Annotated in this window: 49 protein-coding genes (1 of these 49 only partly in view); 18 read left to right on the top strand and 31 right to left on the bottom strand. The window is 40.8% G+C overall.

Translation table 11 applies throughout. The features are described 5' to 3' along the window. Positions 1 to 35: 35 nt before the first annotated feature. From msrA to thyA, 5 genes are all read right to left on the bottom strand, one after another. Entirely contained in the window at positions 36 to 560 is a 525-nt protein-coding gene (msrA, locus tag F4W09_RS08080; protein WP_016168254.1) for a peptide-methionine (S)-S-oxide reductase MsrA, read from the bottom strand. A gap of 118 nt (positions 561 to 678) precedes the next feature. After that, on the bottom strand, positions 679 to 1,134 hold the full coding sequence (locus F4W09_RS08075; RefSeq protein ID WP_151504532.1) for an META domain-containing protein: 456 nt from the start codon (positions 1,132 to 1,134) through the stop codon (positions 679 to 681). Between the two features lie 119 nt (positions 1,135 to 1,253). Continuing rightward, the gene (locus tag F4W09_RS08070; protein ID WP_151504531.1) at positions 1,254 to 2,291 is read right to left on the bottom strand and encodes an Lnb N-terminal periplasmic domain-containing protein; all 1,038 of its coding nucleotides are present in this window, start codon (positions 2,289 to 2,291) and stop codon (positions 1,254 to 1,256) included. 24 nt (positions 2,292 to 2,315) lie between these two features. Further along, a complete protein-coding gene (locus F4W09_RS08065) occupies positions 2,316 to 2,828 on the bottom strand; it encodes a dihydrofolate reductase (protein ID WP_151504530.1) in 513 nt (170 codons plus the stop codon). A gap of 68 nt (positions 2,829 to 2,896) precedes the next feature. Next, a complete protein-coding gene (gene thyA / locus F4W09_RS08060) occupies positions 2,897 to 3,739 on the bottom strand; it encodes a thymidylate synthase (protein ID WP_044740074.1) in 843 nt (280 codons plus the stop codon). Between the two features lie 410 nt (positions 3,740 to 4,149). On the opposite strand from thyA, the gene F4W09_RS08055 reads away from it, so the two are divergent. After that, a complete protein-coding gene (locus F4W09_RS08055; protein WP_044740073.1) occupies positions 4,150 to 4,659 on the top strand; it encodes a peptidoglycan amidohydrolase family protein in 510 nt (169 codons plus the stop codon). A 97-nt stretch (positions 4,660 to 4,756) separates the two neighbouring features. Here F4W09_RS08055 and F4W09_RS08050 read toward each other — a convergent pair whose 3' ends face one another. The 3 genes from F4W09_RS08050 to lgt form a co-directional block, all read right to left on the bottom strand. Beyond that, on the bottom strand, positions 4,757 to 5,128 hold the full coding sequence (locus tag F4W09_RS08050; RefSeq protein WP_151504529.1) for a hypothetical protein: 372 nt from the start codon (positions 5,126 to 5,128) through the stop codon (positions 4,757 to 4,759). Positions 5,129 to 5,135: 7 nt separating this feature from the next. After that, the gene (locus F4W09_RS08045) at positions 5,136 to 5,510 is read right to left on the bottom strand and encodes a hypothetical protein (RefSeq protein ID WP_044740071.1); all 375 of its coding nucleotides are present in this window, start codon (positions 5,508 to 5,510) and stop codon (positions 5,136 to 5,138) included. Between the two features lie 92 nt (positions 5,511 to 5,602). Next, positions 5,603 to 6,415 (bottom strand): prolipoprotein diacylglyceryl transferase, encoded by an 813-nt coding sequence (gene lgt / locus F4W09_RS08040; RefSeq protein WP_016168246.1) that lies wholly within the window; start codon positions 6,413 to 6,415, stop codon positions 5,603 to 5,605. A gap of 93 nt (positions 6,416 to 6,508) precedes the next feature. On the opposite strand from lgt, the gene F4W09_RS08035 reads away from it, so the two are divergent. After that, the gene (locus tag F4W09_RS08035; protein ID WP_151504528.1) at positions 6,509 to 7,303 is read left to right on the top strand and encodes an NRDE family protein; all 795 of its coding nucleotides are present in this window, start codon (positions 6,509 to 6,511) and stop codon (positions 7,301 to 7,303) included. A gap of 41 nt (positions 7,304 to 7,344) precedes the next feature. Here the strand turns inward: F4W09_RS08035 and F4W09_RS08030 are convergent, their stop codons facing one another. From F4W09_RS08030 to tatA, 4 genes are all read right to left on the bottom strand, one after another. Further along, entirely contained in the window at positions 7,345 to 9,519 is a 2,175-nt protein-coding gene (locus F4W09_RS08030; protein ID WP_151504527.1) for a PhoX family protein, read from the bottom strand. A gap of 157 nt (positions 9,520 to 9,676) precedes the next feature. Next, on the bottom strand, positions 9,677 to 10,459 hold the full coding sequence (tatC, locus tag F4W09_RS08025) for a twin-arginine translocase subunit TatC (RefSeq protein ID WP_044740068.1): 783 nt from the start codon (positions 10,457 to 10,459) through the stop codon (positions 9,677 to 9,679). Beyond that, positions 10,456 to 10,920, bottom strand: a complete 465-nt coding sequence (tatB, locus tag F4W09_RS08020) for a Sec-independent protein translocase protein TatB (RefSeq protein ID WP_044740067.1) — start codon at positions 10,918 to 10,920, stop codon at positions 10,456 to 10,458. Before tatB ends, tatC begins: the two co-directional genes overlap by 4 nt. A gap of 18 nt (positions 10,921 to 10,938) precedes the next feature. Next, positions 10,939 to 11,157, bottom strand: a complete 219-nt coding sequence (gene tatA / locus F4W09_RS08015) for a Sec-independent protein translocase subunit TatA (protein ID WP_016168241.1) — start codon at positions 11,155 to 11,157, stop codon at positions 10,939 to 10,941. Between the two features lie 151 nt (positions 11,158 to 11,308). Between tatA and F4W09_RS08010 the strand changes: the two genes are divergently transcribed. Next, a complete protein-coding gene (locus F4W09_RS08010) occupies positions 11,309 to 12,187 on the top strand; it encodes an AEC family transporter (protein ID WP_044740066.1) in 879 nt (292 codons plus the stop codon). Between the two features lie 44 nt (positions 12,188 to 12,231). Here F4W09_RS08010 and rdgB read toward each other — a convergent pair whose 3' ends face one another. The 8 genes from rdgB to F4W09_RS07965 form a co-directional block, all read right to left on the bottom strand. Next, positions 12,232 to 12,858, bottom strand: coding sequence for an RdgB/HAM1 family non-canonical purine NTP pyrophosphatase (rdgB, locus tag F4W09_RS08005; protein WP_151504526.1), 627 nt, complete (start codon positions 12,856 to 12,858; stop codon positions 12,232 to 12,234). A gap of 737 nt (positions 12,859 to 13,595) precedes the next feature. Beyond that, positions 13,596 to 14,183, bottom strand: coding sequence for a tetratricopeptide repeat protein (locus tag F4W09_RS07995; RefSeq protein ID WP_131263958.1), 588 nt, complete (start codon positions 14,181 to 14,183; stop codon positions 13,596 to 13,598). Continuing rightward, entirely contained in the window at positions 14,180 to 14,773 is a 594-nt protein-coding gene (metW, locus tag F4W09_RS07990; protein WP_016168236.1) for a methionine biosynthesis protein MetW, read from the bottom strand. The genes F4W09_RS07995 and metW overlap by 4 nt, the downstream gene beginning before the upstream one ends. Beyond that, entirely contained in the window at positions 14,773 to 15,933 is a 1,161-nt protein-coding gene (gene metX, locus F4W09_RS07985) for a homoserine O-succinyltransferase MetX (RefSeq protein ID WP_151504524.1), read from the bottom strand. Before metX ends, metW begins: the two co-directional genes overlap by 1 nt. Before the next feature lie 101 nt (positions 15,934 to 16,034). Continuing rightward, a complete protein-coding gene (gene leuA, locus F4W09_RS07980; RefSeq protein ID WP_151504523.1) occupies positions 16,035 to 17,732 on the bottom strand; it encodes a 2-isopropylmalate synthase in 1,698 nt (565 codons plus the stop codon). 439 nt (positions 17,733 to 18,171) lie between these two features. After that, positions 18,172 to 18,855 (bottom strand): Fe2+-dependent dioxygenase, encoded by a 684-nt coding sequence (locus F4W09_RS07975; protein WP_016168233.1) that lies wholly within the window; start codon positions 18,853 to 18,855, stop codon positions 18,172 to 18,174. Between the two features lie 103 nt (positions 18,856 to 18,958). After that, positions 18,959 to 21,259, bottom strand: coding sequence for a TonB-dependent receptor (locus F4W09_RS07970; protein ID WP_151504522.1), 2,301 nt, complete (start codon positions 21,257 to 21,259; stop codon positions 18,959 to 18,961). A 215-nt stretch (positions 21,260 to 21,474) separates the two neighbouring features. Next, the gene (locus tag F4W09_RS07965; protein WP_151504521.1) at positions 21,475 to 23,622 is read right to left on the bottom strand and encodes a TonB-dependent receptor domain-containing protein; all 2,148 of its coding nucleotides are present in this window, start codon (positions 23,620 to 23,622) and stop codon (positions 21,475 to 21,477) included. 269 nt (positions 23,623 to 23,891) lie between these two features. Here F4W09_RS07965 and tig point away from each other — a divergent pair, with 269 nt between their 5' ends. From tig to F4W09_RS07945, 4 genes are all read left to right on the top strand, one after another. After that, positions 23,892 to 25,223, top strand: coding sequence for a trigger factor (gene tig / locus F4W09_RS07960; protein ID WP_044740059.1), 1,332 nt, complete (start codon positions 23,892 to 23,894; stop codon positions 25,221 to 25,223). A gap of 191 nt (positions 25,224 to 25,414) precedes the next feature. Continuing rightward, complete coding sequence (clpP, locus tag F4W09_RS07955; RefSeq protein ID WP_016168229.1) at positions 25,415 to 26,020, top strand: ATP-dependent Clp endopeptidase proteolytic subunit ClpP; 606 nt, start codon at positions 25,415 to 25,417, stop codon at positions 26,018 to 26,020. Between the two features lie 28 nt (positions 26,021 to 26,048). After that, on the top strand, positions 26,049 to 27,359 hold the full coding sequence (gene clpX, locus F4W09_RS07950; protein WP_151504520.1) for an ATP-dependent protease ATP-binding subunit ClpX: 1,311 nt from the start codon (positions 26,049 to 26,051) through the stop codon (positions 27,357 to 27,359). Between the two features lie 166 nt (positions 27,360 to 27,525). Continuing rightward, the gene (locus tag F4W09_RS07945; protein ID WP_151504519.1) at positions 27,526 to 28,239 is read left to right on the top strand and encodes a DUF2846 domain-containing protein; all 714 of its coding nucleotides are present in this window, start codon (positions 27,526 to 27,528) and stop codon (positions 28,237 to 28,239) included. A 5-nt stretch (positions 28,240 to 28,244) separates the two neighbouring features. Here F4W09_RS07945 and F4W09_RS07940 read toward each other — a convergent pair whose 3' ends face one another. From F4W09_RS07940 to F4W09_RS07925, 4 genes are all read right to left on the bottom strand, one after another. Continuing rightward, on the bottom strand, positions 28,245 to 28,793 hold the full coding sequence (locus tag F4W09_RS07940; RefSeq protein ID WP_016168226.1) for a DUF2059 domain-containing protein: 549 nt from the start codon (positions 28,791 to 28,793) through the stop codon (positions 28,245 to 28,247). A 106-nt stretch (positions 28,794 to 28,899) separates the two neighbouring features. Continuing rightward, a complete protein-coding gene (locus F4W09_RS07935; RefSeq protein ID WP_016168225.1) occupies positions 28,900 to 30,426 on the bottom strand; it encodes a fumarate hydratase in 1,527 nt (508 codons plus the stop codon). A 636-nt stretch (positions 30,427 to 31,062) separates the two neighbouring features. Next, positions 31,063 to 31,542 carry an Imm31 family immunity protein gene (imm31, locus tag F4W09_RS07930; RefSeq protein WP_151504518.1) on the bottom strand — a complete coding sequence of 160 codons (480 nt, stop codon included), beginning with the start codon at positions 31,540 to 31,542 and terminating at the stop codon, positions 31,063 to 31,065. Between the two features lie 92 nt (positions 31,543 to 31,634). Then, entirely contained in the window at positions 31,635 to 32,510 is an 876-nt protein-coding gene (locus F4W09_RS07925) for a helix-turn-helix transcriptional regulator (RefSeq protein ID WP_151504517.1), read from the bottom strand. A gap of 180 nt (positions 32,511 to 32,690) precedes the next feature. On the opposite strand from F4W09_RS07925, the gene F4W09_RS07920 reads away from it, so the two are divergent. Both F4W09_RS07920 and F4W09_RS07915 read left to right on the top strand, forming a co-directional pair. After that, positions 32,691 to 33,596 (top strand): DMT family transporter, encoded by a 906-nt coding sequence (locus tag F4W09_RS07920; RefSeq protein ID WP_151504516.1) that lies wholly within the window; start codon positions 32,691 to 32,693, stop codon positions 33,594 to 33,596. A 55-nt stretch (positions 33,597 to 33,651) separates the two neighbouring features. After that, complete coding sequence (locus F4W09_RS07915; protein ID WP_151504515.1) at positions 33,652 to 34,260, top strand: class I SAM-dependent DNA methyltransferase; 609 nt, start codon at positions 33,652 to 33,654, stop codon at positions 34,258 to 34,260. Positions 34,261 to 34,359: 99 nt separating this feature from the next. Here the strand turns inward: F4W09_RS07915 and pta are convergent, their stop codons facing one another. The 4 genes from pta to F4W09_RS07895 all read right to left on the bottom strand — a co-directional run bounded on the left by pta (position 34,360) and on the right by F4W09_RS07895 (position 39,892). Then, the gene (gene pta, locus F4W09_RS07910) at positions 34,360 to 36,519 is read right to left on the bottom strand and encodes a phosphate acetyltransferase (protein ID WP_151504514.1); all 2,160 of its coding nucleotides are present in this window, start codon (positions 36,517 to 36,519) and stop codon (positions 34,360 to 34,362) included. Between the two features lie 50 nt (positions 36,520 to 36,569). Beyond that, entirely contained in the window at positions 36,570 to 37,793 is a 1,224-nt protein-coding gene (locus F4W09_RS07905; RefSeq protein ID WP_151504513.1) for an acetate/propionate family kinase, read from the bottom strand. Positions 37,794 to 38,096: 303 nt separating this feature from the next. Beyond that, positions 38,097 to 38,498, bottom strand: coding sequence for a hypothetical protein (locus F4W09_RS07900; RefSeq protein WP_016168218.1), 402 nt, complete (start codon positions 38,496 to 38,498; stop codon positions 38,097 to 38,099). A gap of 128 nt (positions 38,499 to 38,626) precedes the next feature. Next, positions 38,627 to 39,892, bottom strand: coding sequence for a glutamate-5-semialdehyde dehydrogenase (locus tag F4W09_RS07895; protein WP_151504512.1), 1,266 nt, complete (start codon positions 39,890 to 39,892; stop codon positions 38,627 to 38,629). Between the two features lie 307 nt (positions 39,893 to 40,199). Between F4W09_RS07895 and F4W09_RS07890 the strand changes: the two genes are divergently transcribed. Then, on the top strand, positions 40,200 to 41,525 hold the full coding sequence (locus F4W09_RS07890; RefSeq protein WP_016168216.1) for an alpha/beta fold hydrolase: 1,326 nt from the start codon (positions 40,200 to 40,202) through the stop codon (positions 41,523 to 41,525). 71 nt (positions 41,526 to 41,596) lie between these two features. Here the strand turns inward: F4W09_RS07890 and F4W09_RS07885 are convergent, their stop codons facing one another. Then, positions 41,597 to 42,472 carry a class I SAM-dependent methyltransferase gene (locus F4W09_RS07885; protein WP_151504511.1) on the bottom strand — a complete coding sequence of 292 codons (876 nt, stop codon included), beginning with the start codon at positions 42,470 to 42,472 and terminating at the stop codon, positions 41,597 to 41,599. A gap of 109 nt (positions 42,473 to 42,581) precedes the next feature. Continuing rightward, positions 42,582 to 43,601 carry a beta-N-acetylhexosaminidase gene (gene nagZ / locus F4W09_RS07880; protein WP_016168214.1) on the bottom strand — a complete coding sequence of 340 codons (1,020 nt, stop codon included), beginning with the start codon at positions 43,599 to 43,601 and terminating at the stop codon, positions 42,582 to 42,584. Positions 43,602 to 43,826: 225 nt separating this feature from the next. Between nagZ and F4W09_RS07875 the strand changes: the two genes are divergently transcribed. Together F4W09_RS07875 and F4W09_RS07870 are read left to right on the top strand one after the other, a co-directional pair. Further along, the gene (locus tag F4W09_RS07875) at positions 43,827 to 46,016 is read left to right on the top strand and encodes a carboxy terminal-processing peptidase (RefSeq protein WP_044738700.1); all 2,190 of its coding nucleotides are present in this window, start codon (positions 43,827 to 43,829) and stop codon (positions 46,014 to 46,016) included. Between the two features lie 274 nt (positions 46,017 to 46,290). Next, positions 46,291 to 48,339, top strand: coding sequence for a bifunctional diguanylate cyclase/phosphodiesterase (locus F4W09_RS07870; protein WP_151504510.1), 2,049 nt, complete (start codon positions 46,291 to 46,293; stop codon positions 48,337 to 48,339). 91 nt (positions 48,340 to 48,430) lie between these two features. On the opposite strand, the gene F4W09_RS07865 is transcribed toward F4W09_RS07870, so the two are convergent. Beyond that, entirely contained in the window at positions 48,431 to 50,005 is a 1,575-nt protein-coding gene (locus F4W09_RS07865; RefSeq protein WP_151504576.1) for a sensor domain-containing diguanylate cyclase, read from the bottom strand. A 322-nt stretch (positions 50,006 to 50,327) separates the two neighbouring features. Between F4W09_RS07865 and F4W09_RS07860 the strand changes: the two genes are divergently transcribed. From F4W09_RS07860 to F4W09_RS07835, 6 genes are all read left to right on the top strand, one after another. After that, positions 50,328 to 51,590, top strand: a complete 1,263-nt coding sequence (locus F4W09_RS07860) for a sensor histidine kinase (RefSeq protein ID WP_151504509.1) — start codon at positions 50,328 to 50,330, stop codon at positions 51,588 to 51,590. Between the two features lie 279 nt (positions 51,591 to 51,869). Next, the gene (gene glnE, locus F4W09_RS07855) at positions 51,870 to 54,668 is read left to right on the top strand and encodes a bifunctional [glutamate--ammonia ligase]-adenylyl-L-tyrosine phosphorylase/[glutamate--ammonia-ligase] adenylyltransferase (protein ID WP_272482704.1); all 2,799 of its coding nucleotides are present in this window, start codon (positions 51,870 to 51,872) and stop codon (positions 54,666 to 54,668) included. Positions 54,669 to 54,686: 18 nt separating this feature from the next. Then, on the top strand, positions 54,687 to 55,613 hold the full coding sequence (locus F4W09_RS07850) for a branched-chain amino acid transaminase (RefSeq protein WP_016168208.1): 927 nt from the start codon (positions 54,687 to 54,689) through the stop codon (positions 55,611 to 55,613). A gap of 74 nt (positions 55,614 to 55,687) precedes the next feature. Continuing rightward, entirely contained in the window at positions 55,688 to 56,578 is an 891-nt protein-coding gene (locus F4W09_RS07845; RefSeq protein ID WP_151504508.1) for a mitochondrial fission ELM1 family protein, read from the top strand. A 43-nt stretch (positions 56,579 to 56,621) separates the two neighbouring features. Continuing rightward, entirely contained in the window at positions 56,622 to 57,401 is a 780-nt protein-coding gene (locus tag F4W09_RS07840) for a polysaccharide deacetylase family protein (protein ID WP_418655086.1), read from the top strand. A gap of 2 nt (positions 57,402 to 57,403) precedes the next feature. Next, a protein-coding gene (locus F4W09_RS07835) for a glycosyltransferase (protein ID WP_016168205.1) crosses the window boundary here: on the top strand, positions 57,404 to 57,671 show its beginning. Its footprint extends 716 nt past the window's final position; the window shows 268 of its 984 coding nt (coding positions 1-268); the start codon lies at positions 57,404 to 57,406; its stop codon lies off the right edge, out of view.

Here is a 57,671-nt window from a genome sequence, read left to right as displayed (position 1 = left end):
AAAGCGACCATATTGGTCGCTTTTTTATTGCTGACTTATTCAGTTTTCAGCAGTGATTGGAACTTGCTGTGTAATTTCAGCAGTTTTGGCGGTATAGCGAAATTACAGTAACCTTGGGTTGGGTTCCGAGCAAAGTAATTTTGGTGATACTCCTCGGCAGGGTAAAACTGTGGTGCAGGGGTCACTTCGGTGACAATATTGATGCCTTGGGCTTTTAATTCCTGAATGATTCGTTCAGCCGCTTGTTGTTGCTCTGGGTTGAAGTAATAAATCACTGAGCGATATTGTGTACCAATATCATTGCCTTGACGGTTTAGTGTTGTTGGGTCATGCGTTGCAAAAAATACTTCAAGCAATTGTGAGTATTGAATTTGGCTTTCATCAAAATCAATCAGGATGACTTCTGCATGTCCTGTATTGCCTCGGCAGATGTCTTCATAGCTTGGATTTTCAGTTGTGCCACCAGCATACCCACTGACCACCTGAGTCACCCCTTTTAATTGAAGAAATACCGCTTCAACACACCAAAAGCAGCCACCACCCAATAATGCTTGTTGCATGAATTTTTTCCTTCTCTGAATATACGTGACCACGATAAGCGAACTTTGTGGCACCAAGATGTAATGTTTGTTATACAAATGAAAAAAGGTCTGTAATACAGACCCTTATCTTAAAATTTTAACGAGGTTGTTTTGCACTCGTAAATTCAATCAATAGGTTGCCATTGCGATCCAGTAATTTCAGAGTGTTGTTATACACTTGATAGTTAGTGACATTCGCTAGTGCAGTGTTAAATTGATTCGGCAGGGTATTATCAATACATGCCATTTTAGTAGATGCCATTTGTGAAAGTACCAAGGTATTGCCCGTGGCTTGATAGGTGCCCATCAAACGGTTACAGCCATCAGCGCCTGAAACACGTTTTGTTGCTTCATCAAACTGTAGTGCGGGAATATTACGTGCGCTTGGATTGGTTTTGAGCATTTGCGAACCAATTTGAGTCGCAATCCACGTACGGTTTTGTAGTGTTTGTAAGTTATTAACCTCGGCAGCAGAAGAGCTTGGTGTGGACTGGCAGCCAGCAAATAGTAATGCTGAGCCGAGTAGGGCAACACTTAAGGTCTTTTTTAACATGTTGTAATTCCAATTTTTTTAACTTTATTTTTTATTTTATAAACAAAGCAGATTTAAATTTCTAGTTGATTATCGTATTTCTTCTTGTACTTTTACCTTGTGAAGACAGAACGCAGCACCTAATGGGTTGGTAGTCTTTGACGAATGGTACTGGAATAGTCTTGGATTGAAGCTAAAGATTGAACCTTGGGATTGATATGGGCCTGACGATACCATTCGTGCAGGCTGTAATGGTGCGAAATTGCATTCAAGTCATAGAGGTAGTTAGGCAAATAGCCTGATGCCAACAGACGGTAATCTACAGGCAGCGGTTTTTGTGTGACGGCCTGAATCATGTCAAATACTAGCGTGGTGCAGTTACTGCTCAGTGTATTATACCATTTGGGTTGTTGTGCCAGTTCACTGGCTTTATTCAGATACTCGAGAAATAAAGCTTGGCTTTGTGCTTTTGACATCTTGATCGGGAAAAAATAGACCTGTTCATGCCGAATATTACTACGGGTATAGATGATGTCAGTTTCATTGGCAGCAACTAAATTCAGTTCATACTTACGGAAAAAGCCGCCAATTGCGGAAAATTCTTCACCTTTTTCCTTGCGAATTTCGATGGAAAAAGTGAGCGGGGCGGTATCGGCAAAATCAAAACTGACCAAAGTATGGGCAATCTGTGGGCCTGTCCAGTACGAGGTAATAATGTTTACCCCAGTAATTTGATTTAAATCTAAAACTCGCGTTTGCCATGCAGCGCTATAACTGCCATCGGCATGCCAGTGAAAGTCTCGAACATTGTGCAAAGTGACTTGATGCCCGTTAATTTGATAACTCAGCAAACGAGAAACTTCGGGATTCCAATCACGGTCTTGTCGAGCTTCTAAGCCAAAGTACCATGCTAATGCCAATACAAAGCCAAAAAGATACAGCAGAATATCTTTATTGCGACTGATGAGGTGCTGACTAAAATAAATGCCTAAGATACTGAGTGAAAAACAGGCCCACGCTAAAATGAGGGTATAAGTCACAACAGCATGAATAGGTTGTTGAATCCAGAGCGCAAGGCATAGCCAAATTGAAGATAACAGTACAAACAGGCTGAAAATACAGTGGATCAACCATTGTAGTGTTCTGAACAACAATGTACCTGATCCTTTTTGCTGCATACTCAGCCACTCATTTTTGAATAGTTATTTGGTATAGGTTGCAAACTCAAACACGATCCCAGTATTTTCATCTCGTTGTTTTTCCGAGCTTACTTTTTTAAATTCAGTCGGAATTTCAGGATAATACGCATCACCTTGTACATCAAGTTCAACGTGGGTCAATTCCAGACGGTCTGCAATATTCATGGTTTGTTTAAAAATTTCACCACCGCCAATAATAAAGATGCTTTCAGGCTTTTCTGAAGCTTGTACATCTGCTACCACGTGTGTGAGTGCTTCCTCAATGCTATAGGCTACCTTTGTGCCTTCAAAAGACCAGTTTGGATCACGGGTAATGACCCAATTGACACGTTTAGGCAAGGTGCGTCCCATAGACTCTAATGTTTTACGCCCCATAACCACCACACCACCTTGAGTGATGGCTTTAAAGTGTTTAAGGTCGGCAGGAATATGCCAAGGTAAATCATTGGCTTTGCCGATACAGCGTTGCTGATCCATTGCCACGACATGCACAACTTCTAAATTCTGGAATGTCATTAATCACTAGCCTGTGGAAATATTTGGAAAAAAGATGCTCTCTGTGCAGAAAGCATCTGTCCTGAAGCTTAAACGGCAACAGGGGCTTTAATTGCAGGATGCGATTCGTAGCCGACAATTTCAATATCTTCGAATTTAAAATCGAAAATATCTTGAATTTCAGGATTGAGTTTTAATTGACACAGACCGAGCGGTTCACGGCTCAGTTGTAGTTTGGCTTGCTCAAAATGGTTGGCATAGAGGTGGGTATCGCCACCTGTCCAAACAAAATCACCCACACCTAAACCACACACTTGCGCCACCATATGCGTCAGCAAGGCATAGCTGGCAATGTTAAAAGGCACGCCTAAAAACACATCGGCACTACGTTGATATAACTGACAAGACAATTTGCCATCTTGGACAAAGAACTGGAACAAGGTATGACATGGCGGCAGCGCAACTTGTCCTGCTTCTTGTGGATTCCAACCAGACACAATTAAGCGACGTGAATTTGGATTGGTTTTAATTTCATTGATCAACCATGAAATTTGGTCAAAACCATCTTGCTCATACAATCCATTTTCAAGTTTGGTTGCACCAAAGTTTCGCCATTGATGGCCATAGACAGGACCGAGTTCACCTTCAGGGCGACCAAAACGAGCCGTTTGTTCTGCGGTTGACCATTCATCCCAAATGCTGACTTTGTTGTCTTGTAAATATTTTACATTGGTGTCGCCTTTAAGGAACCACAACAGTTCAATCACAATCGAGCGGAAATGAACTTTTTTGGTGGTCAGTAAAGGGAAGCCTTGATTTAGGTCAAAACGCATTTGATGACCAAATACCGAGCGCGTACCTGTACCAGTACGGTCGCCTTTATCACCACCGTGATCGAGGATGTGTTGTAGCAGGTCTAAATACGTCTTCATAAAACTCTCAAATAAGCCATTTGGGCAAGCAAATCTGTCACGGATTCGCTTAATCTTCCCAATATAAATTCTAAAATATGCGGATGATTATACTGAATTGTGTACTAGAACGCACCCAAGATTGGTGTGGTCATTCAGGATGACCAATCCGATAAAAAGTTATGTGAAAAGTATTGAATCAAGCAGATTACAAGCGGTTTCGAGCGAGAAGTAAATTAGAGTATTGATTATTTTTTGTTCAAAAAGATTGACTAAAGCCGCCATGCAATTTCTAAAAAAAGAGTAAGTTAACGGTTGCTCAGTTACATGTTTATATTTTTTTACATTTTACGTGTGAAAAATTAAGTTTCACGGGCTACTATCAGCACTCAGTTTTTTGTGTTTGATGTAAGAAGTTTGAGGTTTTAAGGATGATTTATGATGTTAATACGGGTATGAGTGATGTTCATGCTCCTGCCGAAACACAAATCATTATTCGTTCCAATGCGCAACAAAGACCAGATAACAAACGCTCAAACACAGAACGCAGCCGTAATTATACGTCAAGCAATGCTCAGCGTGTTGATATTGATAAATTCACGCAGAAATTAAGCAGTATCACGCGCCGTACCAGCACCCAGAAATGTGCCAAGAGTATTCGTCTGGCATTACAGTCTGCGGGTGCAAATGTACAGGGTCATCCTGTTGCTGCTGCGGATTGGGGCAATACACTCGAGCGATTAGGCTACCGTCGTATTAGCCCATCGTTTGACCAACCGAAAAAAGGCGATATCTATATTATTGACCGCACCAAAGGTCATACTTATGGGCATATTGCAGGTTATTCAGGTTCAGGTTGGGTCTCTGACTTTAAACAAACGGGTTATGCCGTTTATAAAAATGCCAATGTGCAATATAGTTATTACCGCTTAGATCACTAAATCATAGGGTGATAAGCATAAAAAGACCGTTTATTACATCGAGATAAACGGTCTTTTTTATGGGAATTAGTATGAGGTTCAATCAGTATTCATCATGCTAATCATAACGTTTGGCACGGTTGAGATAGATTGAAAGCAAGAATAAGCCAAGTGCATGAAAGCCTAAGCATTGTAACCACAGCACCCATTTATGCGGTTCTGGTAATAGATAAATCAAGCTTAAAAGTGCAAACAATTGGAATATATAAATTCCATTACGAAGCGTGATTCGATAAGGATGTGAAGTTGCCAATTTTAGATATTGTGTAAACAGGATATGTATCAGCATTCCCGACAACAGACTTAATCCTACCCATAGTGGTGCAAGTTGCGCAATGCGAGAACAGAAATAAATACTGATACATACCCCAATACTACAGATGAGTCTGATTTCACGGGAGCAGCGTTCTGAGTACCAAAATTCGAGCATTTTGGCGTTAATCCTGTTGATGTTGGTTGAGCAAGGATAGGGGCGAAAATAGACAGATGGATAACACCATAAAGCCTATACCCTGTGCACCAGGAATGAGAATGTCTCCAGTTTTTAAATGCATAAAGATCAGTGCTAAAAGCAATGCCAATGGAATCCATGTGAATAAACGATACAGTAGCCCGGCAGGATTGCTACTAGCAAAATGGGTTTTGCAATAGCGGCAGATCAGAAACACAATTCCTGTTCCCATGAACATTAAAATGGCATCGAGTGTTAAAGGTTGCATCCAATACAGCCCAGCGGTTACCAAGCCAATCAGTACAAACAGTGTCAGTTTTTTGAACACTGCAATTTTAGGATCAAACCAGAATTCGAGCATAAATTTTAAGAGGGGGTAGCAAGAGAATTGAAACTTTAGCACAAGCTAGAGCACGATGCACGGATCGTACTCTAGGGCAAAGACATACAGAATTAATTATTTTTAAGGGGTCCCCAGTCGTAGACTTTCTTCTGATAGGCATACCACATCATCCAGAAGCCAATCAGAATCATTGGGATGGTTAGGAATTGTCCTTTACTCATCCATGCAATAAATAATTGACCATTGTCAGGTTCGCGGAAGAACTCGACCACAAAGCGCGCAATGCCATAACCAATCAGGAACAGTGCAGATACCGCCATACGAGGACGAGGTTTAGAGCTGAACCACCACAGGACAATAAACAGAATCAGTCCTTCACATAGCGCTTGGTAAAGCTGAGAGGGGTGGCGAACTAGTTGTAGCGGGTCAGTCGGAAAAATCATTCCTAAAGCAAAGTTAGGGTCAGAGACAGGGCGACCATAAAGTTCACCGCCAATGAAGTTACCAATACGACCAAACATTAAGCCTGTCGGGACACATGGTGCAATAAAGTCTAAGGTTTGGAACCACGTCATTTGGTACTTTTTACACCAAAGTAACATGGCAATCATCACTCCAAGAAAACCACCGTGGAAACTCATTCCACCCGTCCAGACTTGGAATAACCATAAAGGATTGGCAAGAAATTGTTCAAAGCCATAAAAGAACACATAACCGACACGACCACCAATCACGACCCCAAGCGCGCCATAAAAAATCAGATCGGAGACCATGTCTGAAGTCCAGCCCGTTCTGAGTTTGGCACGATATGTGGCGAGCCCCCATGCAAAAAGGAAAGCCAATAAATACATCAGTCCATACCAATGGACTTGTAAGGGGCCCAATGAGATCGCAATCGGGTCAATATTTGGATAGGTGAGCATTCCTGTTCCTAGTCATTATGTTTTGTAGAGATTTTAGCGGAATACAATGAAAAATGTTGTACATTCAATGTGTAAAGATATAGAGCGAAAGTTATGTGTATTGTGGCACTCGCATGGCATATTTTAGAGCAAACGCCGTTATGCCTAATTTCAAACCGAGATGAGTTCTATCATCGTCCTACACAAGCCTTGTTTCAATGGTCAGATAGTCCCGTCATCGCAGGCAAAGATCTGCAATCGGGTGGGACTTGGATGGGCGTAACTGCAACAGGTCGTTGGGCGGTTGTGACCAATTTTCGAGACGGACGAGATCAGCAAAGCTATCCAACTTCACGTGGGCATTTGGTACAAGAATTTTTAGAATCAGATTTGGCACCAATTCGCTTTGCAAAACAGCTAGAACTGCAACAACGCAAATATGCAGGTTTTAATTTGTTTTTGGGAGATCGGGAGCAAGCGATTTATATGAGTAATCGTGGTGAAGCACCGCAAGTGCTCGCCAAAGGCGTCTATGTGGTGTCGAATGGCTTGATGACAGAGCATTGGGAAAAAACTCGGCATTTGCGTAAGCGCTTTACCCAAGAATTATTGCCGATGTTGCAGCGTAGAGAAAGTTCAGAAGCGGAACTGCAATATGCGGTATGGGATATTCTCGAAGATGAGCGCAAAATTATTCCTGAACTTTTACCAGATACGGGCATTAGCCCTGAGATGGAGGCACTCTTGTCTTCCACCTTTATTCAGAGTCCTGCCTATGGTACGCGTTGCTCTAATTTCTTAAGAATGAGTAGTGACAGTTGGAACTGGTTGGAAAAGTCACAACAGGGTGAGTTGCAAGGGCAGATTGTGCAAGTACAAATGCCTTTATATGTAAGCAATCAAACATAAAAAATGCCGACATTAAGTCGGCATTTTTTTATTATTCTGGATTATGCACCTGCGATGACGCCACCGTCTTTACGGGTAATGACAACCGTTGCAGAACGTGGACGCGCTGTGCTGTTCTTTGGATCCGTCTGTGTGGCTGGCCAATGGCTAGTTGCTGCATCATAGCTAGCTGAATCTTCACCAGGGTGCTGTACATTAATGAAGATGGCTTTGTAATCAGGTGTCATGGCAATCCCTGTAATTTCGCACTCTTTAGGTCCGACTAAGAAACGACGTAAGGTTTTATCCGTGACTTGAGCACCCGCAATGGTCGCTTGACCATTGATAGCTGTGGTTGCTGCACCATCTCCAATTTGTCCAGGTAATGCTGCTAACATCATGCAGTTCGTTACGTCTGTATAGGCACCATCATCGGTTTGAATCCACAGTACACCACGTGGGTCAAACCACATACCATCAGGTGAAGACAAATCATTATTATCTGTCAAGCCTGACAAGTTAATATTGGCTGCCATAGCGGCTTCAGAACCAAATAGGTAGATGTCCCACGTAAAGGCTGTTGCTGTGGTTTTATTATCGGTTTCTTTAAAACGGATAATGTGACCATTGACGTTCCCTTTACCACCTTCTGGATCAGCGTAGTTACGTGGGTTGGCAGCGTCTGTTGGGTAGTCAAGTCCACGCTTCGAGTTATTGGTCAGCGTAACATAAACTTCACCATTGACAGGGTTCACTGTTGCCCACTCAGGACGGTCCATTTTGGTTGCACCCACAGCATCGGCTGCAAGTCGCGCAAAAGTCACGACATCGGCTTGTGAGCTAAATGGATACACGCTATTGGATGCATCTAAACCATTCTTACCATAGCTGAGTTCTAACCATTGCCCCGAGCCATCGCTATTGAATTTAGCGACATATAAGGTCCCGTTATTCATGTATTTGTCACCAGCGGTATAACCACCGTTAACATCCTTGCTATCCCAGTTGGCAGCGGAAACAAACTTATAGATGTATTCACCACGTGAGTCATCGCCCATATAGAAGGCTAAAGGTTCACCTTGTACAGCACGACAAGCACTATCTTCATGGGCAAAACGACCTAAAGATGTACGTTTTACAGGGTTTTGACCACGGTCAAAAGGATCAATTTCGACCATCCAACCAAAAGTGTTCGGTCCATTACGATAGTCTGCTGTCGCCTGATCAGCCACAACACTGGCATTCCAACGGTCATATAAGTCTTGCGATTCAAGTTGTCCGAGCGCAGTTTCCCAACCATAACGGGAGCTTGAACCTGCTTTTAGACCATAACGTTTCAGTGCGACAATTTCGGCTGCACTACGGTTGGCATCATCCGTTGCACTACGCGCAAAATAACCAATGAAGTTTTCTTCCGTGGTGAGGTAAGTACCCCAAGGAGTATAGCCATTACCACAGTTGTTGTGCGTACCACGAGTTTGCTTGCCCGCAGGAGAGAACTTGGTTTTGACCAAATCTGAACTTGCTGCAGCACCCGCAAAATCCATCACCGTTGATGCTGTAATACGACGGTTAAAAAGCGAATTTTTCACAATCTCTACTTTTTGCGTAGCGTTGTCTTTTTTAATATGTACAACCGATACGCCATGCGCATTGGTTTCACGAATGACCTCTTCTTCTGGGCGACGACCATTGACTTTAGTGGCGCCTGTAGGATGTAGGAAAGTTTGGTTGATATATTCGTGGTTCATCACCAGCAAACCTTCCGTCGACACCGTGTCATCAAATTTGCTGCTACTGTTTAAACCAAAATAGTGCATACCATCATGACAATCTCCAGAACGGAACTGGAAGCTTGGGCCTGAAGGAATATTGTTATCATCCCAATCGGCATAGCTTGGATTGATCGAGTCACCTAGTGCATACAGTACAGTGGCTTGATAGCCTTCTGGTACAGTCACAATATCATCTAAGTTTTTATTCACTACAGAGAAGGTGAGTTCTGTTGGTTTTTTATTAGAATCTACAGGTTTGCTTGGCGGTGTTGCATTATCGTTATCATCATCACTACACGCAGTTAATGATGATGCTAATGCAAGTGCTACAGCACCACTTGCAGTTTTACCAATAAGACTGCGGCGTGTCATACGCTGTTCTAAAATGTCACTGAAGTGAACATTATCAGAGGTATTGTTATCTAGTTCCTGATCTTCATGATATGGCGTCAGCTCGGTCATGTTTTTTCCTAATTCGTCAATAAGTTATAAAGTCGTCATTAACTTAGGAAATTAATGTGACAAGACTTTTACCAAATAGTGAAAATCTGGTGAAAAAATGAAGTCATTTTGATGAAAAAAAAGCAGACCGAGGTCTGCTGAGTTAAACCGATTGTTTTTATGCAATACTTCGTTTCTTTTCAATCAGTTTGCCAAAAAACAAACCCAGTTCGAACAGGATCCACATGGGAACTGCCAGCATAATCATGGATAAAGCATCGGGTGGAGTGATGAACATGGAAATAAAAAAGCATCCGACCACAATAAAACGCCGTTTTTCCACCAACTGCTGTGTCGATACCAAGCCAATCAAAATCAGCAATAAAGTAATTACTGGAATTTCAAAGGTTAGACCAAAGACCAGAAACAGTTTTAAGCAAAAGGTGAGATAGCTGTTGATGTCGGTCATGGGTGCAACCGTTTCAGGCGTTACACTCATAAAGAAATGCAAGATTGAGGGCAAAGCCACATAGTAGGCAAAGGCAATTCCTGCATAGAATAAACCAATGCTACCGACCAGTAAGGGCAGTGCGAGCGTTTTTTCTTTTTCATACAGTGCAGGTTTAATAAAGGCCCAGATTTGATAAAAAATAAATGGCATGGCCAACATCAGCGCCACAAAAAAGTTCAGCTTAAAAGGGGCCATAAAAGTCGCAGTGACATCTGTCGCAATCATAGATGATGAAATAGGCAACTGCGCACGCAATGGCTCGGACATGAGTTGATAGGTATGATTGGCAAACGGCAGTAGGCAAAAAAATAGCACAAGCAATAAACCAACAACTTTGAACAAATGCTGTCTTAATGCAACTAGATGTTTGGTGATTGGCATTTCTTCTAGTGGTGCTTGTTCTTGCTGTAATGAACTTGGCAAGTGACTGGATTCTATAGGTATATTCATACCGCCACCTTTAATTCGGGTAATTGTTCAAGACAATCCACTACAGCAGCCCCCATTTTATTCGTACAAGGCATTACTGAAGGTAATGGATGTCGATATAGCATTGAATATTTTTGCTGTGTGAGTGGAATATAAGTCAAAAATAAATTTTTATTTTCAGTAACGCTGTTTTGCTGTTGTTGTTCGATCGCGCTATGACTTTGTTGTTGTAATTCTTGCATCTGAGCCTGCATTTTAAGCTCAAGTTCTTGAATCCGTTTCATCTCATTTTGCATTTGTTCACGTAACTCAGACATGCGTAATTCGCGATCTATGTCATTTTGAACATTGCTGATCATACGTTTGAACTTGCCGTACCATTTACCTGCAAAACGTGCCGCTTCAGGCAGTTTATCTGGTCCTAGCACCAATAATGCAATGATGCCGAAGGTCAACAGTTCAGTCATTCCAATATTGAGCATTGGGTAAATACCTGTGGCTTATGATCGTGTTGACGTTTTAACTTCCGCGGTACTTTGGTGTTCTAAAGTACGTGGTTCATTGAGTGATGAGGTTGTCTCATCTTCTTTAACCGACTTTTTAAAGTCTTTAATGGCACCGCCGACATCTTTACCTAAGTTTTTTAGTTTAGACGTACCAAATAATAAGATCACGACAATTGCAAAAATTAGCACATGCCAAATCGATAAACCTGCCATCTTGTTTTCCTCTTTTCTATTTATGCCATATCTCAACAGTTCAACATGACAGCGGTGTGACGATAGGATTGCAATTTCAAGACAGTCGATTTTCTGGAAAAAAAACCGATGAGTGTTATGATGATTAGGTGAAATTTCAAGGAATATCGATGTGGCTTTGTTGTTGCCGCTATTGGCATTTTTAACAGGTTTACTTCTTGCCACAACGCCAGTTGCTACGCAATTAAAAACAATACTATCTAGTTTATTGGCCCGGTGTTTTATTCCTATTGTGATTATTTACAACATGGTGTTTTATCAGGTAGGTAGCCTTAGCTTGATGCTATTTAGCTTTTGCGTCGCTGTTCTATTGTTTTATTTTTTCCTCTATTTTTCAAAGAATAAGTTGAATGCCTTATGTTTTAGTTATGTCAACATGGCATGGTTGGGCTTTCCTTTTGCGATTGCACTATTCGGCACAGAAATCAGCCCTGCTATGGTGGCGTTGTATGTCGGTGGTTCTATTTTTGGTAACCTTTGGGCAGTCACTGCTGTGAGTAATAGGCCTCAGCCACTCAGTATGATTCTGAAAAAAGTCATGTATTCCCCCCCAATCGTTGCTTTAAGTTTGGCTGCATTGTTTTGGTTGTTGGGTATACAGCACTGGCTACAACAGCATGGTATTGATTGGATATATGCTGCTACAAAGTTGGGCATGACCTTTTCAGGTATGTGTGTGTTGGGTATGTGGCTCAGGCACACCAAAGTTCATAAAGCAGATTTATGGCAAAGTACGCAAACCGCAGGCTTGAAATTACTTTGTGGTTTAGTGTTCTGTGGGTTAGCGTATCGCTTTTTGCCTATACCACATATTGAACAATCGATTGGAGTCATGTTCTTATTATTTTGTTTGCCACCTGCGGCAAATATAGTGGCTTTAGAAACGCATTATCAGGGGACAGGAACTTCGGCAAAATATATCGCTTCGGGGACAATTGTCAGTTGTGTTGTGGTCAGTTTGTATGGCGTATTATTGCATTTGTTTATGTAAAAAGGCTCTTGCTCTCTCCCTAAAGAGAGAGCAGAAGGTCTCAATTACTTTTCTAAACTGTGTTTAAAAAGTTGCATGGCTTGACCACGATGACTGATTTTATTTTTTTCTTCTTTACTCATTTCAGCACTAGAAATGCCCAGCTCAGGTAACCAGAATAGTGGGTCATAACCAAAGCCATTCTCACCACGTGCTGCTTCTAATACTTCACCTTTCCAAATGCCTTGGAAAATTTGTGGGAGTGGATCTTCGGCATGTTGTACCAAAGCTAATACGCATACAAACATGCCTTCAATGGTTTCACCATCTTTACGCAATGGTTTTAATTTCTCTAACAGCTTTTGGTTGTTGGCGGCATCATCGCCATGTTCACCTGCAAAACGTGCAGAATAAATGCCTGGTGCACCACCTAAAACTGGGACACAAATACCCGAATCATCTGCAATCGCTGGTTTGCCTGAAATACGGCTGGCATGACGGGCTTTAATGATGGCATTTTCAATAAAACTGAGTCCGTCTTCCACAGCATCTTCAATATTGAGTTGACCTTGCGGTACAACGTTGACTGGAAGTTGGAGTTCGGCAAAAAGTTTCTCAAATTCAGCAATTTTACCTTTGTTATTACTGGCAAGTACTAATGTGCCTTGAGTGAGCCATGATTGAGTAGACATGAGTTAAACCGATCTAAATTTTCTGTATTTTAACCCATTTTAAAAATTATATAGCTGAATTACGAATATGATTGAATAGAGCATTTTTTTCGATTAAAAATGATTCGGGCTGTATAATTTTCTGTCTCGATTAAAGATGTTTGTTGTGGGAGCTTACTTTTGCAATCAAAAGTTACACCTCCAAAAATTGAAGGGAGATTGAAGCTAATATAAGAGATGGGATAAAAATGCTCTTGGGAATAAAGAGGGAGCTGAAAATGAAATTTATTATTTGACTTTATTGGTATATCACTGATTTCGGTGTCTGTATTCTTTCTGAATGTTGGTAGCATCAAGATTGTTTCACGTTGTAGATGGGTTGTGATAAACGGGAAAAAGTAATCAGACTCATACGTCCCATAAGCTGCTGAATTTATTTTTTCTAACTCTTTCATGAAATCGTTTGGTGTATAGCCATTTTTATAAGAAGTAATTTGAATCGTAAAAGTTAGTATTTGAGAATGGTCAAAAAAGAATGGTTTTAACATCTGAAATATAATCAGACTGCTTATTATAAGGAAAGTACTTATGTAAATTGATAGCTTAAATGTATTATTACTCAACATTCATTTGATCTTCTTTATATTTATTAACGTAGCTTCAAAATCAGCTGTATGGCTTTTACATGATATAGATTTGAATTATGGTAATAAAAAACCGACTCTTATAAGTCGGTTATTCGCGATTTAACATTAAATTTACTGCGCTTGAATCCATTTGTCTGCACGGTCACGTGCCAAACGAATCTGGTCTTGGGTCAGGTTCGCTGCCAAAGCCGTCTTTTTACCTTCTGACATGGTAATGACTTTATTGTCGAGCATGCCATCACGCGTTGAAAGTTCATACCATTGGTAAGCGCCAATATAGTTTTTCTTTTGCTCTTCCATCATGGCAAGATTGAAGCTGGCACGGTTGTCACCATGGCTGGCTGCCTTTTCAAAGTATTGGCGAGCCAAAGTTTCACTTTTGGCAACCCCAACGCCATCGGCATACATACGACCTACATTTAACTGTGCAGGGGATAAGCCCTGATCAGCAGCAGCTTTAAACCAAGCAAAAGCTTGACGGTCATCTTGCTTGACGTCTTTACCCGTTTGGTATTTGGTGCCTAAGTAAAACTGTGCGGCAGGTTGTCCCGCTTTTGCAGCTTTAATTAAGTTATCAATATCCATGGTTGAATATTGGGCAGCTTGACTAGAAATGGAAGTAGATGGCGAAACATACTCAGCATGAGACTGAATGCTAAAAAGTCCAAAAACTAGTGTGCTTAATAATAATTTTTTCATAGCGCGCTCACTCGATAAATTGCGACTTCACCAAACAGATTTGGGATATGTTTACTCAGTAAACTACCTTGCTGATCCCCATTCACGGCGAGTCGATTAATTATTCGGATGTTGTTTTCTGCACAAAGTGCTTCAAAATCTCGAAAAGTACATAAGTGGATGTTTGGAGTATTATACCACATATAAGGTAATGCTTCTGAAACTGGCATCATTCCTTTCAAAGCCAAGAAAGAACGGGTCTTCCAATGTGCAAAGTTTGGAAAAGTAATAATCGCCTGTTTCCCCACACGCACCATATCACGTAATAATACGTCAGGCGCATCTACAGCTTGCAAAGCTTGTGCCATCACCACATAGTCAAAAGACTGGTCGGCAAAGCGACTTAAACCTAAATTTAAGTCCTGCTGAATAATATTTAACCCTCGGCTGATCGCAATTGCAATCTTTTCCTGATCAATTTCTAAGCCATATGCACGAATATTGTGCTGTTTACTCATATGAGCCAGCAATTCACCATCACCACAGCCCAAATCGAGGACTTTAGAGTCGGGTTTAATCCATGCTTCAGCGAGTTGATGATCGATACGCATTACACAACCTCCTTAGCGGTAGATTTAAGCTGTTCTTCACCACCTAAAAATGCACGTAATGATTTTACATAAAGCGGAATCGGGAATAAGAATGAATCATGACCTTGTTCAGCATCAATATCCAGATAACTCACAGGCTTGTGATTACTAATCAGTGCATCCACAATTTCTTGTGAGCGTTCAGGAGTAAAGCGCCAGTCCGTGGTAAATGACACCACCAGAAACTTACATTGGGTCTGAGACATCGCTTGAGTCAGTGAATGTTCATATTCACGTGACGGATCGAAATAATCCAGTGCCTTGGTCATAATTAAATAGGTATTGGCATCAAAGTTTCGGCTGAACTGTTCACCTTGATAACGCAAATAACTTTCGACTTGGAACTCAACATCAAAGCCATACATAAATTTGCCTGACTTTAAGTCACGACCAAACTTTTGTTTCATGGCTTCTTCTGACAGATAGGTAATATGGCCGACCATACGTGCCAAAATTAAGCCGCGTTTTGGATAGCTGTCATGTTCTAAGTAGCGACCTTGATGGAAGTCGGGGTCAGACAAAATCGACTGACGTGCCACTTCGTTAAAGGCAATATTCTGTGCAGAGAGTTTTGGTGCGCTGGCGATGATCACACATTTCTGTAAACGCTCAGGATAATCCACCGACCACTGTAAAGCCTGCATGCCTCCCAAAGAACCACCGATCACTGCATACCAAGTTTGAATGCCTAAGCGATCAGACAGCATAGCTTGCGTTTTTACCCAGTCACGCACGGTCACTAAAGGAAAATCTGGCCCATAAGGACGATTGTCATTTTCAGGATTTGGTGAGGTTGGACCTGTCGAGCCGCTACAGCCCCCAATGTTATTTAAGGCAACGACAAAAAACTTAGAGGTATCAATTGCTTTTCCAGGGCCAATACATGCATCCCACCAACCTGCTTTTTTATCATCTTCATGATGATAACCCGCAGCATGATGATGTCCCGATAAAGCATGGCAAATGAGAATGGCATTCGAGTGATCTGCGTTGAGCGTGCCGTAAGTTTCAACCATTATTTCGAAACGTGGTAAAACACGACCACATTCTAGTTCTAACGGCTCTTCGAATTGGAACCTTTGTGGGGTTACGAGACCCACTGAGTCAGCTGGAAAAGACACAGAAATACTTCGCCTTTAATTTTTTAGAACAATAAACAAAAGGATACCACTTGAGGGTATCCTTCTAAAGTCATTTTAATGCTAATCAATATTGTTAATACTTATACCGCAGCAGCAATCACTTGTTCAGTGCTGAGTACACCTTGATCAATCAAACGGTTGGTACACGCAAGGATCGCTTCAATTGACGAGGTGACGGTATTGTCATGAACACCCGCACCAAATGAACCTTTACCCGTACCTTTTACTTGGAGTTCAATTAAGGTTAAGGCTTTGGCATGTGCACCTGAACTAATACTGCGTTCTTCGTAGTTCAATACGTCAATTGGTAATCGAAGCGCATTCAAGAATGCAGAAATCGGTCCATTACCTTCGCCACGTAAATGTTGAATTTCACCATCAAGTTCTATGTCTAATTCAATGACTTGGTTGCCATTTTCATCAGACAAACGGTAATTTTTTGCTGAATAATGCGCATTTTTGGTTTCTACATACGTATCTTTGAACAAGCTCCAGATTTGCTGTGCTGAAACTTCGACACCTTCTTCATCCGCGACTTGTTGAACCACTTGTGAGAATTCGATTTGTAAACGACGCGGTAATACTACGTTGTAGTTTGATTCTAACAAGTAGGCAATCCCGCCTTTACCAGATTGGCTGTTGACACGAATCACCGCATCATAGTCACGACCCAAGTCTTTCGGATCGATTGGTAAGTATGGCATGTCCCAGATTTCTTCATTTTTCTGGTATTCAAAGCCTTTCTTGATCGCATCTTGGTGTGAACCAGAGAATGCCGTGAAGACCAAGTCACCTGCATATGGATGACGTGGGTGTACAGGTAAACCAGTACATTCTTCAACTGTCGCAATCACTTCATTAATGTTCGAGAAGTCTAAGTTTGGTGCTACACCTTGGGTGTACATGTTCAAGGCGATTGCAGCAACGTCCACATTACCTGTACGCTCACCATTACCAAACACACAACCTTCTACACGGTCAGCACCTGCCATAATGGCCAATTCAGAAGCCGCGATACCACAGCCACGGTCATTGTGGCAATGAACTGAGATGATCACGCCATCACGACGTTGGATATTACGATGCATCCATTCGATTTGGTCTGCATAAACATTTGGAGTTGATACTTCAACTGTTGCAGGCAAGTTTAAAATCACTTTATGGTCTGGGCGTGCATCCCAGATTTCAGTCACAGCATCACAGACATCTTTAGCGACTTCTAATTCAGTTGCAGAGAAACATTCTGGGCTGTATTGGAATACCCATTCAGTTTCTGGTTGTTGTGCTGCATATTCTTTAACTTTTGTCGCTGCGTTAATCGCTAATTGTTTTGCCCCTGCAACATCCACATTCAATACTTTTTGGCGGAATGTCGGAGAGTTAGAGTTGTAGATGTGCACAATCGCGCGTTTTGCACCTTGTAAAGATTCAAAAGTACGTTGAATCAAGTGATCACGTGCTTGAACTAACACTTCAATGTAAACGTCATCTGGGATATGACCTTCTTCAATCAATTTACGCGTGAAATCAAAGTCGATTTGAGACGCAGAAGGGAAGCCAATTTCAATATGCTTAAAGCCAATTTTGACCAACATCTGGAACATTTTAAACTTTTGTTCCATGTCCATCGGTTCAAAAATTGCTTGGTTACCGTCACGAAGGTCGGTACTCATCCAAATCGGCGCTTGGGTAATTTCGTTGTTTGGCCATTGACGGTCAGGCAAGTCTACACGCTGGTACATGCGACGGTATTTTTTACTTGGATCAGCCAACATCATGAGGAACTCCTTGTGTAGTGCCCGTTGCTCAGTATTATTAAAATGCAACGCACTACTTATATATGGTATCTATTTCAACAAAATTAAAGGGATATTCAGGGGGTTTTGCTCAAAAAAGCAAAAATTTTTATACGCGCGCGTGGCGCAGCATCAGGAGATTCATTTGAGGTTGAGCGTGAGTCGGAAAAGCAAAAATATCATTCGTTTTCATCATGTAACCATCAAGATCAATAGGGTAATGTTACTTGTGCAAGCATTCGCAGAGTACTTGATTGAGTCTAGGCGAAAATTGCATGCAGTGCAAAAAGTTCATAATTTATTCTAATAGGATTGTAAGGGAAATGTTTTTCTAATTTTGCAGTATTATTTGAATATTAGAAAAAATTTCCCAAGATAGATTTATTTTTTGAAAAATATAATAACAAAGTGCTTTAACTAATTATAATTCTGACCACATTCGTATCAAGTTGTGATAAATGTTGGTCAGTTTCATGACTTCAGGATAAGCATCATCATGATCCTTACGTAATTGACGAATACTTTCATCAAGATTAAAGAGTAGATGGCGTTTCTGGTCATCACGAATCAAACTTTGTACCCAGAAAAATGAAGCAAAACGTGTACCGCGAGTAATGCTACTGACTTCATGCAAACTGGTTGCTGGGTAGAGTACGACATCGCCAGCGGGTAACTTCACTTCATGATAACCATAGGTGTCTTCAATCACCAAATCACCACCATCGTATTCTTCGGGTTCACTTAAAAATAATGTACAAGATAAATCTGTACGCATTTGTTGTGAAGTTCCACGAATCAGGCGAATTGAGTTATCAACATGAAAACCAAAACTTTCATGTTCATCATAACGATTAAACAGTGGGGGAATAATTTGATGTGGCAATGCAGCGGCTTGAAAAACTGGATTTTTCCAAATGGCTTGAATCACCAACTCACTTAAGTGATGGGTGAGGGGATCATTTTCCGAAAGTTGTTGATTTTGTTTGACTGAGGCAGAAAGGGTACCTGCTGTTACTTTCCCACCTACCCAATTTGCTGTTGCCATTAATTGGCGAAATTCAGCGACTTGTTCTTTGGATAAAACATTTGGAATGTGATGAATCACAGCCTATATCCTTCTAAATAAATGGTTATAAAAATAGCCTCTGAGCAGAGGCTATTTTATCTTAATTTAAGTTAATTCCATAATTAATTTATGGGATTGAATCTTAGTATTTAAAGTTAATGGCTAATACGGCATTGCGGCCATTGCCTTCAAATGCGTAGTGAGCTGCGTGTGCGCTCGTGAAATAATGTTTATCAGAAATATTATTCACGTTAAGCTGAACATTCACATTGCGGTTCACATCATATTTTGCCATGGCATTGTAAATGGTATAGGTCGGTAAGTATTTTGGTGCAGTTGTGTTTACATAAACTTGATCACGATATTCAGCACCCGCGCCCAAAGTTAATTTCGGCATAACACGATAAGTTGACCATAAAGTTGCGCTGTTTTTTGCAACGAATGGCAGTGGCTTACCTTCTTGTGCAATTGAATTGTATGCCGCTTTGGTAATTTCACTGTCTAAATAGCTATAACCTGTTGAAACTTCCCATTTGTTGGTGATTTTACCGTTTAAGCTAACTTCGAAACCATCAACACGGCTTTCACCTGCATTAGCAGAAGTAGTTGAATCAATTTGAATGCGAGTATTTTGCTTTTCAGTACGGAAAATTGCAGCAGTTAAGTTTGCACGATTATTAAATAAGTCCCATTTGGTACCAATTTCAAAAGTACGAGCTTCTTCTGGCTTGAGGGCATTGATGATATCCGTTGTACCTAAAGCGTTGTCACTGCTATCGCCTTCTGCAAGAACACCTACAGGGTTTGCAGAGGTTGCAAAACTGGTATAAATGCTACCATTTTCAGTTGGTTTATAAACTAAACCAGCTTGATAAGTGAAAAAGTCTGAATCACTTTCATATTTTGTCCCTTTAGGAATAGAGACTTCAGAAGTATAGGCACCATCTTTGGTTTTATAGACATCTTGATTATATTTTTTCTCGGTTTCAAATTTATCCCAACGGATGCCTAGGTTAAGCAACCATTGTGGGTTAAATTCAATACTGTCTAAAGCATACACAGACATTGTTTGACTACGCGTTGTAGACTGACCTTTAATACTGCCAATTGTATCGGTAAACAAACCATTACTTGGGTTGTTTAAGCCAGTACACCAACCATTCAGTGCAGCAGCGCTTGCATCACATGAATTGATATTAGATGTTAAGATTGTAGACGTAGTTTGACCAGCTGCATTGGTAAATGTGTGCATGCCTTGATCCGTTTCTTGTAGGCTCCATTCGGTTCCGACGTTAAACGAGTGATTTAATGCACCAGTATTGAATTTACCGCGTAATGACAATTGGTCACTATACGCATCGGTCTCTAAAATACGACTTAACGCACGTCGTGCAACAGTACCACGGTAGATGTTTCCTTTAGAGTCATCTGCATTGGTATAGATATAATCAGATTTAGATTTGTTATATGTAGCAATATTCGCTAAGGTCAGATTTTCATTGAAATCGTGTTCAAGCTTAAACGTACCAATTTGGTTTTCACGTTTGTCAAAGTCACGTGCTTTCCAGCCATAGTAAGTTCCAGCTTTGACGCTTACAGGTTTACCATCGCCAGGATTAACAGTTACACCAGGAGGAGGTGTTGTTGGCTTTGCATTATTGAATGGAATACCCGCATCTGGTTCATCATTGCTACGCAAATAGTAATAACCAACAGAGCCACGTGTGTCAGAACCTAGACCAAAGGCGAGGCTAGTTGCGATACCAGCACGTGCAAATTCGGCTCCATCACTTTGTCCAGCTTTTTCATTTTCGTGCCCCATCACAATGACACGTCCAGCCATACCGTTACCGAAGTCTTTGTTGGCATCTAATTGAATGTGTTTATAGTTGTCGGTTCCGCCTTGAACGCTGCCTTGATAAGTATCGCCTTCATGAGCAACTTTAGGAATCAGGTTAATGCTTCCACCAACGCTACCACCACCACCAAGGGCAGATGAAGAACCCTTAATAACTTCAACTTGTTCGATGGCAAACATATCGCGGCTTTGTGAAGTGGTATTACGAACACCATCCACATAAATAGAAGATTGACCGCTATAACCACGGATATAAGGCATATCTGTAAATGGTGTACCACCTTCACCTGCACCTAAAGTGATTCCTGGTTCATAACGCAATGCTTCTAACAGCGTATTAGAGTTGGTATCTTTTAAAAGTTTTTGCGAAAGAACAGAAACGGATTTAGGTGTATCTTTTAGAGGCGCGACAAATTTAGCATTTGCAGATTGATCAACTTTTAAAGACTCTTCTTGAGTTGCTTCCGTGTGAATGGTTGGCAACTGAGCTGTTTCTTCTTGAGCAATAGCCGTAGTCGCAACAACTGATAATGATGAGGCAATTGCTGCCGACACTAATTTTTTCCGCGTTTTAATAAATGACATTTCTGAACTCACAAAGAGTAGTAAAAATTCTTATGCGAATAATAATAATTCTTATTTATTTTACCAATTGTAAATGATTGGAATTGCCGATTAATGACTTTAAAGAAAATGTAAAAAATAATGATATTGTGTAACGATTTGTATATAAGTGCATGATTTTATATAAATATAGAAAAACCCTGCTAAGGCAGGGTTTTTTATTGGGATTTTGAATTTTAGAAATCGTAAGAAATAGATAACCAGTAGTTACGCCCAGAGATATACGTTCCAGACATAGCAGATCCTATCGAAAGGTATTTATATGCTTGTTGTACATCACCATTTAGGTCGTAATAGTCCATGTATTCGGTAAAGTCTTTATCTAGCAAATTATTTACAGCCGCATTAATACGTATCTGATCATTGAGCTGATAACTACCACCCAAGTTAAATAGGTTATAGCCAGAGAACTCATTATCGGTTTGCTTTTGAATATTCAATGCATCACCTGTTTGGCTTTCTAAGTAGCGGGGACGACCAGACTGATATTCATGTTGTAACCATAGATCAAATGCATCATTGATGTGCCATGTCGATGTGAGGTTGAATAAATGTTTAGCCGTTGACTCAAGTGCATAACCTTTGTTTTCGCCTTTGGTAATCTCAGATTCGGTAAAGGTGTAGGCAGCTTTAATATCCCATTCGGGAATGATTTGATATTTTAATGAGGTTTCGAGGCCATAGATTTCTGCCTCATCTGCATTAAAGCTCTTGGAATAAGATGTTACACCGTTGCCCAATCCAGAACAGTCACTGATACTGCAATTAAATTCTTTAGATATAGTTTTATCTTTAACAACATTAAAGAATGCAGTGGTATTAAAATCGAATCGATCAGAAGGCTGATAATTTAAGCCTACTTCATAATTAACTGAGGTTTCAGGCTTTAAATCAGGATTGCCTAGAACTGGGGTGGTTCCTTGCCCACTAAAATTAATTATTCCATTGTGTAAAGCTTTAGCCGAAGGGGCTTTGTAACCCGTACTCACACCACCTTTAAGGGTTAAGGCATCTGTTGTGTTCCAGACCAGATAAGCGCGTGGACTAAAATGTCCACCAAAACCTGAATGGTCTTCATAGCGTCCACCAAAGGTAAAATGCAGATTATCCATCAGGTTCCACTCATCTTCTGCATAGAATGAGTAAGAATCCTTCTCAAACTCAGCTCCTAGACCTGCTATATCATCCACACTTTCTGCTTTTTTATACTCTGTACCCAAGGTCAATTTGTGATTTCTGAGAGTTGTAATGATATGGCTATCCACAACTAAATCTGTATTCTCTAGTATACGATCGCGCCCCGCATAAGCATTATTCGGGAAAGTATTGGTCGGAATCGTACGCCCAATTGTTTCCGTTTTGGTTCGGCTAATATAAGTGTTCCATGTCCCGAAGTCATAATTACCATCATGACCAAGTGAATATTGTTCGCGGTTAAATTTTAGCTCATCTTTATAGCCACGTGCGCGCGCAGAAGTATCTTGGGTGCCTAGGCGGTTATCTGCATTGCTATAAGTTTGATTTGAATGGAAGGCATCGAGCCAAAGCGAATTTTGGTCATTCAAACTTAGATTTAATTTACCGCCAACATCATAGTTATCCGCTTCACTTGGACGAGGATCGCGTGAAGTCGAGCCAGCAACGATACGTTCAGAACTTTGGCGATCTAAATAGCTGCCACGAAGTTGTAGTTCAAGACGATTTTCAATAAGTGGGCCGTTAAGTAGGAAACTGGTTTTCCATGAGTCGGCTTCAGCTTTATGTTCCATTAAATTGCCACTTGCGGTGACATTACCATGCCATTCATTGCTGATTTTTTTTGTAATAATGTTGATGACACCACCCATCGCTTCAGAACCATAGCGCGTTGCCATAGGACCACGAATCACTTCAATACGTTCAATAGCGGAGAGCGGTGGAAGAAAGCCGTTTGAAGTTTCACCAAAACCGTTTGGTGTAACATCTGAGGAGGTTGTTTGACGACGTCCATCAATCAAAATCAAGCTGTAATCATTCCCCAAACCACGCATTTTAATGTTTAAGCCCGCGGTTTTACCTACACCCGAGCGAATATCAATTCCTGGTACATCGGCCAGGAGGTCTGCAATACTTGTGGCATTTTTCTTTTCAATATCTTCTTTGGTGACCACGCTGATGCTGGCAGGCGCATTTTTAATATCTTGTTCAAACCCCGCTGCGGAAACCACAATGGTTGAAAGTTGATGCGTCGAAGAGGAGGTTTCTGAACTGCTTTCCGCAAAAGCAGAACTGGTGGATAAACCCAGTAGTGCAAGACTGAGTGGGCGAAGGTTGAACTTACTCATAAATAGAATTCCATAGTTGGACGAGATAAATAACTGAAAATAAATATAAATGTGATATTTTTGTATATAGTAATGATAAGACTTATCATTTGCAATAAAAGCCGTTTAAAAAGAGAAAAATGATCGGAAATTTAGAAAGGAAAACAAAAGAACAAAAGAAATCAGATAAAATCTTGTGGTTTAACCATCCAGTTTTGTATATCTTTAAATGTTGTCATATAATGTGGCACTTTTTTTATAAACTGTTATTACTAAATTTCGAGGAAGCCATGCAAGTAACTTCTGAAGCGGTTTCGGGCGTTGCCCGTCGTTTAAATGTATCTGTACCGACGAGCCGTGTGAACGAGCAATTTGAAGCACGTTTAAAACGCACTGCTAAAACTGTAAAGATTAACGGCTTCCGTCCAGGTAAAGTGCCATTAAATGTAGTTCGCCGTGAATATGGCGCGGGTATTTACCAAGAAGTGGTAAATGACGTTATCCGTGACACAGTATTCGAAGCAATTCAACAAGAAAAAATCAATGCTGTTGGCATGCCAAACATTGATAAAGTAGAAAACAAAGACGACGCCCTTGTATACGAAGCGACTGTTGAAGTTTATCCAGAAGTTGAAGTGAAATTTGACGGTCTAGAAGTTGAACGTAAAGCATCTTCAGTAGAAGACAAAGACGTTGATCAAATGATCGAAAACCTTCAAAAGCAACGTGCTTCTTGGACTGAAACTAAAGGCATGGCGAAAAAAGACATGCAAGTAACTTTCGACTTTGAAGGTACTGTAGATGGCGAGAAGTTTGAAGGCGGCGCTGCTGAAGACTTTAAACTAGTTTTAGGTTCTGGTCGTATGATTCCTGGCTTCGAAGACGGTATCGTTGGTATGAAGAAAGGCGAAGAGAAAGTTATCGATGTAACTTTCCCTGAAGATTACCAAGCAGCGAACCTTGCAGGTAAAGCAGCACAATTCAAAATTACTGTGAAGCTTGTTGAAAAGCAAAAACTTCCAGAAGTTGACGCTGAATTCCTTCAAATTTTTGGTTTAACTGAAGAAGAAGGCGTTGAAAAGTTAAAAGCTGACGTGCGTAAAAACATGGAACGCGAAGTAAAAAATGGTCTTCGTAACCAAGTTAAAGGTGCGACTTTTGATGCATTAGTTGCTGCTAACGAAGTTGAACTTCCTGCTGCAATGGTTGCTCAAGAAATTGACCGTCAACGTCAACAAATGATCCAACAATTCACTCAACAGTTTGGTGCTCAAGGTGCTAAAGCATTTGACAGCAGCATGCTTCCAGATGAATTGTTCAAAGAACAAGCTGAAAAATCTGTAAAACTTGGCGTATTGGTAAGCAAAGTATTGGCTGATGCTAAACTTGAAGTTGACCAAGCTCGCGTTGAAGCTTACATCGAAGACATGGCTTCTTCTTACGAAGATCCAGCTGAAGTTATCGAATACTTCAAAAATGACAAGCAACAACGTTCACAAATTGAAGCTGTTGTATTAGAAGATCAAGTCGTTGATCACATTTTAGCAGCTGCGAAAGTAACTGATAAAACTGTTAGCTATGAAGAATTGTTGAAAGAGCAACAAGCTCGTCAACAAGGCTAATTTAGCTTGAGTTAAAAAAGGCGCTTTGAGCGCCTTTTTTTATCTCATCAAGATATTTGCTTGTCCCATATTCACAAAGCTTATGCAAAAAATATCTGTTATTTAATGGGGAATATTTTGCAATTTCGGTCATTATCCCTCATATTGTGGATATGGGTTAAGTCACAAAAAATCTAGGAATAAATAAACGTATGTATGTTCCAACTATTGAAAACGCGTTAGTCCCAGTTGTAGTTGAGCAATCGTCTCGTGGTGAACGTTCATTTGATATTTTTTCGCGCCTTTTGCGTGAACGCGTTATTTTTTTAACGGGTGAAGTGGAAGACAACATGGCCAATTTAATTGTGGCACAGATGTTGTTTTTGGAAGCAGAGAACCCAGATAAAGATATTCACCTATATATTAACTCACCAGGCGGTTCGGTGACAGCAGGTATGGCAATTTACGATACCATGCAGTTTATCAAGCCAGATGTTGTGACTTACTGTATGGGTCAAGCTGCATCAATGGGTGCATTCTTATTAAATGCAGGTGCGAAAGGGAAACGTTACTGTTTAGAAAATGCGCGTGTTATGATTCACCAACCACTCGGTGGTTTCCGTGGACAAGCATCGGATATTGAAATCCATGCACGTGAGATTCTTTTCATTAAAGAGCGTTTAAACCGTTTGATGGCAGAGCATAGTGGTCAAGACTATGAAACTGTGGCAAGAGATACAGACCGCGATAACTTTATGACTGCACAGGCAGCAAAAGAATACGGTCTTGTGGATGAAGTGCTTAGCAAACGTCCATAAGTTTTAAGATTTTAGTATTGGAGTAAATATGTCCGAACATCCTCAAGGACAAAAGCATTGTTCATTTTGCGGTAAAACGCAGTCTGAAGTCGGGAAACTGATTGCAGGTGAGGACGCATACATTTGTAATGAATGTGTGGACGTATGCTTAGACTTAGTGCAGACCAGTCAACAGGTTGAATCTGGAGACTGGGCTGCGAAGCCTTTGCCGAAACCTCAAGAAATTCGTGCAGCATTAGACCAGTATGTGATTGGTCAAGATGTTGCAAAGAAAACCCTGTCAGTTGCAGTTTACAACCACTATAAACGTCTTAAGGCGACTCATGGTGGTCATAAGCACGACGACGCAGTTGAGATTGCGAAAAGTAATATCTTGTTGGTTGGACCAACAGGTTCGGGTAAAACTTTGCTTGCTCAAACTTTGGCGCGTTTACTTGATGTTCCATTCGCGATGGCAGATGCAACAACACTGACCGAAGCAGGTTATGTTGGTGAAGATGTTGAAAACATCGTGCAAAAGTTATTGCAAAAAGCCGATTACGATGTAGAAAAGGCACAAAAGGGCATTATCTATATCGATGAGATTGATAAAATCACGCGTAAATCTGAGAATCCGTCAATCACGCGTGATGTATCGGGTGAAGGTGTTCAACAAGCCTTGCTGAAAATGATTGAAGGTACGGTTGCTTCGATTCCACCGCAAGGTGGGCGTAAACATCCGCAGCAAGAATTCATTCAAATTGATACGTCTAACATCTTATTTATCTGTGGTGGTGCATTCTCTGGCTTAGAGAAAATTGTGCAACAGCGTCAAGAGAAAGGCGGTATTGGTTTTACCGCAGATGTGAAGAAAAAAGATGAAAGCAAACAGCTTTCTGACTTATTCCGTCAAGTTGAAGCAACAGATTTAGTGAAGTTCGGCTTAATCCCTGAATTCATTGGCCGTTTACCTGTTATTGCAACATTGGATGAACTGGATGAAGAAGCATTAATGCAAATTCTGACAGAACCAAAGAATGCATTAACGCGTCAGTATCAGCATTTGTTCGATATGGAACATGTAGATCTTGTGTTTGAAGATTCGGCATTACGTGCGGTTGCGAAAAAAGCGCTTGAACGTAATACGGGTGCACGTGGTTTGCGTTCAATTTTGGAAAATGCCTTACTTGAAGTGATGTATGACTTACCAAGCCGTACAGATGTGGGTACTGTTGTGGTGAATGAAGCCGTGATTAACGGTACTGCTAAACCTGAATTACTGCCTGAACGTCAACCGAAAATAGCGACTGAAGATGCAAACAAAGTTGATTTAAAAGTAATTAACTCAAAATCTGCTTAATTTGTTATTCGTCTGAAACGTGCGGAAATTTATGATTTCCGCACGTTTTTTATTTGCAAGCCAAAAACTGAATGTTAATCTTGGGCAAAGGCGAGGATGCCTAAAAAATGGAATATATCCAAGATCCACCCTAATAAATAAAAGAAATACGCGGTGAGGGAAAATCATGCGTTCGTTTTATCTTATCTTATGCAGCAGTTTATTTTTATTCGGATGCCACAAGCAAGCAGTTTTAGAACACCCTGAATTAAGCTCGACACTCCATCCCGTGGATACCAGTCAGGCTCCTGGAATTGTCGAGCAGTACCGATTTGGGATGACTTCGGTGGGTGGTTGGGTTAATCAAAAATTAGGTCAACGTTACCATCCTGTGCAGGCGCAGCATAATCAGGCTGCTGTGGTTTATCTCTATCGTCCCGACAGTCGTTGGAATCGTCAGGAAATTGTGGCTTCCAGTCTTTTTATCAATAAATATCGAATTCCGAGTTTGCTGAATAATCATTATTACTGGTTGGAACTTCCTGCGGGAACTTATCGTTTATCGAGTAGCCGACCTTTGGGTATTCAGCATTTTCAAAAACCTAAATATTTAGATTTCACCGTTGAAGCGGGTAAGAGTTATTACGTGAAATATGATGAAGAAAATCTGAGTACACGTAAGGAAGTCTCGGGTCCCTTAATTTTGATGCCTAACTCGATTGGGCAAAATGAAATCGCATTTACCCAACTGAAATCTGCAAGTTATAACTTTGTTGCGCAAGACCAACAAACAGGCGAGTTGCGTCATAAAGCACAAAAAATTAAAGCAGCAAAATATGATACTCAATCTGATGTACAACTTACACAACCCTTTAAAATTTGGGATATTCGTACATGGTAATCAGCTTATTTGTTCTTTTTCAACTGTTTGAATAATGGCTCAAGTGTTTTTGCAACTTGCTGATTGATTTCGTTTTGCGTTGCAGGATCTTGCATCATTTGAGCCGACATCTCGATACTGTTGCGCATGATTTCACTCATCATTTTGCTACTTTTCTTATTAATTGATTGTCCAATCGGGGTTTCTAGGAACTGAATATTGGCAAGTACTTCTTCTTCAGTAAAGGTCTGCATATAAACATCTTTTAGCATTTGCATAAATTTTGGATCAGAAATCAATTTATTGCTAAAAGATGCAGTGATATCCGCAATTTGCTGGGCGGCTTTTTGTTGTTCTGTATTCAGCGCGGTTGTTTTGAACATATTTTTGAGCATTTCTTCTGCTTGTTGTTCATAAACAGGACGCATTTCTTGTTGGGATTGAGCCAAAGTCCCTTTAATGTCACCAAGTAGTAGGGCTTTTTCGACAGATGCTTCAGTTGCAGGTTTTGCGAAAGTGCTGAAACTGAGCGTGCAAAGTGTAAGTGTCGTCAGGATGTGGCTTAATTTTTTCATGATATTTAGAATGAACGATAGTTTTAGAAAGAGAAATTTTGGGCAAAAAATACCCTTAACAAGACCTTAGCATGTTAAGGGTATTGAAAAAAGCAAAACTTAGGGTTTAGCCTGCTGCAGCATCCACTACAGGAATTTTACCAATTTTCGCTTGCCAGATTTTCGGTGCAGTTGCATGTACCGATGTACCATTCACATCAACAGCAACCGATACAGGCATATCTTTCACAACAAATTTGTAGATTGCTTCCATACCTAAGTCAGCAAAGGCAACCACTTCGGCTTCACGAATTGCTTTAGAAACAAGGTAAGCCGCACCACCTACAGCCATAAGGTAAGTTGCTTTGTTATCTTTGATGGCTTCAACTGCCGCTGGACCACGGTCAGCTTTACCAATCATACCGAACATACCAGTCGCTTCTAAAACTTGGCGAGTGAACTTGTCCATACGCGTTGCTGTTGTTGGACCAGCAGGACCAACCACTTCATCGCCTACAGGATCGACAGGGCCAACGTAGTAAATGAATTTACCTTTAAGGTCAACTGGAAGCTCTTCACCATTGTTCAACATGTCAACCATACGTTTGTGCGCAGCGTCACGACCCGTATAAATTGTACCGTTAAGCAATAATGTGTCGCCTGGTTGCCATGCGTTCATTTCTTCTTGAGTAATCGTATCTAGGTCAACACGTTTAGAACTTGAAGAATCCCAAGTCACAGAAGGGTAGTCTTCAAGTTTCGGTGCTTGAATGTGTGCAACACCTGAACCATCTAATTGGAAGTGTGCATGACGAGTGGCTGCACAGTTTGGAATCATGCCGACTGGTTTGCCTGCAGCATGGCAAGGGTAGTCTTTGATTTTAATATCAAGGACGGTAGTTAAACCGCCAAGACCTTGCGCACCAATACCAAGCGCATTCACTTTTTCGAAGATTTCGATACGAAGCTCTTCAAGTTTGTTCTGTGGACCACGACGAAGCAATTCGTCCATGTTGAGTTCTTCCATGAGTGATTCTTTTGCAAGCATCATGGCTTTTTCAGCAGTACCACCAATACCAATACCGAGCATACCAGGAGGACACCAGCCTGCACCCATAGTCGGAACAGTTTTAAGTACCCAGTCTACAATTGAGTCAGATGGGTTAAGCATTGCAAGCTTAGATTTGTTTTCAGAACCGCCACCTTTGGCTGCAACAGTAATGTCCACTTTGTTGCCTGGAACAAGTTTGTGATAAATCACAGCAGGGGTGTTGTCTTTGGTGTTTTTACGACCAAAAGCAGGATCAGCTAAAACAGATGCACGAAGGACGTTTGAGTTCTCTAAGTAACCTTGGCGTACACCTTCATTGATTGCATCATCGAGGCTCATGGTTAAATCAAATTTAACATCCATGCCCACTTCAACAAATACGTTAACAATACCAGTATCTTGGCAGATTGGACGATGACCTTCTGCACACATACGAGAGTTAATCAAGATTTGTGCAATGGCGTCTTTCGCAGCTTTGTTTTCTTCACGGTCGTACGCACGGCTCATCGCTTGGATGAAGTCTTGTGGATGATAGTACGAAATGAATTGAAGCGCGTCCTTGACCGAAGTGATCAAGTCATCTTGCTTGATAATAGTTGTCATATCAAATATCTCTTGAGCGGGCTGTTAGCTAGCGGGCTAAATTATAAGGTATAACGTTACGGTTGTGGGTGTTTTGCTGAATTTTTGGGCTAAAGTTTAATGGATAAAATCGGTTATCAAGAACACCATCTTTCAGTAGAGATATTTATGTAAACGGGTTCCATCATTTGAAAAGTTCAATAATGGTTGAAGGAGATAAACTTAAGATATTGAATTGATTGTCTTTAGTGTGTGGGAGATTTGAGTGAATTTTAAAATGACAGGATTGTCATAAATTTGTCATAAAACTTTCACATAATAAGCGCATTCCAAGATAGAGCATTTTGTTATGACATCTGCAATTCTAATGGTTGTTGGTTTTAGTTGTTTTATTGCGGCAACATGGTTTTACGGTCAAAAAGAAGATCAGGCTTAAGCTTTATCTTCTTTTTTTGTTTTAAGCTATCTTCAAATCTTCAAATCTTCAAATCTTCAAATCTTCAAATCTTCAAATCTTCAAATCTTCAAATCTTCAAATCTTCAAATCTTCAAATCTTCAAATCTTCAAATCTTCAAATCTTCAAATCTTCAAAGAGTCTATATTCATCATTTAAAAATACTAACTCTAAGTAACCCTAAACTTTTTAATGATCTCTCTTATTCTTTTAGCCTTCCCTCACTAGTTACAGTGTCAACAAACACCTTAATTGTTTCACCACTATAAAAATCATCATGAGTCATTTTTCCCCCCGCTGGTCTTAATTCATTTTCGTCAATACACCAACAAATTCCATCATCTAAAATCTGTACCGTATAAAACCATCCGGTATGCCCCATCGTGATAGCCATGACTACTCCCTTTTTATTTTGAATTTTTAATAAACTTTTTTTATTTGAGTTCACAGTAACGAGTTCATAAGAATCGAACAAAGACTTTAAAATACGCCCTGTCGCTTTTAAGTCAGACTCCATCACATCCAAATACTCTAAATCTTCATAAACTTGCAACATATATTGCCATTCATCTGCAATTTTCTGCATACCTATCACAATAGCCTCGTGATCATTGACTTTGGACAATTCATCTTTAGTTGAAATAATCATGACTATTTCATGAATTTTATATAAATTTTTCATTCTTCACCTATTTATGAGTAATACATTTATCATTTTGTTTAAAATCGATTCTAGTTAATTGAATTGGTCTTTAAATTTAAAATTTTGTGATATTAAGTACTATTTTTATCATTTTTCAGCATTTGCGAAGGCGAATAGCCAAAGTGGTTTTTAAAACGATGACTAAAATGGCTGCTGGAACTAAATCCATATTGCGTAGAAACTTCTGTGATCGTGGCAGTGGTGGTTTGTAATGTCTGATGTGCCAATTCTAGTCGTCGTAGCATCACATATTGATGCGGTGGCATATGCATAGACTGTTTAAACATATGAGCAAAGTGATACTCACTGAGCTGGGTTTGTTCTGCTAAATCGGACAGGGTTAAACTTAAATGTAGATGCTGATCAATCCATTGTAAAAGTTGTTTTAGGATATAAGGTGATAGGCCCCCTTTGACTTCAGGAGCTTGCCACTCGGTATGACTATAATTTTTAATTAAATGGTTAAGCAGCAGCGTGGTAGCTGTACTCATCTGCAAATGATTTTCACGGTTTTGCCAAGCACTATTGAGTAAAAAGTGTCGATAAATCATCGCAATTTGTGGATCGGCGACAAAACTTTGCGGATTTAACTGTATTTGGCTTGATTCACGGTCCCAGACTTGTTCTGCTACACGTTTTAAGTGTTGTTCAGTGTAGTACAAATGTACGAAGGTCAGTGGATCACGGAGATCCCAAGTAGATTCAAAGTCTTGTGGCAATAGGCACATGTGGTCGGGGCCACCACCATTCTGCCAACCGCGCGCGGTCTTTTGATAACTGTGATATCCACCCTGAATGTACATGCTTAAAGTGTGGTGATTGCTACAGACCTGTACGCAGTCTTGGTTATTTTGCCACATGGCGAGCTGCATGCCTGAACCCAATTCGACTGAGTCGAGAAGTTGGGCTTTGTGTTGTTGTAATTGATCTAGAATCTGATATTTCATCTTCTACACGCAGTGCCAAATTGAGTAACTAGTGTAGGACTTCTATTCGGTCTTGTCATCCGTAGGTGAAATTCGGTAAAAAATCACAAGTTGATGATAGTGACCGCAAGAAGCTGCAAGTATTGAGTGTCTTTGTTTCGAGATAATGTGCTTAAGATCATTAGCTTGGGTTGAAATTGAATGAATGCACTGTTATATGCTTTGGTTGTGGTAATTTGGGGCACAACGTGGATTGCCATTAGCCTGCAACAACAAAGCGGTATATCTGCCAATGTGGCGGTGTTCTGGCGTTTTTTTATTTCAGCAATCGTCCTGTTTGCTTTTATTGCCTTTTGGCGTAAATTGCAAAAACTGACAGTGAAAGATCATCTATTTTGCATGTTACAGGCCTGCTGTATTTTTGGTTTTAACTTTGTCTGTTTTTATTATGCAGTGCAATATGTCAGCAGTGGCTTAGAAGCGGTGATTTTCTCCATGGCAGTCATTTTTAATACCTTGAATGCCAAACTGTTCTTTGCACAGCAAATTCCGTCTCGATTCTATCCTGCGGCTTTACTTGGAGTGCTCGGGATTGTTGCTTTGTTTTGGCAGGATGTGATTGGCACCACATTAAACAGTCAAACTTTACTTGGGATATCACTGTGTATGATCGGAACCTATGGCTTCTCGCTGGGTAATATGATTAGTACACGCCATCAGAAAAATGGATTGGATATTTTTACGACCAATGCCTACGGCATATTATATGGTGCTTTTCTAATGGCATTCATTTCATGTGTACAACAGGATGACTTTTTTCCAACGATGCCTTTAAGTGCAATTTCGTCTTTAATTTATTTAGCAATTTTTGGTTCAGTGATTGGGTTTACTGCTTATTTCTATTTGGTGGGGCGTATTGGTTCGGGCAAAGCAGCCTATAGTACTTTGTTATTTCCGTTGGTGGCTTTAGTGATTTCAACAGTATGGGAAGGTTATCAATGGCATTGGAATGCAGTGATTGGGGTGGTGCTCATTTTATGTGGTAACGCAATTTTCTTTGTTAAAATACCACAGTCAAAGGCTATACAACTTTCAAAACAAAGCTGAGTCTTGCATCGATGATAAGTAGTGAATTCATGTTTTCAATGTTATAAGAAATATTATGCCAAACAATCATCTATCGGAAAATATTATTCAGCTTTATCAAAAATATGCACGTGAATGGGTGGCACTGCGTGGAGAATGGCTATTTGAAAAAGTGTGGTTGGATCGCATGTTGGCTTTGCTGCCAGATCAAGCAAATGTTCTGGATTTAGGCTGTGGGTCAGGGAAACCGCTTGCTACTTATTTAATTGAACAGGGTTGCGCAATTACTGGGGTAGATAGTTCCGAGCTAATGTTACAAATGGCACGAGCAAACTTTCCTGAACAAGCTTGGCTTCAGGTGGATATGCGGCAGTTCAATCTAGAACAAAAATTTGATGCAATCTTGGCGTGGGACAGCTTTTTCCATTTGACACCAGATGATCAACGACAAATGTTTATGCAATTTGCACGACACGCCAAACTAGGAACCGTGCTGATGTTTAGCAGCGGTCCTGCATATGGAGAAGCTATCGGAGAGCTATTTGGTGAACCTTTATATCATGCCAGTTTAGCTCCAGAAGAATACCGTCATCTATTGGCTCAATATGGCTTTGAAGTACTGAATATGGTGGCAGAAGATCCTGAATGCACGGGGCATACGGTTTGGTTGGCAAGAAAAGTTTGAACCACTGTAGATATTCTGGAGTAAATGGGCAATGGGATTTATTGATCAAAGCAAAAAAAACCACTCTCGAAAGAGTGGTCTGGAAAATCGAAAAATTGTTTAAGAAGCTTTGCTGGCTTTGGCTTCAACTTGCTGTTCTGCTTGAATCGCAGTCAGTGCAATTGTGAACACAATATCATCCACCAACGCACCACGGGACAAGTCATTCACAGGTTTGTTCAAACCTTGCAACATTGGGCCGACGCTTACAACATTGGCAGAACGTTGTACTGCTTTATAAGTGGTGTTGCCTGTATTTAAATCTGGGAAAATAAATACATTGGCGCGACCCGCAACTTTAGATTCTGGTGCTTTCGAGCGACCAACACTTTCAACAGATGCAGCATCGTATTGTAAAGGACCATCAATCAGTAAGTCAGGACGGCGTTGTTTTGCAATGGCAGTTGCTTGAGCAACTTTCTCGACATCTGCACCTGCACCCGAAGTTCCAGTAGAGTAGGAAATCATGGCAATACGCGGGTCAATACCAAAAGCTTTTGCCGAGTCTGCGGATTGAATGGCAATTTCCGCCAGTTGCTCTGCATCTGGATCTGGATTAATTGCGCAGTCACCGTATACGTAGACTTCATCAGGTAACAGCATAAAGAACACTGAAGAAACTAAAGAGTATTCAGGTGCAGTTTTGATCAACTGGAATGCAGGGCGAACTGTATTGGCTGTGGTATGTACTGCACCAGAAACCAAACCATCGACTTGATCGAGTGCTAACATCATCGTGCCTAAAACCACGGTGTCTTGTAGTTGTTCACGGGCTTGTAATTCGTTGATTTTGCCTTTACGTGCCTCGACCATAGGTGCGACATAGTTTTCACGAATCAGGTCTGGATCAATAATTTCTAGGTCAAATGGCAATTCGATATTACGTGCTTTCGCGACCTCAACCACAGCTTCTGGTTTAGCCAAAAGAATACAATGGGCAATGCCACGTGATTGGCAAATTGCAGCGGCTTGAATCGTACGTGGTTCATCACCTTCAGGTAACACAATACGCTTTTTGGCATGAATAGATTTTTGTACCAGTTCATGGCGGAAAGCAGAAGGAGACAGACGTGGATTATAAGCACCCTTCAGGAGCTGAGCTAGCCATTCTTCATTAATATGACTTGAGACAAAGCGGGTGACTTGCTCTGCACGCTCAGTGTCATCCACTGGAATTTCATTGCTTAAGTTCATTAAGCTTTGCGCTGTTTCAAACGTACTGAGTGGAGTATGTAAGATTGGTAAGCCTTGTTTAATTGCAGCTTGGCAGAAATCTAGAATTTGGCCATTAGGCGCATGGTGTTCAGTTAATAGTAGACCCGCAAGAGGCGTTCCATTGCTGCTGGCCAAGCTACTTGCCAGCAAAACATCAATACGGTCTGAAGCACTAATAATTAATTCGCCTGCAACAAACTTATCCAGTTCGTGTTCAATATTGGCTGCAATCAGGCTGCTGTGTAGAACACGGCGTTGTAAGGCTTCACCTTGGCTAATCCATTCAGCTTGTAAATTGGCTGCCAAATCAGACATGCGCGGTACACTCAGTGTGTTGCTGAATGGTACCAGACCAATCACAGGTAACTGCGCTGTACCAATATGGGCATGAGTTTTTTGAATATCTGCCACAAATTTGTTGGTATCACTTACTAAGCGTAGGCTTGGATCGAAGGTTAATGGAATTTGCGCAGAACCTTCAGGCAAGCCTTTGGTGCGCATAAATAGCACCCCAGCAGTACGGTCACTTGATGCGCCACCAAAATGACGTAGTTGAGCTTCAACTTTTTCCGCTGATGCAGAGGCTTTATGAATGTCTGCATTACTTACGATGATGACTTTTGCATCTAAGGCTTTTGCTAAAGCAGAGTTCAGTTCAGAGGCAAAAGCATCACGTGCATTTGGTAATAACCCTTCAACAATAATGATGTCATGCTTTTTTGCAATTTGACGATGTAGACGAACGGCTTCTTCGAGTAATTCATCACTTTCGCCACAGTTCAATTGCTGAGTGACGGTTGCATAAGGAATAGGTTCAACTGTTTCACTTTTGGTAAGATGCTGAAAAAGTGCACTGGTGCGATCAGCTTCAATTTTAGTTTCTTGAGAAAAAGGTTTAAGAAAGCCCGCTTTAACACCTTGGCATTCTAAAGCATAGCTTAAACCTAAACATGCCGATGTGAGGCCAACGCCTTCACCAGTTGGGACTAAAAGAATGGTTTTCATAGTCGTTATGTATTCATTAAAAAAAGGAAAGGCAGTCAAGGCGCGATTGCTTAAGCAATCGCGGCAGTTGATTCAGGCTTTTTTGCAGTTGTCTGATTAACCTCATTGTCGACAACACTTGCTGTTTCTTTCGCGATACGACCTTCTTCATCGGTTGGAATCACCCAAATTTGTGGGCCAGTCCCTGCATCAATGCGGCCTTCAGTACCACGTTTGAGGTTGTTATTTTGTTCTTTGTTCAAGTTAAAACCGAAGTGCGGTAAGTAAGCCATGGTTTTTTCACGAATATACGCAGAATTTTCACCAATACCACCAGTGAAAAACAAACCATCTAAACGCGGTAGACCACAGCTAAGTCCAGCTAAAGATTTTGCAAGGCGATAGCAGAACACTTCAATAGCCAAGGTCGCATCTTCATTGCCTTGTTCAGAGGCTTCAATCAAGGTGCGCATATCGTTAGACAAATTGTCAGATAAACCGAGTAAGCCACTTTCTTTGTTTAGCATCTTGTCAATTTTATAGACATCCCAACCAAGGTTAGCTGCCAAGAAGCTGTGTAAACTTGGGTCTACATCACCACTACGGGTACCCATCACAATACCTTCGAGTGGCGTTAAACCCATAGAGGTGTCAACACTTTGACCATTCCAGATGGCACAAGTCGAGCTACCGTTACCTAAGTGAGCTGTCAACCAGCCGCCTTGTTTTAAGCTACCTGCCAATTCTGAACCACGTTCAGACACATAAGCATGGCTGGTGCCATGGAAGCCATAGCGACGAACATTGTGTTCAGTGTATAAGAATTTAGGCACTGCATAGCGGTAAGCATGTGCAGGCATAGTTTGGTGGAATGCAGTATCAAATACTGCAACTTGTGGCAATTCAGGGAATAAACGCATAGTTGCATCTATGCCAACAAGATGTGCAGGGTTGTGAAGCGGTGCAAGCGGCGTCGCTTCACGAATACGTTCAATAATTTCTGGGGTGAGTAATTCAGCTTTGGTCAATGTACCACCATGTACAACGCGATGACCAATGGCTTGAGGGTTATAGTGAGAAAGACGCTCTAAAATTGTTTCTAATGCTTTTTCGTGATCAGCATGGGGAATAGACAGTTCTAGTGGTGCGCCACCAACAGTGACACCTTTAATGCGGGCTTCAGCAGAGCCTAAGTTTTCTGCCAAACCAAAAATACGATCTTCACGGCGCTCTGAAACAAGAGCATATTTAATTGAAGATGAACCGCAGTTAATTACTAATACTGATGTAGACACGTTTATATACCCGAATTTTAATTGAAATAAGTCGTCCCTAAAGTGATCTTTATGCAGTACTTATCAATGCAATCCAGATCAGTAATAATGTTTTATCATGTGTTGATTTTCTGTCCTAGATAGACTTTAGGAGATTAGACTTAAGCACTATCGACCAGTGAAATAATAATAAATAAAATTTATAGGTTGATAGTTTTCATTTATTAATGAAATAGTGCTCAGACCTAAATTTTTCTTGCTGTACATCTTTAACACTAGCATGAGAAATGAATTTTGAGCAGGAGCTAAGTGTTGTTTTTATGCTTAGTTTTGATACTTGATTTCTGACCAGCGTACAATGACATAGGCAATTAATGCCACCATAAAAAAGACCAACATCATCCAAGCCAGACCTTGTAAGGTTTCGATGATCGTACGGTAAATTTCCAGTACCCAGCGTTCTTGAGTCAGTTCAATCACAATTTTTTTATCATTTTCGGTATAAGTCAGCGGCGTGATGTATTTTTCCATATCGTAAATACGAATGCCTGAAGATGTTCCGACCACCATACCCGCAAATTTGGTGTATTTTGCCCAAGCTTCATGGATTGGATCGTGAATAATGCGCGCCAGAATAGCATTAATCGAATTGGAAAAAATTTTCATTACCGTAAAAGAAACCAGTAATGCCAGTAAAAAGGTACAAATGATCAAATAGTAAAACATGCGATTTCCCTTTTATCTTTTTCAATTTTTTTATCATGTTACAAGATTTAGGGTGGGGATAGTGTAGTCGCTGTGTTCAGCTTCATGGCTGAAACTGAACACTTAAAGATACTTTAGTTAGACAGGAATTATTGGCGAATTTGTCCATCACCTAACACAATCCATTTTTGCGAAGTCAAACCTTCCAGACCGACTGGGCCACGCGCATGAATCTTGTCGGTGGAAATGCCGATTTCAGCGCCTAGACCATATTCAAAGCCATCAGCAAAACGAGTAGAAGCATTCACCATGACTGAGCTAGAGTCAACGCGAGCAAGGAATTGACGCGCCAAGCTGAAGTTTTCGGTAATGATGGCATCGGTATGATGCGAACCATATTTGTTGATATGGTCGATGGCCTCATCCATTCCTGAGACCACTTTGACAGCCAAAATGGGACCTAAATATTCGGTATACCAGTCTTCTTCACTTGCAGGTTTAACCCCTGAGCCTAAAATACGCTGGGTTTCAGCGCAACCACGCAGTTCAACATTTTTCTCTGCATACAGCTCTGCAATGCGCGGTAAAAACTCTTCGGCAACGTTCTCATCAACCAAGAGGGTTTCCATGGCATTACACACGCCATAGCGATGAGTTTTTGCATTGAGTGCAATCGGTAGCGCCTTGAGTAAATCTGCTTGTGCTTCAACAAAAACATGGCAGTTGCCATCTAAATGTTTAATTACAGGAATACGGGCTTCATTGGTAATACGTTCGATTAACCCTTTGCCTCCACGTGGAACAATCACATCCACATATTCCGACATGGTGATCAAATGACCTACTGCTGCACGATCTGTTGTATTAATCACTTGAACTGAAGTTTCAGGCAAACCTGATGCTTTAAGTCCGTGCTGAATAGCAGCTGCAATGGCCTTATTCGATTCTAATGCTTCAGAACCACCACGTAAAATAATGGCATTACCTGACTTCAAGGCGAGTGAAGCGGCCTCCAAGGTCACGTTTGGGCGCGACTCATAAATCATGCCGACCACACCCAGCGGTACGCGCATTTTGCCAATTTGAATGCCAGTAGGGCGGTAGGCTAAATCTGTGATTTCACCAATCGGATCGACCAGACTGATGACATCTTTCAGACCTTGTAGCATAGCCTTAAAGCGTGTGGGGGTAAGTTCTAAGCGATCAAGTAATGCATTGTCTAATTGATTGTTACGGCCTTTATCCATGTCTATTTGGTTGGCCGCTAAAATCGCAGACTCATTGTTCTGTAATGCTGTGTAAATTGCTGACAAAGCATTGTTTTTAGTTTGGGTAGAAGCGCTGGCTAACACGCGTGAAGCTTGGCGTGCTTGTTGTCCTACCGTTTGCATGTATTGTTCAATCGACTCTTGCATGGCGGTTTGATCACTTAGAAATTTCAGTTCCGATAGTAACAGCCTGTGTACTGACAATGAAGTATCTCAGTGAAAATAGATAAAACTTTAGCGTACAGGATGCATTCTATCGCTTTTAGGGCAAAAAAAGACAAGCGGTCATGGAATGAGTTGCAGCCAAAATCATCCTTTGTATATGATGACAAGCGATAATGACATTGACGTCTTACACAAAAATAGAATGAGTTTGTGCTTAAAAATAGGCACATACGTTGCATTAAGTAGTGTCTTGCAAAATAAAAATAAGACAAGGATGGAGGCAAGGAATATGAATTCCATTATCCAATTGGACGCGGAATTACAGTCATCAATAAACCGTCACGGTTTTTTTGATTTATATAATAAGCACAGCTTTAAACAGCCAGCTCGAACCACTTGGATAGATGGATGGAAAATCGAGTATATGGCGATTGCTGAACCTGAAACACTTCACCGTACCCCGATTGTGATTATTGGTGGCGCATTCCAAAATTTTAACTCTTATAAATATTGTGTAGAGCAACTGTTTGCCGCAGGACCTGTCATTTTAATCGATTTACCTTCTATGGGCGCAAATCAGCAAATTACTAATGTTGACACAGGGCTTTCGGCAGGGACATTAGAGTTAAGTGATCTCGCAGTCATGTTGGGACAGTGGTTGGATATTGTCGGGCTGAAGCGAGTTTCGGTCATGGGGATGTCTTTAGGTTCAGTATTGGCATCGGGTTTGGCAGATTTACGTCCAGAATTGATTGATCGCATGATTTTGATGGGGGTGATGCAAAAAACACGTAAAAGCTGGCGCATGTTACTCGAAGAATCCTTATTTTTAATGCAAGAACAGCGTATGGAGGAATTCGGTCAGGCAGTCATTTTGTATTTGGTGAATCATGCCAAATTAGATGTGACGCGAATGTCACCAACGGCAAAACGGTTGTTCTTTCGGCAGATGGCAGAATTTACTGCGACCGAGCAAGAACGCTATGAAATTAACTGTAATCGCTTGCTGCGTTTAACTGATGTGCCTATTCCAAGTTGTAAGGTTTTGGTTGCATGTGGTCAATATGACAGTTTCACCTTGCCTTATGAAAATGCCAATTTTGCCTTGCAATGTCCTGATATGGAATTTGCCATGATTGCCAACGCGGATCATGTGCCACAATTACAACGCCGTAAAGAAACCATGCATTTATTCGCAACTTATTTGCGTGGCGAATCTATTCAGCAGTTAGATGGTATTCTGAATATGACTCGAGCGCAGTTATTAACCATGGAACGTCGAGGCGAAGCAAGAATTCAGGTGAGTCAACCATTTACTCATTTAACTCATCGTCATTCAGATTTACAGTTATCAACTGAAATTGAAGATATGAATTTCTTTGGTTTAAAACTCAATTTTACCCAAGGTGACAGTCAAATCGCTGCGCAATATCCACGTGATTTAGCTTTACATCTGCACGATGAAGAGGGTTCTTTTACGATTGAATGTTTAATCTTTGAGATAGGTGAAACACATGTTCGCGCTTTATTTAAGCATGGCAGTTTTGACGTGGCAGAACGTCTACTGCGCTATATTCAACGCCAGCAAGCCTTGATGATGTCGGCAAGTGCTTAAAATCTTGTGACCCTAAATTTGCAATCAAGGATCAATGAAAGGGGGAGCTATAAACAGCTCCCCCTTTTGTTTTAATGTTTTAAATCGGGATGTAAGGTACGGGGTTTACTTGTGGCGTGTAGCATCCAGACCAGATCGCCAAGATGTTCTTCCGATGTGGTTTCATCTGTTTGCACTTGGAAATAGAGTTTGGGTTGAATGACAGATGATGTTTGAAAACCCGCATCTTGCAAAAAAATCTGAAGCTCATTTGGTTGAGTAAAGTGAAAACTAAAGGCACTACGAGACATCATTTTTAACAGTTTGCTGCTGCTCCAAATGATATGTGCTAATTTATTTTTGACGGGTTCAGGATAAATATCGCTGAGATAGTGGATTTCGGGAAAATGCTTCCCGTTGTTGCTGATGGCTTGGAATAATTGTGCCAATGAGGTTTTATCAAAATAGTTAATCAGCCCTTCACTAATGACTACCAGTGGAAAGCGCGTGTCAAATTTTTGAAAAACCTGGGAAAATTCATCGCTAAAAATATCAGCACTTAGTACCTGAGGGCTATTGGATTCAAGTTGTTGCAGTGCTTGAGTTTTGACGTGTGCCATTTCGGGTAAGTCTAATTCTCGATAGACCAAATTAGGAAACTTGCGACGGAAACTCCAACCGCGCGGTGAAAGCCCACATGCAATTTCTAAGACTTGTAGTTGCGGGTGCTGGGCAATCAATTGATAAAGATGTTCATCAATCATGCGGTGGCGTTGCTTTAAGGTGCTGCGCATACTCCCCCCTACATAGCGTTCTGCCCAAGACTCTAATGGATGCACCAGTTTTGCTAAAAATTTACCTTTGGCAGTGGCAAAAACTGCATTTGAAATCCCCATTTGATACCAAATATAACCTGTGTAATGGGCTGTAAAAGAGATATGGCGATGTTGTGAAAGTCCTTCTGACATGTCTTCCTGACCTACTTTTTTGTTTTGATTTTAGTACAGCAATAGTTGCTGAAAGTGCTTACATCATAATGAAAAAGGAGCACTTTGTGGTGCTCCTTCCGTCGAATAGTTAGTTAGCATTTCTAAAGGCGGTAATGTTGTCTCTGACACGTTGCCATTCAGCACCCAGCGCTAAAGTTTCACCAATTTGAATATTCGGGATTTTCCCGCGCATACGTTCTAAACGTTGCTGATTTGGTAGAGGCAGTTCAGTCATGCCTGCCAAAGCAATACATTGTGCAGCACGATCATTACATACCAGCCCCATATCACAGCCTGCTTTCAGTGCAGCTTGAATGCGAGCATCGGCACCGCCCGCAACACAGGCCGCTTGCATGCTTAAGTCGTCAGAGAACAGTACGCCATCAAACTTTAACTCTTGGCGAAGAATGTTTTGAATCCAGAACTCAGAGAAGCCTGCTGGGTTCGGATCGACCTGATCATAAATTACATGAGCAGGCATAAGGGCATCGAGTTGCGGCATCAGTTGAATAAAACTTTGCATGTCTTTAGCAAAGATTTCGGCATAGGGACGTGAGTCAATTGCCGCCGCGACATGTGAGTCTGCCTTCACTGAGCCATGCCCAGGAAAGTGTTTGCCTGTTGATGCCATGCCTGCACGTTTCATCCCTTTCAGAAAAGCACTGGCAAGTGGCACAATGTCTTGCATGTTCTTGGCAAAACCACGGTCACCAATCACATCGCTAATGTCGTTTAAGTCGAGTACAGGTGCAAAGCTAAAATCAATCCCAACAGCCAAAACCTCAGTTGCCATGAGCCAGCCGCATTGTTCAGCAAGGTCTAATGCCTGCTCAGCATTAGTCTGGTATAACTCACCAAAGCGGCCCATTGCAGGAAGTAGGGTAAAGCCTTGTTTTAAACGTTGTACACGACCGCCTTCCTGATCGACCGCAATTAAAATTTCAGGACGAATTTGACGCATATGATCGGTCAGTGCACGGACTTGTTGTGGGGACTGAATATTTCGTGCAAATAAAATAACGCCACCGACTTGCGGAGCTTGCAATAGTTCAATATCTTCTTGGGTAAGTTCTGTGCCAGCGATGTCTAGCATCAATGCGCCAATCATATCGGTGTCCGTGTTTGAATTATTTAAATAAAGAGGCTGAAGGGATCAGCTTCCGCGAAACAATACCCGAATTTTGCAATGATTTGCTACATTTTGTCAGCATAGATTATGATAAAACTACACGACATAAACATATTTAGTTGTTTAAGATGTTGAATCTGCACCATTCATGTTGAATAACGAAGCAGTAATTTTGGTCAAAAACCAAGGAAGTACAAATTATTTATGAAACTTCAAACAATAGCTTGTGCAGTTGCCATTGCGACTGGTGGTTTGTTTTTCACACACGCAATCAATCAAGCAATTGCAGCCAACGATACCGCTGTAGTCTCAAAATCTGTCGTGCCAACAAAAGAACAAGCGCTGGTTTCACGACAATTGGCAACCTTAGTTGACCGTCAACATTATTTAAATATGCGTTTGGATGCAGATACTTCGAACCGCATTCTCGATTTTTATCTGGACAGCTTAGATCCAGACCATACGATTTTCCTGAACTCAGAAGTCGAGCAGTACAAAAAGCAATATGGTGCGACCTTTGGTGCGGCATTAAAAGCGGGGGATTTAACGGGTCCCTATGCGATTCATGCCCAATATCGTGAGCGTTTGGCACAGTTTTATGAGTTTATGTTGGCAGAGCTGAAAAAACCGCAAAACTTGAATCAGCCAAATGTCTACATCGATGTTGATCGTGAAAAAGCGGCTTATTTTAAAAATACTCAAGAGCAGCGTACTTATTGGCACAAAATGCTGGTGTCACAACTCATCAATTTGACCATCAGCAAACAAGAAGAACTGGCTAAGCAAAAAGTGTTAAAAGATAATCCTGAACTTGCCAATGGGCAGGATTTAACCAGCCCAGAAGATTTAACACCTGTTCAGACGTTGACCAAACGCTATACCCGTCAATTGGAACGAATTAGCCGTACCAAAAGTGATGATGTTCTAGATAAAACCTTAAATGCAATGATGCTGACCTATGATCCGCACAGCAACTATTTCCCACCTGTCGATGCGATGGAATTGAACCGTCAAACGACTTTGCAGTTGGAAGGGATTGGGGTATCTATTCGTCCAGAACGTGGTAATGAAGACTATACCAAGATTGAAACTATTGTAGATGGTGGGCCTGCAAGCAAAACAGGACAAGTGAAGTCGGGTGACCGCATTATTGGTGTGGCACAAGATGGCGAAAAAATGATAGATGTTGTGGGTTGGCCAAGCAATGAAATTGTGGGATTGATTCGTGGTAAACGTGGAACCAAAGTAACTGTACGCTTGTTGGCAACAGGTGCTTCAATGAGCCAAGCACGCAATGTGACGATTGTACGTGATGTGATTCAGGAAGAAGATGCAGGGGTGCGTTCACGCGTGGTCGAAGTGAAACGTGATGGCAAAGTGCACCGTATGGGTGTCATTGAAATTCCGTCTTTCTATTTGAATTATCGCGCACGTCGTGCAGGCAACGAATATCGTTCAGTGTCTGAAGATACCAATAATGCCCTGAAAGACCTACAAACGAAAAATGTAGAAGGTATCATTATTGATTTGCGTAATAACCCAGGTGGTTCTTTAGAAGAAGTAGCACGTATGTTAGGGCAGGTGATTAAGTCGGGTCCAGTGGTACAAATTCGTGATGGCAATGGCAATGTAAGCGTGTTTGAAGATGATGATGGTGGCGCGCAAACCTATGCTGGTCCACTGGCAGTATTAGTTAATTTGGCTTCTGCTTCGGCGAGTGAAATTTACTCTGCTGCGATTCAAGATTATGAACGTGGCATTGTGATTGGTAGCACCACCACAGGTAAGGGAACTGCGCAAGTTCAACTGGACAGTTTGGCTTATGGGCAGGCGACCTTGACTCAACGTAAGTTCTACCGTGTTACAGGTGGGAGCACACAAAACAAAGGTGTCATTCCAGATGTAACGTTGGTGGATATTTATAACGAAGAGTTTGGTGAGCGTAAAGCGAAGAATGCCTTGAAATGGGATACAATTCCAACAGCACCATTCAAGCGTGAAGGTTCGGTTAAACCTTATGTACAACAACTTGATCAAGCTTCTGAACAACGCGTGAGTGTCGAGCCACAGTTCAAATATTTGGAACAGCGTAAAGCGATTGCGAAAAAGTCGGATGAGCAAAAACGTATCGTGTTGGACATTGAACAACGTAAGGCTGAGTTGATTGCACTAGAGCAAGAAACTTTACATGCAGAAAATCAGCGTCGTCAGGCAACAGGTCAAAAGCCATATGCAAATTGGGAGAGCTATCAAGCATCTCTAGATGCATTAGCGGAGTCTCGTGCTAAAATGAAAGCAACACAACGTCCTGCATTGCCTGAAGAGGAAGCATTTGTGACCGAAGCTGCGAATGTATTACTTGACTATGCGAAAATCCAGAAAGTGAAGTCCTAATTCTTTAGCAGCACAGATCAGATTTAAAGCCAGTCCAATTGGGCTGGCTTTATTGTATTTTAAGTATAAAAAAGGCATAAAAAATAAATGGATAACGGTTAATTGTGGCACGCTTTTTTTAAAAATAATACAGAATAAACACTTGACCAAAACGACAGAGTATTAGATTCTAAACAAGATTATAAAATTTGAAAAAACTTTACGTTTTTTATCGCTTGAGAGCTCGACTTTGAATGTATTGATAAAAAAAAGATGACCTAAACGGAAGCTTTATATGGTTCATATACATTATGATTTAAGCCTAGTTATAGGTTCTATTTTATTTGCTTTGTTGGCATGTTTAATGGTCGTGTCACTCGAACAATTGTTATTTCATGGGCCGCAGCAGAAGCTTCACAAGGTAATTTTGGTGACCAGTGGGTTGGTGCTTGGGGTTGCCATTTGGTGTATGCATTTTATTGCTATTTTCGCTTGCCATTTTCCAGAATCATTTAGCATAGATTTTTGGCTAACTCTAACTTCATATTTAATCGCATTTACTGCATCCACATTTGCTATTTGGTTAATTACACGTCCAACTTTGTCATTTGCACGTCTCATTATGGGGGCGGTGTTGATGGGATTAGGAATCTCTGGTATGCACTATACAGGGATGCTTGCACTGGAATTACCGTCTTATCATATTCAATACGACGTCATGTTGGTGGTGTTCTCGATTATTTTTGCAATTTGTGGTTCGGGTTTAACATTCTGGTTAACCTTTAAATATAAAGCGGCAATTAAATATAAATTCTGGTTAAAACTGGGTATTGCATTATTGCTGTCAACCACAATTGTGGGTATGCATTTTAGTGGTATGGCAGCAACCAAGTTTGTGAAACATCCGACCGATCTAATCAACTTAAATCAATCAGGTTATAGTCTCATTTTATTTACCGTATTATTGGTGACTTCCCTGATTTTTATTGCTGCATTTTTTGTGGCGATGCTAGAGCAACGCTTAGAAGAGCGCAACTTACAATTATATATTGCAAATCAAGAGTTGGCGAAACAAGCGGTTAGAGATAATCTGACTAAGCTGCCGAATCGGTTGTATTTAGCTGAATATGCACATTTTCTATTTACCAATCACCGTTACAATGACCAAAAAATTGCTTTTCTTTTTATTGATTTAGATCGTTTTAAAGGGGTGAATGATGTCTTTGGTCATCACGTTGGCGACCAATTGTTGGTACAGCTTTCAAGCCGTATTCACGCCCAATTGAATGAACACCAAAAATTACTCCGTATTGGTGGTGATGAGTTCTTGATGGTGATTGAAGATGCAAGTTTGGAACAAGCCGAGCGTATGGCAAATATTGCACTTGAACAAATTCAAAATAGCTTTTTGATTGCAGGGAAGGAAATTAATATCTCGGCAAGTGTCGGTATCGCGATGTTCCCGGAACATGGCAATAATCTTCAAGATTTATTAATCAATGCCGATGCGGCAATGCTTTCCTCGAAATATCAGGGACGCAACACCTATTCAGTATTTAACTACACAGTAGATCAGCAAGAAACTAAAAGTTTAACCAAATTAATCAATGATTTATATAAGGCTGTAGAAGAGCAGCAATTTATCTTATTTTACCAACCTAAATTTACTACACGTGATCATCAAATTTGTGGCGTGGAAGCATTAATTCGTTGGCAGCATCCTAGTTTGGGGTTATTAACCCCGAATATGTTTATTCGTGGCGCGGAAAAGACGGGACTCATTATTGAATTGGGCTATTGGGTGCTTGAGCAAGCTTGCCGTCAGATTCAAATTTGGGAAAAAAATAATGCCCCATTTTTCCCTGTTGCTGTAAACCTATCTGCCGTGCAATTTGAGCACAAGCATTTATTCACCAACCTTGAGCAGTTATTTGAAAAATATCAAATTGATCCAAGCCATTTGATGATTGAAATTACAGAAACGACGGCTATGCATCACATTGAGTCTAGTATTTTGAGTTTCGAGCGTTTGCGCCAAATGGGCATTAAGTTGGCAATTGATGATTTTGGTACAGGACATTCAAGTTTTCTGTATTTAAAAAATCTTCCTGTAGATGAGCTGAAAATTGATCGTGAGTTTATTTACGATTTAGAAGTTGATTCTAAAGAAGAAATGATTTTAGAAAGTATTATTCAACTTGCGATTAAACTCGGTTTGGTGGTGACCGCTGAAGGGGTGGAATGTGCCTCACAAGCTGAAATTCTATCGCGTTTAGGTTGCCAACAGCTACAAGGCTATTTACTTGCTATGCCAATGGAAGTTGAGCAACTCGAACGTTTTTAACTATTAAACTAAAGTACGTTGATGTATTGGTCGGATTTTTGATTGTACAAGATGGTTCCTTGGGCAGGATTAAATTTTAAAGTACCTTTAGTCACATACAGATACGGTTGCGTCCATCAGCTTTGGCTTGATAGAGGTTTTCATCGGCCAGTTTCATTACCGCTTTAATATGTATGGAAGAGTTGGGCCAATGTGCAAGACCAATCGAAACAGTGATAGGACCAATGCCTTCAATTAAAGTTGATTCTAATTTGAGTCTTAGGCGTTCTGCTAATTTATAACCAATATTTAAATCAGTACTAGGTGTTAGAACAATAAATTCCTCGCCACCAAAACGACAGCACACATCATTATCACGGAAGTTGGCCTGAATCAGTTCAGCCACTTTTTGTAAAACCACATCACCCTTGTCATGCCCATAGGTATCATTGACTTGTTTGAAATGATCAATATCAATGGCAATCACACAAAACTGGGTTTTGGCATTAATCAATTCTTGGGTAAATACATCCATACCTCGACGGTTATAAAAGCCTGTCAGTGGGTCAGTGTTGACGTGGTAATTTAGCTCATTAATCCTCTTTTTAAAGTTTTGAGCACTTAGTAGTAAAGAGAGGCGGAATTTTAAAACTTCAAAATACCAAGGTTCAATGCTTTTGATTCTTTGATCGATATCTGGAGTATTCAATACACTGGCCATTTTTGCCAGTTGTTCTAGTGGGTTGGAAATAAGATAAGCAATACGCCAGACGATAAAGAAAATAACCAGATAAAAGATCGACATACCGAATAAAGTTTTATAAACAATACTGGTGGCTTGTTCTAATAATACTGCTGTGGGCTGCTGAGAAATGATGATCCATTTGGTGGAAGGTACATAGGCAAAACCCGCGAGATTTTCTCGCCCTTGACTATTTATCAATTCAATTTTTCCATACTTGGTTGCTTGAATTTGAGCAAGCCCTGAGTTGTGCGTGACTGTTTCACCAATACGTTTAGCATCAGGATGAAAAATAATGCGATTGTATTGATCAAGCACATACATATAACTGTTTTGATAATTATATTTGATACTGAGTAACTCTCGGATTAAATTATTTTTCTTTAAATACAACGCTCCGCCAATAAAACCGAGATATTGGTGGTTTTGGTCAAAAATCGGTTGGGAGATAAAGACAATTAAATTATGTCGAATGGAATAGTAAGGATGTGTGATAACAGGAGCTTTTTTTTCTAATGACAGTTGAATGCCATAGGTTTTATTGACTTGCTGTTTATTAAATGCCAATTGTTCAGGGGCATAGCTGACAAAACGTCCTTCTTTATTAATCACCACGACACTATCAAAAAAATCTGATTGATAACGTAGACGATTGACTTCATTTTGTAGAGCGGCAGGGTCATCAAAAGAATGCCCCAAAATTTCTGCACTATATGCCAGTTGCTTAACTAGACTTTTAAATTGTAAATCCGTTCCTTGCGCAATTTTTGAAGCATAATCAAAATTAACAGATAATGAATTTTCAATCAGTTGTTGACGCTGAATGTAATAGCTGACTGCCAATGAAATCACGAATAGGCTAAATACACTAAACATCGCAAGAAAAAGAATTAACTTTCTCAAATCTAGATTGAGTTTTGAAAGTAGCCTTTGCAGAGAGGTCATCACAATATGGGTCAGGTGCTGTTGAAAATGTCGTATATGCTAAATGCTGTCGAGTGACGATATTGGATTGAAAGTCAGTCTGAATAAAACTTGTTTTACATAGGACAATGTATAGAGAAACGAGATAAAAATCTAGTTTTGATGAAATTTATCTATGCGTTTAATACGCGTATGACTGGTCAATTCAGAGATTAAGTATTATATTGTTTTTGTAAATATATTTTAATTTTTTGTATCATAATTAAAAAATCGGTTCTTAATTAAAGGTTTAGCCCAATCTGTACAATCTACCTTCGCAATGTTTGATTTTTCCGAGGCAATTATGAACATACAACTCTTAGAAATTGGCTCAGAAACCGAGCAGTTAAGTGCTTGTAGACTTTCATTGCTGTTGGGGATTACCTCATCACAGAATCAGATTGCGACTTATCTCAGATTGGCGAGGCAATTGTTGGCAGTAGATTATGCTGTTTTACAATTTAATAATGAGCCTTATGCGTGGGTGTCAATGCAGTCAGGTTTAAAAGCTTATACCAGCCCTTCATTGTTTCCAAATTTGGTTAGACATGCGTATATCGATGAGCGACATCCTGATTATTCAAAATTTTTAACAGTGATTTCGACTTTAGGCTTAGTATCACAACCCCGTTTAGTTATTTTGAATTTACAAAACAGCCAAGGTGATTCGGTTGGCCATGTGGCTTTGTTTGGCCCTCAAACTCAAGTATTTTCGCAAGATCAAATCCAGATGGTGCAAGAGTTATTCGCTAGTTTAATGAAGCACATTGAACTTAAAATCGATTATGCAGAACTAAAAGAAATGTATGAGCAGCAGTCTGCATTAAATTTTAGTAAAACCAAGTTTTTTCAAATTATTGCGCATGATTTACGTGCTCCATTTCATGGCTTGCTCGGATTTTCAGAAGTGTTAGCCCAAGAGCGTGGCAGTTTGGATGAAGATAGTATTCAGAATATTGCCGACTATTTACATGACACGACGCAATCTACGTATAGCTTATTGGAAAGTTTGCTTAATTGGGCGATGGCTGAAGGTGGGCGTTTTGTCTTCCATCCGATTAATTTCCAGTTAAAACAAGCTTCAAAAATTGTTTTTAATGTGTTGAATGGCTTAGCCATTAAAAAAAAGATTCAATTGATTGATGCTGTACCCGAAGAAATTAAAGTTTTTGCTGATATTAATATGGTCACTTCGGTGATTCAGAATTTAGTTTCTAATGCATTAAAGTTTACTCATATGGATGGTTCTGGCATAGTCAAGATTTCTGCTGAAGTCACAGACAAAGGGGTCGAGATTGCGATTCAAGACACAGGTTTGGGTATGACTTCGCAACAAATTGAACAGCTATTTCAACCACGGTTAACGGTCAGTTTTAAAGGCACGGATGGCGAAAAAGGCATGGGGCTTGGTTTAGTGCTGTGTAAACGTTTTGTAGAAATTAATCAGGGCGAAATCCAAGTCCAATCCAAAGAGGGGGAAGGTACTTTATTTAAAGTGACTTTGCCGCAAGCGGAATCTTATTTAGCCCTGAGTCAAAACCAAAAGAAAAAAGAAACTTCGTCTTAATCACATATCTTTTCCAGATGATTCATATTGTTCTAAAAAAAATCGTTCAAAATGACATGCATTCGGTAGTATCCCAGCATTTGATTGAGTACACTCGAAATGAAGTCGAATTCAGACTTATGCCCAATATCGGCTCAGCATATTTCGAAATATGCTGAGTATTTGGTCAGAACTTAACTGATTCAAAGTGTCCTTCATGCTTGAATCTGGGTGAAAACTGGAATGATTATCTGCAGATGAAAATTAAGATGTCATGAATTTCGATCGTCGAAAAATAAATTGAATGAAGCATGTGCTAAAGCAGGAGAAAAACGCTTGATGAACGCTGAACAATTGCAGAAAACGTTGTGTGCGAGCCAATATGCAGAACAGGTTTTGGCAATTCATAAGAGCTTATTAGAACAAGATTATGGCGTTGATCAGTTTCAGACTTCACTCACCACCTCGCAAATTTTTTTACACGTTCACCAAGAATTAGACAATGTAGAAGATGAAACCACATGGCTACGCTTAAGTCGAATTCTGCGGGCACGTTTGATGTTTCGCTGGATTTGGCAAGATGCGAACCAATTGACCGATGTTGTGACCTTAACACGCGAGCTATCCGATTTTGCGGATGCGATGGTTTGTGCAGCGAAAGAATTTGCACGTAAACCTCTGGTTGCCAAGCATGGCGAGCCAATAGGCTATAGCGGTAAAGTCCAAGACTTGATCGTGATTGCCATGGGAAAACATGGTGCACAAGAGTTAAACCTATCGAGTGACATCGATCTGATTTTTGCCTTCGATGAGCAAGGCGAAACCAATGGGCGTAAATGTATTGAGGTCCAGCAGTTTTGTATTCTTTGGGGGCAAAAGCTGATTTATTTACTGGATCACATGACTGCCGATGGTTTTGTGTTCCGTGTGGATATGCGTCTACGTCCGTGGGGAGATGGATCTGCGCTCGCAATTAGCCATGTAGCTTTGGAAAAATATTTGAGTCAGCATGGTCGTGAATGGGAGCGTTATGCTTGGATTAAAGCGCGTATTGTGACGGGGGGCAAGGAAGGGGATGAGCTGCTTGCCATGACGCGTCCATTTGTGTTCCGACGCTACGTTGATTACACTGCATTTGAAGCCATGCGCGAAATGAAAGCCATGATCGAACGAGAAGTGGCGCGTCGTAATATTGAAGATGACATTAAACTGGGTGCAGGCGGGATTCGTGAAGTCGAATTTATCGTACAGGTATTCCAATTAATTTATGGCGGTTCAAAACTCGAGTTGCAAGATCGTCAATGTCTGGTGAGTCTGCATCATTTGGGTGAAGTCGGATTACTTGATCCACAAGTTGTAGTTGAACTGGAAGATGCCTATTTATTTTTACGTCGAGTTGAACATGCTATTCAAGCGTTAAATGATCAACAAACACAATCTTTACCTCATGAGCCTGAGTTACGCCAACGTATGGTAGAGACTTTGGGTTATGCTGACTGGCAAGCATTTTTGGATGTACTCAATCAAAAGCGTGCCAAAGTCATTTATCAGTTTGAGCATTTGATTAAAGAAAAAGAACCTGACCCATTGGTCGAGAGTTTTGGTCAGTTAGAACAACGTTTACAAGCCGTATTGGATGACGATGCTAAAAATTTGGTGCATGAATTTTGGTATGGTAATGCTTTGAAAAAGTTGCCTGCAAAAGCGGTTCAGCGTTTGAAAATGTTCTGGCCACATTTGATTGAAGCGATTTTAGAGTCGGATAAACCACAAACTGCCTTATTGCGTTTAATGCCTTTGGTCGAATCGGTAATGCGCCGTACTGTGTATCTGGTGATGTTGATTGAGAGCAAGGGTGCGCTACAGCGTTTAGTCAAAATGGCGACTGTTAGTCCCTGGATTTGTGAAGAATTGACGCATTATCCCGTATTGCTAGATGAATTTTTATCGATGGATTTTGAATTGCCTCGCCGTCAGGATTTACAAGATTCATTACGTCAGCAATTGCTGCGCATTGAACTCGATGAAGTCGAAGACCTGATGCGGGTGTTACGTCTCTTTAAAAAATCTAATGTTTTGGCGGTAGCAGCCAGCGATGTTCTAGCTGAAAGTCCACTCATGAAAGTCTCTGATGCCTTAACCGATATTGCGGAAGTATCGGTGAATGCAACCTTGAACATGGCATATCAAATGGTTGCGAAAAGACATGGCTTTCCACTCGATATTGAAGGGCAGCGCTGTGCCATTGACCATATGGCTTTTGCCGTTGTGGGCTATGGTAAGGTGGGCGGCATTGAGTTGGGCTATGGTTCGGATTTAGATTTGGTGTTTATTCATTATATGGATGAACAAGCAGATACAGATGGCCCGAAATCCATTAGTGGCTTTGAATTTGCCATGCGGGTGGCCCAAAAGTTTATCTCATTGATGACGACACAAACCCTCGATGGTCGAGTCTATGAAATTGATACACGTTTACGCCCTTCGGGTGAGGCTGGTGTTCTGGTTACCAGTCTAAAAGCCTTTGAGCAGTATCAACTTAAAAATGCTTGGTTATGGGAGCATCAGGCATTGGTTCGTGCACGTTCGATTGCAGGCGAAGAAACACTGCGGGAAAAGTTCGAGCAACTGCGTTGCCGAATCTTAACCTTGCCTAGAGAAGAGGCAAATGTACGTGAAGAAGTGCTCAAAATGCGTCAGAAAATGAAAGACCATTTAGGTTCTTCTAAAGAACAGCAAAAAGATGGAATTTTTCATTTAAAACAGGATGTAGGTGGTATCGTTGATATTGAATTTATGGCACAGTATGCTGTGTTAGCCTGGAGTGGGTCGAATCCCGATCTCGCCCACTACTCCGACAATGTACGAATCCTTGAAGACGCTGCAAAAGCAGGTTGCTTATCCAGTAACGATGCAACAGCATTGATTCAAGCTTATCTCAGTGAACGAGCCGAGAGCCACCGTTTAGCGCTTGCGAATCAATCCATGCAAGTCAATGCTGCGGATTGGCACAATACCCGCGTGATCGTTTGCAAGTTATGGCAAAGATTAATAGATCCAACTGCTACGGCTATGTTGGATAAAAATGACAGTATATAAAAATTTGGAGTGTGTGCCATGAATTTGGCTGATCGTGATGGTTTTATTTGGCAAGATGGACAATTGGTTGATTGGCGTGAAGCGAAAGTTCACGTTTTAACGCATACTTTGCACTACAGTATGGGTGTCTTTGAAGGTGTGCGTGCTTACGAGACACCAAAAGGTACAGCGATTTTCCGTTTACAAGACCACACTAAGCGTTTGCTTAATTCTGCAAAAATTTATCAAATGAAAGTTCCATTTGATCAAGCGACGCTAGAACAAGCTCAAATTGATGTGGTTCGTGAAAATAAATTAGCATCTTGCTATTTACGTCCGTTAATCTGGATTGGTTCTGAAAAACTTGGTATTGCAGCGACGAACAACACGATTCATGCAGCAGTTGCAGCATGGGGTTGGGGTGCATATTTGGGTGAAGAAGCTATGGCGAAAGGGATTCGCGTAAAAACTTCTTCTTTCACGCATCACCATCCAAACGTGACGATGTGTAAAGCAAAAGCTTCGGGTAACTATACTTTATCGATTCTTGCTCACCAAGAAGTTGCACATTCTGGTTACGATGAAGCAATGTTAATGGATCCTCAAGGTTATGTTTGCCAAGGTTCTGGCGAAAATGTATTCCTTGTGAAAGATGGTGTGTTACATACCCCAGATATCGCTGGTGGTGCGCTTGATGGTATTACACGTCAAACTGTGATGACTATTGCCAAAGACTTGGGTTACCAAGTTGTAGAACGTCGTATTACTCGTGATGAATTCTATATTGCGGATGAAGCCTTCTTCACAGGCACTGCTGCTGAAGTTACGCCAATTCGTGAATATGATGACCGTCAAATTGGTTGTGGTGCACGTGGTCCAATTACAACTGAAATTCAAAAAACCTATTTTGATGCAGTTCAAGGTCGTAACGACAAATATGCGCACTGGTTGACTTACGTAAACTAAGTTGATCGGTTAAGATCAAAAGGCGAGACTTCGGTTTCGCCTTTTTTATTGAAATTTTATCATGGTTTAAGTTTATGCATATTGTCTATGTTAGTGATGGAAAGGCGGGACACCGTTCACAAGCACTCGGCTTGTTTAAAGCTATACAAAGACAATCTTCAGAAACGGTCAGCTTTGAAGAAATTTCGATCGATGACTTGGCCATATTCCCTTTGTTGGTAGGACTCTTTCGTAGATCTATTCCACAGCTCCAAACCACACCTGATTTTATTTTTGGTGTGGGCAGTCATACCCAATTACGTGTTTTTTTGCTTGGAAAAATTTATCCTCAAGCCAAAACTGTGATTTTAATGAAACCGAATTATCCATTCGCTTGGTTTAATTACAGTGTGATTCCAGAACATGATGGCATTCCAGCATCTGATCGGGTGATTGTGACCCAAGGGGCACTGAATCCGATTGTGAATGAACAGCGCCATCAATCAGAGCGGATTTTAATTGCATTGGGTGGTTCATCTAAACGTCATCAATGGAATGAGGATAAAGTCTTTGCCTCGATTGAACACATTGTGAAGCAACATCCGAATAATGAAATCATTATTACCACTTCGCGTCGAACGCCTGAGCAGTTTGTTGAACGCTTGAATACATATCCTTTTTTACCTCATGTGCACTTTTTCCCTGTAGAACAGACGCCACAAGGTTGGATTTTTGAAGAAATGCAACAGGCAGAAGCTGTCTGGGTCACGGAAGACAGTGTCTCGATGATTTATGAGGCACTGACTGCAGGTTGTAGAGTTGGCGTGATTGCCATGGATCGGACCAAACAGGACCGTATTACGACATCTGTAGATGGATTATTAGGGAAAGGAATTATCTCGGAATCGCTCTTGTTAGCTCAGTTGCCTGAACCAAATGCTTTTAAAGAAGCAGAGCGTGTGGCAACATATCTTTTAGCTCAATAAGCAGAAGTTGCCTGTGATTTACTTATTTCTTGTTCTGTTCGTGATGGTGGTACTGTTTAGTTACAAGTTTGCGTGGTGGAAACCCGCAGTAGATTGGAAACGACCACGTGTGCTGATGTATCACATGGTACGAGAGCATATAGATGGGGCAAAATTTAATAAGCTAAGAGTTACACCTAAACAATTTGAGCAGCAAGTGGCATGGATGAGTGCACAAGGTTTTCATTTTGTTACGATGCAAGAATTACAACAGAATTGGGGGCAACACCCTGAAAAAACCGTAGCGATTACTTTTGATGATGGTTATTTGGATAACTTGGAAAATGCGTATCCAATTTTAGAAAAATATCAAGCCAAAGCCACCATTTATGTGGTGGTTGATCGTCATGATCGGGACTGGTCGACGTATAAAAAAGCACATCATAACAGTGGCGAATTGGCACGTGAGCCAAAGCTTAATGATGAACAAGTGAAGTTCTTGGCGAATAGTGGTTTGGTGGAAATTGGCTCGCATACCATGACCCATGCCAATTTAGATAAATTAAATGATGCTGAATGTCTAGCAGAATTAACCGAGTCTAAACAGCAGCTTGAACAATTAATTCAACAACCAGTGACCAGTTTTGCCTATCCTTTTGGTATCTATTCTGCACGTGATGTGGCGTTGGCCAAACAGGCTGGTTATCACAATGCGGCGACGACCATTGAAGGGATTGATGGCGAGCAACCTGATTTTATGCAATTGCAACGTATTAAAATTAGTGGGAAAGATTCACTTTTTGCGGTGAAGTTAAGACTTAAATTAGGCAAGCGTGAGGGCTAAACATGAACATTACGCTTGTGATGGCCAGTGATGAAGAAGGTGGTTTAGAAAAGCATGTGTTAGAACTTGCTGAAGGGCTTGCAGAGTTTCACCAAGTTTCTTTAATTGCACATCAAAAATATCAAAGCCAATTGTCTAAGAAGGTCAATTTTGTTGTCTTTGATATGAGTGGTAGCCGCTATAATCCATGGACAAAATATCAACTAAAAAAAGTCATTCTGGCAACTCAGCCTGATATTTTACATGCGCATGCTTCTAAAACTGCGAAGC

Source organism: Acinetobacter tandoii (genome assembly GCF_008867985.1).
Taxonomy (GTDB): domain Bacteria; phylum Pseudomonadota; class Gammaproteobacteria; order Pseudomonadales; family Moraxellaceae; genus Acinetobacter; species Acinetobacter tandoii.
Note: the sequence above shows the minus strand (reverse complement) of the source record. Positions and strands in the feature narration are given on the sequence as shown.

Excerpts from the sequence above, each read along its gene's own strand:
- msrA (WP_016168254.1), bottom strand. The coding sequence starts at position 560 with ATGCAACAAGCATTATTGGGTGGTGGCTGCTTTTGGTGTGTTGAAGCG.
- F4W09_RS07840 (WP_418655086.1), top strand. The coding sequence starts at position 56,622 with ATGGTGGTACTGTTTAGTTACAAGTTTGCGTGGTGGAAACCCGCAGTA.
- nagZ (WP_016168214.1), bottom strand. The coding sequence starts at position 43,601 with ATGATTGGCGCATTGATGCTAGACATCGCTGGCACAGAACTTACCCAA.
- F4W09_RS07895 (WP_151504512.1), bottom strand. The coding sequence starts at position 39,892 with ATGCAAGAGTCGATTGAACAATACATGCAAACGGTAGGACAACAAGCA.
- F4W09_RS07870 (WP_151504510.1), top strand. The coding sequence starts at position 46,291 with ATGGTTCATATACATTATGATTTAAGCCTAGTTATAGGTTCTATTTTA.
- F4W09_RS08050 (WP_151504529.1), bottom strand. The coding sequence starts at position 5,128 with ATGCTCGAATTTTGGTACTCAGAACGCTGCTCCCGTGAAATCAGACTC.
- F4W09_RS07875 (WP_044738700.1), top strand. The coding sequence starts at position 43,827 with ATGAAACTTCAAACAATAGCTTGTGCAGTTGCCATTGCGACTGGTGGT.
- F4W09_RS07845 (WP_151504508.1), top strand. The coding sequence starts at position 55,688 with ATGCATATTGTCTATGTTAGTGATGGAAAGGCGGGACACCGTTCACAA.
- F4W09_RS07915 (WP_151504515.1), top strand. The coding sequence starts at position 33,652 with ATGCCAAACAATCATCTATCGGAAAATATTATTCAGCTTTATCAAAAA.
- lgt (WP_016168246.1), bottom strand. The coding sequence starts at position 6,415 with ATGCTCACCTATCCAAATATTGACCCGATTGCGATCTCATTGGGCCCC.
- F4W09_RS07940 (WP_016168226.1), bottom strand. The coding sequence starts at position 28,793 with ATGAAAAAATTAAGCCACATCCTGACGACACTTACACTTTGCACGCTC.
- F4W09_RS08045 (WP_044740071.1), bottom strand. The coding sequence starts at position 5,510 with ATGCTCGAATTCTGGTTTGATCCTAAAATTGCAGTGTTCAAAAAACTG.
- F4W09_RS08055 (WP_044740073.1), top strand. The coding sequence starts at position 4,150 with ATGATTTATGATGTTAATACGGGTATGAGTGATGTTCATGCTCCTGCC.
- F4W09_RS07890 (WP_016168216.1), top strand. The coding sequence starts at position 40,200 with ATGAATTCCATTATCCAATTGGACGCGGAATTACAGTCATCAATAAAC.
- imm31 (WP_151504518.1), bottom strand. The coding sequence starts at position 31,542 with ATGAAAAATTTATATAAAATTCATGAAATAGTCATGATTATTTCAACT.
- F4W09_RS07885 (WP_151504511.1), bottom strand. The coding sequence starts at position 42,472 with ATGTCAGAAGGACTTTCACAACATCGCCATATCTCTTTTACAGCCCAT.
- F4W09_RS07945 (WP_151504519.1), top strand. The coding sequence starts at position 27,526 with ATGCGTTCGTTTTATCTTATCTTATGCAGCAGTTTATTTTTATTCGGA.
- F4W09_RS07900 (WP_016168218.1), bottom strand. The coding sequence starts at position 38,498 with ATGTTTTACTATTTGATCATTTGTACCTTTTTACTGGCATTACTGGTT.
- clpP (WP_016168229.1), top strand. The coding sequence starts at position 25,415 with ATGTATGTTCCAACTATTGAAAACGCGTTAGTCCCAGTTGTAGTTGAG.
- rdgB (WP_151504526.1), bottom strand. The coding sequence starts at position 12,858 with ATGTCTACTCAATCATGGCTCACTCAAGGCACATTAGTACTTGCCAGT.
- tatC (WP_044740068.1), bottom strand. The coding sequence starts at position 10,459 with ATGAATATACCTATAGAATCCAGTCACTTGCCAAGTTCATTACAGCAA.
- F4W09_RS07850 (WP_016168208.1), top strand. The coding sequence starts at position 54,687 with ATGAATTTGGCTGATCGTGATGGTTTTATTTGGCAAGATGGACAATTG.
- F4W09_RS07970 (WP_151504522.1), bottom strand. The coding sequence starts at position 21,259 with ATGTCATTTATTAAAACGCGGAAAAAATTAGTGTCGGCAGCAATTGCC.
- F4W09_RS07995 (WP_131263958.1), bottom strand. The coding sequence starts at position 14,183 with ATGAAAAAATTATTATTAAGCACACTAGTTTTTGGACTTTTTAGCATT.
- thyA (WP_044740074.1), bottom strand. The coding sequence starts at position 3,739 with ATGAAGACGTATTTAGACCTGCTACAACACATCCTCGATCACGGTGGT.
- F4W09_RS07920 (WP_151504516.1), top strand. The coding sequence starts at position 32,691 with ATGAATGCACTGTTATATGCTTTGGTTGTGGTAATTTGGGGCACAACG.
- clpX (WP_151504520.1), top strand. The coding sequence starts at position 26,049 with ATGTCCGAACATCCTCAAGGACAAAAGCATTGTTCATTTTGCGGTAAA.
- metW (WP_016168236.1), bottom strand. The coding sequence starts at position 14,773 with ATGCGTATCGATCATCAACTCGCTGAAGCATGGATTAAACCCGACTCT.
- pta (WP_151504514.1), bottom strand. The coding sequence starts at position 36,519 with ATGAAAACCATTCTTTTAGTCCCAACTGGTGAAGGCGTTGGCCTCACA.
- F4W09_RS08035 (WP_151504528.1), top strand. The coding sequence starts at position 6,509 with ATGTGTATTGTGGCACTCGCATGGCATATTTTAGAGCAAACGCCGTTA.
- F4W09_RS08030 (WP_151504527.1), bottom strand. The coding sequence starts at position 9,519 with ATGACCGAGCTGACGCCATATCATGAAGATCAGGAACTAGATAACAAT.
- F4W09_RS08065 (WP_151504530.1), bottom strand. The coding sequence starts at position 2,828 with ATGACATTCCAGAATTTAGAAGTTGTGCATGTCGTGGCAATGGATCAG.
- F4W09_RS08075 (WP_151504532.1), bottom strand. The coding sequence starts at position 1,134 with ATGTTAAAAAAGACCTTAAGTGTTGCCCTACTCGGCTCAGCATTACTA.
- F4W09_RS07925 (WP_151504517.1), bottom strand. The coding sequence starts at position 32,510 with ATGAAATATCAGATTCTAGATCAATTACAACAACACAAAGCCCAACTT.
- tatA (WP_016168241.1), bottom strand. The coding sequence starts at position 11,157 with ATGGCAGGTTTATCGATTTGGCATGTGCTAATTTTTGCAATTGTCGTG.
- F4W09_RS07935 (WP_016168225.1), bottom strand. The coding sequence starts at position 30,426 with ATGACAACTATTATCAAGCAAGATGACTTGATCACTTCGGTCAAGGAC.
- tig (WP_044740059.1), top strand. The coding sequence starts at position 23,892 with ATGCAAGTAACTTCTGAAGCGGTTTCGGGCGTTGCCCGTCGTTTAAAT.
- leuA (WP_151504523.1), bottom strand. The coding sequence starts at position 17,732 with ATGATGTTGGCTGATCCAAGTAAAAAATACCGTCGCATGTACCAGCGT.
- tatB (WP_044740067.1), bottom strand. The coding sequence starts at position 10,920 with ATGCTCAATATTGGAATGACTGAACTGTTGACCTTCGGCATCATTGCA.
- F4W09_RS07865 (WP_151504576.1), bottom strand. The coding sequence starts at position 50,005 with ATGACCTCTCTGCAAAGGCTACTTTCAAAACTCAATCTAGATTTGAGA.
- F4W09_RS08070 (WP_151504531.1), bottom strand. The coding sequence starts at position 2,291 with ATGCAGCAAAAAGGATCAGGTACATTGTTGTTCAGAACACTACAATGG.
- F4W09_RS07860 (WP_151504509.1), top strand. The coding sequence starts at position 50,328 with ATGAACATACAACTCTTAGAAATTGGCTCAGAAACCGAGCAGTTAAGT.
- F4W09_RS07965 (WP_151504521.1), bottom strand. The coding sequence starts at position 23,622 with ATGAGTAAGTTCAACCTTCGCCCACTCAGTCTTGCACTACTGGGTTTA.